Source organism: Klebsiella sp. w6 (assembly GCF_033100215.1).
Lineage (GTDB): Bacteria > Pseudomonadota > Gammaproteobacteria > Enterobacterales > Enterobacteriaceae > Klebsiella > Klebsiella variicola.
This window is the reverse complement of the sequence record NZ_CP136907.1, coordinates 2062126-2118681: the sequence shown is the minus strand read 5'-3', so window position 1 is coordinate 2118681 and position 56556 is coordinate 2062126. Positions and strand designations below refer to the sequence as shown.

57 protein-coding genes, 2 tRNA genes, 3 other RNA genes and 1 pseudogene (2 of these 63 cut by a window edge) are annotated in these 56556 nt (G+C 55.2%); 30 read left to right on the top strand and 33 right to left on the bottom strand.

Translation table 11 applies throughout. The annotated features are described in order from the left end of the window. Positions 1–380: the 3' end of a hypothetical protein gene (locus R0140_RS10250; protein ID WP_317703981.1), read on the top strand. 1726 nt of this gene lie to the left of the window's left edge; 380 of the gene's 2106 nt are visible here — the last part of the coding sequence; its start codon lies off the left edge, out of view; its stop codon occupies positions 378–380. Beyond that, entirely contained in the window at positions 380–1141 is a 762-nt protein-coding gene (locus tag R0140_RS10245; RefSeq protein WP_317703980.1) for a hypothetical protein, read from the top strand. Before R0140_RS10250 ends, R0140_RS10245 begins: the two co-directional genes overlap by 1 nt. A gap of 411 nt (positions 1142–1552) precedes the next feature. Here the strand turns inward: R0140_RS10245 and R0140_RS10240 are convergent, their stop codons facing one another. The 9 genes from R0140_RS10240 to R0140_RS10200 all read right to left on the bottom strand — a co-directional run bounded on the left by R0140_RS10240 (position 1553) and on the right by R0140_RS10200 (position 6532). Then, complete coding sequence (locus R0140_RS10240; protein WP_317703979.1) at positions 1553–1927, bottom strand: hypothetical protein; 375 nt, start codon at positions 1925–1927, stop codon at positions 1553–1555. A 10-nt stretch (positions 1928–1937) separates the two neighbouring features. Next, the gene (locus tag R0140_RS10235; protein ID WP_023316697.1) at positions 1938–2690 is read right to left on the bottom strand and encodes a hypothetical protein; all 753 of its coding nucleotides are present in this window, start codon (positions 2688–2690) and stop codon (positions 1938–1940) included. Next, positions 2687–3115, bottom strand: coding sequence for a dynein light chain family protein (locus R0140_RS10230; RefSeq protein WP_317703978.1), 429 nt, complete (start codon positions 3113–3115; stop codon positions 2687–2689). The genes R0140_RS10235 and R0140_RS10230 overlap by 4 nt, the downstream gene beginning before the upstream one ends. After that, entirely contained in the window at positions 3112–3414 is a 303-nt protein-coding gene (locus tag R0140_RS10225; protein ID WP_100091654.1) for a hypothetical protein, read from the bottom strand. The genes R0140_RS10230 and R0140_RS10225 overlap by 4 nt, the downstream gene beginning before the upstream one ends. Further along, positions 3411–4148 carry a replication protein P gene (locus tag R0140_RS10220; RefSeq protein ID WP_223429191.1) on the bottom strand — a complete coding sequence of 246 codons (738 nt, stop codon included), beginning with the start codon at positions 4146–4148 and terminating at the stop codon, positions 3411–3413. Before R0140_RS10220 ends, R0140_RS10225 begins: the two co-directional genes overlap by 4 nt. Next, positions 4145–5173, bottom strand: coding sequence for a replication protein (locus R0140_RS10215; RefSeq protein ID WP_411555536.1), 1029 nt, complete (start codon positions 5171–5173; stop codon positions 4145–4147). The genes R0140_RS10220 and R0140_RS10215 overlap by 4 nt, the downstream gene beginning before the upstream one ends. Further along, entirely contained in the window at positions 5170–5967 is a 798-nt protein-coding gene (locus tag R0140_RS10210) for a ParB/RepB/Spo0J family partition protein (protein WP_064114958.1), read from the bottom strand. The genes R0140_RS10215 and R0140_RS10210 overlap by 4 nt, the downstream gene beginning before the upstream one ends. 85 nt (positions 5968–6052) lie before the next feature. Continuing rightward, positions 6053–6274, bottom strand: a complete 222-nt coding sequence (locus R0140_RS10205; RefSeq protein WP_194418627.1) for a CII family transcriptional regulator — start codon at positions 6272–6274, stop codon at positions 6053–6055. 39 nt (positions 6275–6313) lie between these two features. Beyond that, positions 6314–6532 carry a helix-turn-helix transcriptional regulator gene (locus R0140_RS10200; RefSeq protein WP_004191589.1) on the bottom strand — a complete coding sequence of 73 codons (219 nt, stop codon included), beginning with the start codon at positions 6530–6532 and terminating at the stop codon, positions 6314–6316. A gap of 108 nt (positions 6533–6640) precedes the next feature. On the opposite strand from R0140_RS10200, the gene R0140_RS10195 reads away from it, so the two are divergent. The 13 genes and pseudogenes from R0140_RS10195 to R0140_RS10135 all read left to right on the top strand — a co-directional run bounded on the left by R0140_RS10195 (position 6641) and on the right by R0140_RS10135 (position 12325). After that, a complete protein-coding gene (locus R0140_RS10195; protein ID WP_194418629.1) occupies positions 6641–7300 on the top strand; it encodes a LexA family protein in 660 nt (219 codons plus the stop codon). A 402-nt stretch (positions 7301–7702) separates the two neighbouring features. Beyond that, positions 7703–7813 (top strand): hypothetical protein, encoded by a 111-nt coding sequence (locus R0140_RS10190; protein ID WP_032429701.1) that lies wholly within the window; start codon positions 7703–7705, stop codon positions 7811–7813. Further along, positions 7806–8012, top strand: coding sequence for a phage encoded cell division inhibitor protein (locus R0140_RS10185; RefSeq protein ID WP_008807814.1), 207 nt, complete (start codon positions 7806–7808; stop codon positions 8010–8012). The genes R0140_RS10190 and R0140_RS10185 overlap by 8 nt, the downstream gene beginning before the upstream one ends. 80 nt (positions 8013–8092) lie before the next feature. Further along, the gene (gamL, locus tag R0140_RS10180; RefSeq protein ID WP_016529276.1) at positions 8093–8377 is read left to right on the top strand and encodes a host nuclease inhibitor GamL; all 285 of its coding nucleotides are present in this window, start codon (positions 8093–8095) and stop codon (positions 8375–8377) included. A gap of 15 nt (positions 8378–8392) precedes the next feature. Continuing rightward, a complete protein-coding gene (gene bet, locus R0140_RS10175; protein ID WP_317703977.1) occupies positions 8393–9238 on the top strand; it encodes a phage recombination protein Bet in 846 nt (281 codons plus the stop codon). Further along, positions 9235–9915: a lambda exonuclease family protein gene (locus R0140_RS10170; protein WP_004151306.1), complete on the top strand. Its 681-nt coding sequence runs from the start codon at positions 9235–9237 to the stop codon at positions 9913–9915. The genes bet and R0140_RS10170 overlap by 4 nt, the downstream gene beginning before the upstream one ends. Continuing rightward, entirely contained in the window at positions 9912–10340 is a 429-nt protein-coding gene (locus R0140_RS10165) for a hypothetical protein (protein WP_017898874.1), read from the top strand. The genes R0140_RS10170 and R0140_RS10165 overlap by 4 nt, the downstream gene beginning before the upstream one ends. Next, complete coding sequence (locus R0140_RS10160; RefSeq protein ID WP_109262311.1) at positions 10337–10993, top strand: MT-A70 family methyltransferase; 657 nt, start codon at positions 10337–10339, stop codon at positions 10991–10993. The genes R0140_RS10165 and R0140_RS10160 overlap by 4 nt, the downstream gene beginning before the upstream one ends. Then, positions 10990–11211, top strand: coding sequence for a hypothetical protein (locus R0140_RS10155; protein WP_317703976.1), 222 nt, complete (start codon positions 10990–10992; stop codon positions 11209–11211). Before R0140_RS10160 ends, R0140_RS10155 begins: the two co-directional genes overlap by 4 nt. Beyond that, positions 11208–11432: a hypothetical protein gene (locus R0140_RS10150; protein ID WP_064291614.1), complete on the top strand. Its 225-nt coding sequence runs from the start codon at positions 11208–11210 to the stop codon at positions 11430–11432. The genes R0140_RS10155 and R0140_RS10150 overlap by 4 nt, the downstream gene beginning before the upstream one ends. Continuing rightward, positions 11429–11746: pseudogene (locus R0140_RS10145) on the top strand (hypothetical protein); the annotation flags it as partial. The gene R0140_RS10150 and the pseudogene R0140_RS10145, both read left to right, overlap by 4 nt. A gap of 164 nt (positions 11747–11910) precedes the next feature. Further along, entirely contained in the window at positions 11911–12129 is a 219-nt protein-coding gene (locus R0140_RS10140) for a TraR/DksA family transcriptional regulator (protein WP_317703975.1), read from the top strand. A 1-nt stretch (position 12130) separates the two neighbouring features. Next, positions 12131–12325, top strand: coding sequence for an excisionase (locus R0140_RS10135; RefSeq protein ID WP_087761503.1), 195 nt, complete (start codon positions 12131–12133; stop codon positions 12323–12325). Here the strand turns inward: R0140_RS10135 and R0140_RS10130 are convergent. Then, positions 12322–13515: a tyrosine-type recombinase/integrase gene (locus R0140_RS10130; protein ID WP_317703974.1), complete on the bottom strand. Its 1194-nt coding sequence runs from the start codon at positions 13513–13515 to the stop codon at positions 12322–12324. The genes R0140_RS10135 and R0140_RS10130 overlap by 4 nt on opposite strands. 480 nt (positions 13516–13995) lie before the next feature. Beyond that, positions 13996–16425 (bottom strand): glucose/quinate/shikimate family membrane-bound PQQ-dependent dehydrogenase, encoded by a 2430-nt coding sequence (locus R0140_RS10125; protein ID WP_042947323.1) that lies wholly within the window; start codon positions 16423–16425, stop codon positions 13996–13998. A 781-nt stretch (positions 16426–17206) separates the two neighbouring features. Here R0140_RS10125 and R0140_RS10120 point away from each other — a divergent pair. Beyond that, positions 17207–17785: a YceI family protein gene (locus R0140_RS10120; protein ID WP_016161315.1), complete on the top strand. Its 579-nt coding sequence runs from the start codon at positions 17207–17209 to the stop codon at positions 17783–17785. A 468-nt stretch (positions 17786–18253) separates the two neighbouring features. Here R0140_RS10120 and R0140_RS10115 read toward each other — a convergent pair whose 3' ends face one another. Next, positions 18254–18427, bottom strand: a complete 174-nt coding sequence (locus R0140_RS10115) for a YciY family protein (protein WP_023290120.1) — start codon at positions 18425–18427, stop codon at positions 18254–18256. Positions 18428–18570: 143 nt separating this feature from the next. Here R0140_RS10115 and cls point away from each other — a divergent pair, with 143 nt between their 5' ends. Both cls and R0140_RS10105 read left to right on the top strand, forming a co-directional pair. Next, entirely contained in the window at positions 18571–20031 is a 1461-nt protein-coding gene (gene cls, locus R0140_RS10110) for a cardiolipin synthase (RefSeq protein ID WP_008804416.1), read from the top strand. A gap of 34 nt (positions 20032–20065) precedes the next feature. Beyond that, entirely contained in the window at positions 20066–20395 is a 330-nt protein-coding gene (locus R0140_RS10105) for an HI1450 family dsDNA-mimic protein (protein ID WP_002910079.1), read from the top strand. A gap of 63 nt (positions 20396–20458) precedes the next feature. Here the strand turns inward: R0140_RS10105 and R0140_RS10100 are convergent, their stop codons facing one another. The 8 genes from R0140_RS10100 to R0140_RS10065 all read right to left on the bottom strand — a co-directional run bounded on the left by R0140_RS10100 (position 20459) and on the right by R0140_RS10065 (position 28723). Continuing rightward, positions 20459–21286 (bottom strand): ion transporter, encoded by an 828-nt coding sequence (locus tag R0140_RS10100; protein ID WP_012541359.1) that lies wholly within the window; start codon positions 21284–21286, stop codon positions 20459–20461. 54 nt (positions 21287–21340) lie between these two features. Then, positions 21341–22345 (bottom strand): murein tripeptide/oligopeptide ABC transporter ATP-binding protein OppF, encoded by a 1005-nt coding sequence (gene oppF / locus R0140_RS10095; protein ID WP_008804414.1) that lies wholly within the window; start codon positions 22343–22345, stop codon positions 21341–21343. Beyond that, positions 22342–23355, bottom strand: a complete 1014-nt coding sequence (locus R0140_RS10090) for an ABC transporter ATP-binding protein (protein ID WP_004151853.1) — start codon at positions 23353–23355, stop codon at positions 22342–22344. Before R0140_RS10090 ends, oppF begins: the two co-directional genes overlap by 4 nt. Positions 23356–23366: 11 nt before the next feature. Beyond that, entirely contained in the window at positions 23367–24275 is a 909-nt protein-coding gene (gene oppC / locus R0140_RS10085) for an oligopeptide ABC transporter permease OppC (protein ID WP_004145396.1), read from the bottom strand. A 14-nt stretch (positions 24276–24289) separates the two neighbouring features. Continuing rightward, positions 24290–25210 carry an oligopeptide ABC transporter permease OppB gene (gene oppB, locus R0140_RS10080; RefSeq protein WP_002910089.1) on the bottom strand — a complete coding sequence of 307 codons (921 nt, stop codon included), beginning with the start codon at positions 25208–25210 and terminating at the stop codon, positions 24290–24292. Between the two features lie 85 nt (positions 25211–25295). Continuing rightward, complete coding sequence (gene oppA, locus R0140_RS10075) at positions 25296–26930, bottom strand: oligopeptide ABC transporter substrate-binding protein OppA (protein ID WP_008804413.1); 1635 nt, start codon at positions 26928–26930, stop codon at positions 25296–25298. 746 nt (positions 26931–27676) lie between these two features. After that, positions 27677–28324: a YchE family NAAT transporter gene (locus R0140_RS10070; protein ID WP_008804412.1), complete on the bottom strand. Its 648-nt coding sequence runs from the start codon at positions 28322–28324 to the stop codon at positions 27677–27679. Between the two features lie 183 nt (positions 28325–28507). Continuing rightward, on the bottom strand, positions 28508–28723 hold the full coding sequence (locus tag R0140_RS10065) for a hypothetical protein (protein ID WP_012541357.1): 216 nt from the start codon (positions 28721–28723) through the stop codon (positions 28508–28510). Positions 28724–28800: 77 nt separating this feature from the next. On the opposite strand from R0140_RS10065, the gene adhE reads away from it, so the two are divergent. Further along, positions 28801–31476, top strand: a complete 2676-nt coding sequence (gene adhE / locus R0140_RS10060; protein WP_008804411.1) for a bifunctional acetaldehyde-CoA/alcohol dehydrogenase — start codon at positions 28801–28803, stop codon at positions 31474–31476. A gap of 137 nt (positions 31477–31613) precedes the next feature. Here adhE and tdk read toward each other — a convergent pair whose 3' ends face one another. Continuing rightward, entirely contained in the window at positions 31614–32231 is a 618-nt protein-coding gene (tdk, locus tag R0140_RS10055; RefSeq protein WP_008804410.1) for a thymidine kinase, read from the bottom strand. 560 nt (positions 32232–32791) lie between these two features. On the opposite strand from tdk, the gene hns reads away from it, so the two are divergent. Further along, positions 32792–33199: a histone-like nucleoid-structuring protein H-NS gene (gene hns / locus R0140_RS10050; protein WP_002910103.1), complete on the top strand. Its 408-nt coding sequence runs from the start codon at positions 32792–32794 to the stop codon at positions 33197–33199. A 122-nt stretch (positions 33200–33321) separates the two neighbouring features. Here the strand turns inward: hns and galU are convergent, their stop codons facing one another. The 3 genes from galU to rssA all read right to left on the bottom strand — a co-directional run bounded on the left by galU (position 33322) and on the right by rssA (position 36427). Beyond that, positions 33322–34224, bottom strand: coding sequence for a UTP--glucose-1-phosphate uridylyltransferase GalU (gene galU, locus R0140_RS10045; protein ID WP_008804409.1), 903 nt, complete (start codon positions 34222–34224; stop codon positions 33322–33324). Between the two features lie 197 nt (positions 34225–34421). After that, entirely contained in the window at positions 34422–35435 is a 1014-nt protein-coding gene (gene rssB, locus R0140_RS10040) for a two-component system response regulator RssB (RefSeq protein WP_008804408.1), read from the bottom strand. A gap of 89 nt (positions 35436–35524) precedes the next feature. Further along, complete coding sequence (gene rssA / locus R0140_RS10035) at positions 35525–36427, bottom strand: patatin-like phospholipase RssA (RefSeq protein WP_008804407.1); 903 nt, start codon at positions 36425–36427, stop codon at positions 35525–35527. A 112-nt stretch (positions 36428–36539) separates the two neighbouring features. Between rssA and R0140_RS10030 the strand changes: the two genes are divergently transcribed. From R0140_RS10030 to R0140_RS10000, 7 genes are all read left to right on the top strand, one after another. Continuing rightward, positions 36540–36998, top strand: coding sequence for a YchJ family protein (locus R0140_RS10030; RefSeq protein WP_008804406.1), 459 nt, complete (start codon positions 36540–36542; stop codon positions 36996–36998). Between the two features lie 42 nt (positions 36999–37040). Continuing rightward, positions 37041–37883, top strand: a complete 843-nt coding sequence (gene purU / locus R0140_RS10025) for a formyltetrahydrofolate deformylase (protein WP_004203178.1) — start codon at positions 37041–37043, stop codon at positions 37881–37883. Between the two features lie 159 nt (positions 37884–38042). Then, a tRNA-Tyr gene (locus R0140_RS10020) sits at positions 38043–38127 on the top strand. Positions 38128–38170: 43 nt separating this feature from the next. After that, positions 38171–38303, top strand: a non-coding RNA gene (locus R0140_RS10015) — RtT sRNA. Between the two features lie 39 nt (positions 38304–38342). After that, positions 38343–38427, top strand: a tRNA-Tyr gene (locus R0140_RS10010). A gap of 44 nt (positions 38428–38471) precedes the next feature. Continuing rightward, positions 38472–38604, top strand: a non-coding RNA gene (locus R0140_RS10005) — RtT sRNA. A gap of 43 nt (positions 38605–38647) precedes the next feature. After that, positions 38648–38780, top strand: a non-coding RNA gene (locus R0140_RS10000) — RtT sRNA. Between the two features lie 166 nt (positions 38781–38946). Here the strand turns inward: R0140_RS10000 and R0140_RS09995 are convergent. After that, a complete protein-coding gene (locus R0140_RS09995) occupies positions 38947–39390 on the bottom strand; it encodes an Lrp/AsnC family transcriptional regulator (RefSeq protein WP_004152249.1) in 444 nt (147 codons plus the stop codon). A gap of 107 nt (positions 39391–39497) precedes the next feature. Between R0140_RS09995 and R0140_RS09990 the strand changes: the two genes are divergently transcribed. Beyond that, entirely contained in the window at positions 39498–40394 is an 897-nt protein-coding gene (locus R0140_RS09990; protein WP_012541354.1) for a DMT family transporter, read from the top strand. Here R0140_RS09990 and narI read toward each other — a convergent pair. From narI to R0140_RS09965, 5 genes are all read right to left on the bottom strand, one after another. Beyond that, positions 40391–41068 (bottom strand): respiratory nitrate reductase subunit gamma, encoded by a 678-nt coding sequence (gene narI, locus R0140_RS09985; RefSeq protein WP_002910189.1) that lies wholly within the window; start codon positions 41066–41068, stop codon positions 40391–40393. The genes R0140_RS09990 and narI overlap by 4 nt on opposite strands. After that, a complete protein-coding gene (narJ, locus tag R0140_RS09980; RefSeq protein WP_012541353.1) occupies positions 41068–41778 on the bottom strand; it encodes a nitrate reductase molybdenum cofactor assembly chaperone in 711 nt (236 codons plus the stop codon). The genes narI and narJ overlap by 1 nt, the downstream gene beginning before the upstream one ends. After that, the gene (gene narH, locus R0140_RS09975) at positions 41775–43310 is read right to left on the bottom strand and encodes a nitrate reductase subunit beta (RefSeq protein ID WP_002910193.1); all 1536 of its coding nucleotides are present in this window, start codon (positions 43308–43310) and stop codon (positions 41775–41777) included. The genes narJ and narH overlap by 4 nt, the downstream gene beginning before the upstream one ends. Beyond that, positions 43307–47050, bottom strand: a complete 3744-nt coding sequence (locus R0140_RS09970; protein ID WP_012967818.1) for a nitrate reductase subunit alpha — start codon at positions 47048–47050, stop codon at positions 43307–43309. The genes narH and R0140_RS09970 overlap by 4 nt, the downstream gene beginning before the upstream one ends. A gap of 406 nt (positions 47051–47456) precedes the next feature. Next, complete coding sequence (locus tag R0140_RS09965; protein ID WP_032733224.1) at positions 47457–48845, bottom strand: NarK family nitrate/nitrite MFS transporter; 1389 nt, start codon at positions 48843–48845, stop codon at positions 47457–47459. 311 nt (positions 48846–49156) lie between these two features. On the opposite strand from R0140_RS09965, the gene narX reads away from it, so the two are divergent. Both narX and narL read left to right on the top strand, forming a co-directional pair. Beyond that, positions 49157–50935, top strand: a complete 1779-nt coding sequence (gene narX, locus R0140_RS09960; RefSeq protein ID WP_032741175.1) for a nitrate/nitrite two-component system sensor histidine kinase NarX — start codon at positions 49157–49159, stop codon at positions 50933–50935. A 10-nt stretch (positions 50936–50945) separates the two neighbouring features. Continuing rightward, positions 50946–51596: a two-component system response regulator NarL gene (gene narL / locus R0140_RS09955; RefSeq protein ID WP_002910198.1), complete on the top strand. Its 651-nt coding sequence runs from the start codon at positions 50946–50948 to the stop codon at positions 51594–51596. Here narL and R0140_RS09950 read toward each other — a convergent pair. The 3 genes from R0140_RS09950 to nirB all read right to left on the bottom strand — a co-directional run. Beyond that, entirely contained in the window at positions 51593–52975 is a 1383-nt protein-coding gene (locus R0140_RS09950; RefSeq protein ID WP_008804400.1) for a YchO/YchP family invasin, read from the bottom strand. The two genes, narL and R0140_RS09950, sit on opposite strands and share 4 nt — an antisense overlap. Positions 52976–53126: 151 nt before the next feature. Then, positions 53127–55733, bottom strand: a complete 2607-nt coding sequence (locus R0140_RS09945; protein ID WP_032741177.1) for a nitrate reductase — start codon at positions 55731–55733, stop codon at positions 53127–53129. Beyond that, positions 55733–56556 carry the 3' end of a nitrite reductase large subunit NirB gene (gene nirB, locus R0140_RS09940; protein ID WP_110184951.1) on the bottom strand. 3244 nt of this gene lie beyond the right edge of the window, so only the last 824 of its 4068 coding nucleotides appear in the window; its start codon lies beyond the right edge, outside the window — the gene reads right to left on this strand; the stop codon is at positions 55733–55735. Before nirB ends, R0140_RS09945 begins: the two co-directional genes overlap by 1 nt.

Below are 56556 nucleotides of genomic sequence, written 5' to 3'. Positions count from 1 at the left end.
CCGCGACTCTGCGCGGGCGTGTTATCACGCTGCTGACTGAACCGCCTGTGTCGCCCGTCGTTATCGACACGTCGAAGCTGGCACCCACAACCGACAACGGCTTTCGCGTTAAAGGCATCGCCAGCAACGCCACGCAGACCATCGAATCCATGATGACCGAAGGCAAACAGGTCTTCATCACGCTGGCTGAGGAGCCGACCGAATCCGTGTCGCTGCGCTACGCGCTCGACTACCTGGGCACCGGGCTGAACATCGTCAATGGCGCATCTGGCAACCTGCGAGACAGTGAGCCATCAACCATTAACATTCTTGGCGTCGAGCGACCGTTATTTAACGTTTGCCCGCACTTCGAGCTGAACGTAATCAAGGTAGGTGAATAATGTTAGGCTTCTTTCAGACACCTGTTATTTATTCAGGAAATGATTTACCTGTTATTCCTGAAAGCGACATCGAACGATTTGAGGTTGTTTATGAGGCCGATGCATATGAACATTGGGCGCTTAATGGAAATGACCTGTCCCTTACAGGGCTTGTCCACGGGCGTATTCTAACCAAAGCAGGTGGGATAACAAACGAGGAAGGTAATTTTTCTTTACAGGTGAATACCAGTGCAAAACGCGGACTAAGAAGCGATAAAGCGGATAGCCTGATACAAACACAGTGTGCAGTTATTCGCGTTGATTCGACTCCGGCAGCGACTGCGTCTGCATCAATACTATTTGGCTCATTGAACCAGAGCTCAGGCTCTGCGGTTTATATTGATGAAAACCCATTTATCCGCCGCCAGTTCCGCCCGTCAATCAGCGTTACGGGAGAGAAGCCGGCAGGCGGTCTTGAAAATAAATGGCTGTTTGTGGCCTTGTCTGAGAATGGCACTTCTACAACGATGAACTCTATCGTACTGGTTGGAGGTGAAACGCCCTCTGTCGTTGAAAAGGTGTATGCACACGCAAAAACCGTAGGCACTAATTATGTCAGCGTGGGACCTATTGACTACAGCTCAAGCGCTCTCGGTTATCCTGTAAAGCTGGATGTGGCTGAATATATTGTATACGACAAGGCGCTTTCGGGGATTGAAATGCTTTCCGTTTACATCAGATCAAAAAAACGTCTTTCCAGTCGTGGAATAACCATTGAGTAATTAATCGATAAAATGAGCGGCTATCACCATCGATAGCCGCCAACTTTTTTTATTAGTTCCAGACTTTCGCCCTCTCCAGCACAAGGATTTAGGCCGTGCTAAACGATACCGCTTGTCCGCTGGAGGGTGACGACGCCGGATGTGATCGTTTGGGTTCGCCGGATGCTGTAGATAGGCGGCGTAACCTCTCAGCGATTGATTTTGCATTGTGCGGATGTCTAAATCCCACACATGCAATATTTTTAGCGTTTTGATGCAAAAAAAATCGCCGCGCTACAGATTGAGGTCAGAAACGAGGTTGTCGCCACAAATGCAGATATCGGTACCGCGAGGTTCTGAGTCGTATACGGCGCCAGGAGTAAACCAGGCTGGCGTAGTGGAGCTGACGCATATCATTTTTTTTACGCCCATCTACTCAGCCTCCACCTTGATGCCAGCGGCGGCAGCTGTACGCGCATAAACGAGCACTCCGTCCTCGGGGCGCTTGCGCTGCAAAAAGATACCAGGGCGCGGCCACAACGCAATAAAGCGACATTCGCTGTTTTCAAGACGGTGAAATGCTTTCTCGCTCATCACACCTACCGGGCGAAGATGCTCCTGTTCGCGCTCCAGTTCGGCGATACTCAGCTGCGCCTTCTCCAGCGCCTCTATGAGCTGATCCGTGTAATGCTCAACTTCAAAAGCCATTTGCCGCAATTCATCGTTAGGTGCGTAGGCAATGAGCCTGGATAAACGGTGAATATTTGCGTTTTTTTGTACGCTAGTCAGTTCGGTGATATCAGTCATGGTTGACTCCCTAAATCTCAAAGGCCAATTGCGGCATAAAGCGGTCGCGTTCGGCGTTATAGTTGAGCGCACTGGCGCTGTTCATTGACTCGATACGCTCAACGAGTACAGCGGCTCTCGTTTCTTTGCTGGCCGGCGCATAGGCTGATTTCTGCCATGATTTATCGATACCGATATTGCGGGCCACGTTTGTGCTATCAGCTGATGACAGCGGTATATGGCGGAAAATATCGGCATTAAGCATCCGCAGGCCGTGCAGTTTGCAAATCGGGTAACCGTTCTCATCCACAACATGCCGGATTAAGTCACGCAGGCGAGCCACACAGCGGCGCGGCCGCTTTGCGTCGTATTCGCCCATGCTGCCGATTGCCACGCGGGGGAACTCATTGCAGAGCTGAATAAACCGCTCGTCTGGTTCGTTCATGTGCCACACTGGCGCCCCAATGAACTTTCCGTGCGGCCACTCTGCTATCAGCGCATCGTTTTCCTCGCTACTGCCGCCGATAACGTCCGGGATAATGGCGAATGAGAACCGCGGGTGATTAGCCCAACGCTCGACGAACCGGTAATACTCGTTCCAGTCCACAACGCGTTTTTTCGTCCAGAAACTGAATGCGCCGTTATCCAGAGCAAATGACTGAGTAACTTCGCTAGCCAGTGCTAACTGACCAGCGTTTGCAAAGCTAATGAACGCATGGCGACCCTTCCACGCCTTCAACGCACAGGTATCTGGCGTGATTGGCCCTCCGTGGAAGTGAATCATTTGTCCCCCTCGCGCAGCTGCTTGGCGAACTTAAGCGCTTCTTCGGTAGTGCCGTTCCATCGACCGCCTCTGCTGGAAACCCACTCCTCCACCCCATCAGCCTTAATCCCGGCTACGATGCGATCGGTGGCGGGGGTTTCAGGTTTAAGTGCGCCCAGAACGGCGTGGATAACCTCTGTTTCGTTTTCAACCCATGACCACTCGGAGGTTTCATTCCAGTCATGATCCATTACTGCGGTTTCCATGAATGCATCGACTGCTTCGGATGGGATTTCCTCCTGGCTAAAAACAGCCTTCAGCGCCACATTCTCCGCAGCCAGCTGCTTAAACGCTTTAGCCAGCTTCAGGAACTTCTGCTCTTTGATCGACAGCTCGCCTGCGCTCTCCAGGGAGGCGATGAGCTCGTTTACTGTTTCGATGTTCATTTTCTTACCCCCGCCAGGCACTGGTTAAAAAGGTTGGTCATTGGGTTTACGCCGCCAGGACGCTGGCGATACTGAACAGACGGATCGCTTTCGGTTACGGCTGTTGTGTCGATCAGGGTGTAGCGGTAGCTCCTGCACTCACCTTCACGGTTAACCTGGCCGTCTTTGTTCATCTGCCACAGGGAGGAATTGACCACTGAAGAGTCAAGACCGGTACCGCTGCGGATATCCTGAAAGCTGCAGCCAGGATGCTGGCCGATGAAGTTAATAACGGCTTGTTTGCCCGAGTTCTTTTTCATGACCGCCCTCTCCCCAGTCCAAATTTCGCCCGAATTTCTGCGATTTTGTTTAACCCCTGCTCCTGACTTAATGGCCGTCCACCAAGTTTTGGAATCTGCTTAACCGGCTCTGGAATCGCTTCTCCTGCGTTTAAACGACGCACCATACGCATCAGCTCATCCTGAGCCTTACGGCGCAGCTCAGCGTCGCTGAGGCCGTTTGCGCGCATGTCTGCGTACAGTCCAGTAACCATCCAGTAGCAGGCCTTGTGCTTCAGCGTTACCGGCGTGACGTTGTGCTCTGGCCACGGATAGGACTCAGCATCCGGGTATTGCCCGCGGGTCCGGCAGTACTGGTAAACCATATCGACCAGTTCCACTGCATCAGGTAGCCCGGCAGATACGGCTGATTCCGATTTGCACCAGGCGACAAACTGACCCGGCGATGGCATGAACGGGCGATCCTGTTTGCGGGCAACGCGCATTCCGGCGTTGATTTGCTCCATGGAGACAATCCCGTTTTCCTTGAACGCCAGAAGCCACTGCCGGCGCATCTCGTTCATCTCCTCGGGTGTTTTGCTGGCCAGCGCCGGGAACACAGCGAGCAACTGGCGGAACAGTTCGTTGAAGATCTCCGCAGTCTTTGCCGCCTGGCGCTTTACTGCCTGCTCTTCCTGCATTTCAGGAAGCCCGGCAGCCACGCGCTGGAAGTTTTCCCGATCGAAGTTGTGCATGCTTTCAGCGATTGATTTCATTCGAGCACCCCGTAAATCCAGTCAGTGTTGTTCAGGTCGACTTTTGGCTTCCCGGCAACCTGAACCCCTGGCGCGCTGCGCTGCATGGTCAGCTTGTCCCACTGCTTGCGCAGCGCATCAGGGCTCAGGATGTTGCGATGCCAGAACGAGTCTTTGCTCGCCCAGTCGTACATGCCGCAAATATCCTGGTGGCTGCGGTTGTCGATCTGACGCATCAGTCGAACCGTGTTTGACCAGGCGGTCATGTCAGGAGCTTTGCAGGTTGGGTTGATCATCCTGACCCTGGAGAAAATCCACTCGGCAACGCGAACGTCTTCTGCGGTTCCCCACTTGCTGCCGCTGGGTGTGTAAACCGCAGCATCAGGATGAGCAGACAAAAATTTCTTCAGGCGGACGTCAGAGGATTCGCCAGAATTCTCGGACGAAGATCTTTTAATGTTTTTATTCTTGTTATTACCTTCTTGTTCATGTTGTGCGGTTGTTTGTGCGGCTTCATGTGCGCCATCATGTGCGGGCACCACCTTCAAACCCGCGCCATTGCTGGGCTCGCCATGTGCGCAAGTATGTGCGGCTTCATGTGCGGCTTCATGTGCGGGTAAATTGTCTGTTTTTTGAGCATATTCTGCAAAATTTGTGATGGTGATCACTCTCCCTTTTTGCTTCTCACCTTCGATAGAAATCATCCCTTCGCGCACAAAAACGGCCAGCATTCTCTCTACTGAATCGCGACTAGTAGGATTCCCTTTCCGGTCGCAAAGCTGCAGCCCTAAATCGGCCGCTGTGACCACCAGTTGACCGGGCAGCAGTGACCACTCATGACCTTTGAAAGTCGCTCTGAATGGCTGACGAGCAGCATTAAGCAGCAGGTTTTCCCACAGGGTTCTGAGGTACACATCTTTTGCCCAGGACTGCTTGAGAACGCTCCGGTACAACGGGATGTAGCCAGATTTCTGGTTTTCCATCCAGTTGCTCCTGAATTGCCCCGGCGCGGCGCCGGGAAACTTGAGTATTTCTGCGGTGTTCATGCTTCACTCTCCCAGCCGGCCTCTTTCAGGAATTCGCGATAGTTGTCCAGGATGGCGCGCGCATCAGCTGGCAGTTCAATGTCAGCCTGATCAGCGACTATCTGGAGAAACTGGCGCGCCTTTGCTGCGCTAAACTGCGGCAGCGCCGCGCTACGGGTTAATTTCGATTTACCTGACGCTCTGGCCTTATCCATCTGGCGAACAGCTACAGAGGCCGCCTGTGGGCCGTGCTCGCGGGATAAAGCAACCGCTGTTGTCGGGGATACTTCGCCGGCACGAACCATGCTGATCAGCTCTTCTCCGCAGGTCAGCAAATGCAGGTGATAGTCGACGTCGGACAGAGAACGCTTAACCTTCTTCGCGATCTCATCAGGCTCCCACCCCTGGTTTCTCAAACGCTGGTATGCAGTTGCGCGTTCCAGAGCAGTGAGAGGTTTCCCCTGGTTTCTGGTGACCATGAAGGCGATCCGGTCAGCTTCGTTCCCGACGAAGTCTTTGCACTCAAGACGGATGATGTCAGCACCTGCTTTCGTCGCCTCAATGGCGCCGTAATAGCGGTGGTGACCGTCGATAACCTTCACGCCCTTCTCGGTAACCTGGACGTCCAGCGGAGGCACCGACTCGCCGGCGATAAACGCATCGCGGAACTCAGCGACGTGATCCTGGTCGATTTCGCGGATATTCAGGCCGGGCTCGACGTACAGCTCTTTCAGGGGAACGATAAACGTCCTGTTCACCTTGATGCCGGTTCCGTTTTTATCTTTTTGGTTGTAATGCTGGTAAAGTGAACTCATAATTACTCCTGTGAATTGATCCAGTTAATTCGCGTAGAAAGCCGTTAGTGTTCGCCCACTGCGGCTTTCGCCTTTCTGTTCCCACTCATGCTTCAAAATCACCTTTCTCTCCCGGCCTGTTAGAAATCAGGATGGCCAGAAGTAGCGACATGTTCGGCAGGAGACTTTCCCGCCAGCGACTCACCGTCGATTTATTCACTCCGGCCACTTTGGCGATATTCGTGGTTCCCAGTTCAGATATCTGGCTGTGTAACCAGCTTTCTATCCTGCGAGCCTCCACTTTGTTGCGTGTCGTTGAACTCTCCATTTGTGATACTTCCTCTGTGCTATCTAAAAGAGCCGCCAATCAGGCGGCACTGGCTTTTGATGGGGGGAAAACGTCGTCAATGCTGACGCAAGCTCCGTATTTGTTAAGCGCAGCAACTATCTTTCTGCATTGCTCAATACTGAGATCCCGTTTCCCGTTTTCGTAATGGCAGATAGCGCCGGCCGTCAGATTAAGCTCCGTCGCTATCTGGCGCTGTGTAAGCCCTGCTCGACGTCTGATCTTGCTTAGATTGTTCATGTCGGGTCTCCTCTAAACAGTTTTAATATACATATTGTATTCTTCCCTCGCAAGGTAAATATACAAATTGTGACTCGAAGAAAGATATACAACTTGTATCATTTGGGTATGAGCATGAAATGGTATGACCTAGCAAAGTCCCTCATGAAAACGAAGGGCATAAACCAGGAAGAACTGGCAGAGCATCTCGGGATCACCAAAGGTGCCGTTAGTCATTGGCTAAACGCAAGGAGAGAGCCCAGCCTGGAGGACATAGCTAAAATCCTTCGCTTCCTCGGCAAGAATAATTTTTCTGTGGGGGCTGGCGGCATGATAATCGATGAAAACATCAAGGGTGATGTTGAGTACGTTGGGCCATATAAGCGCGGCAACGAATATCCAGTGCTTAGTAGTGTTCAGGCTGGATCGTGGCGAGAGGCTATAGAACCTTATTCCATCAAAGATGTTGATTTGTGGCTTGAGTCCAATGCACATATCCAAGGGGAAGCGTTCTGGCTGCAGGTTGAAGGAGATTCCATGACTTCACCAGTCGGACTTAGCATTCCCGAGGGTACCTACGTTTTGTTTGATACCGGCCGTGAGCCAGTAAATGGCAGCCTTGTGATCGCTAAGCTATCAGAATCAAACGAAGCAACATTCAAAAAGCTGATTATTGACGGGGGCCAGAAATACCTGAAGGGCCTCAATCCCCAATGGCCACTAGTCCCAGTTAATGGTAACTGCCGCATTATCGGTGTAGCCGTAGAAACCAAGCTTCGCCTTATCTAACCTCTAGCCGGCGCCATGACCGGCTGATCTCCTTCCCGTGACATACTCTTTACGCATTTCAATTCCACGCGCGCCTATCAGCCCTAACAATTTTCGTTGACTCAAACTGCCAATGGAAAAATAAACCTTCATAAAATACAAAATGTTATCTTTCGCAGAAAAAATAAGTATACGTATTGTATTGCAAGTAATGAATACGTTTTGTATATTCAATTCATCCAAACAACACCGGCAACGCCGGACGTAAGTCAAACGCTCAGCTAGCCGGCTTTAAGGCAAAGGTGAAGAGATGATCCGCGAAGAAGATAAAACTGAGTGGTTTAAGTTTCTGGCACACGCATTCGCCATCGTCGTATGCGTACTGATAGCAAGCGCATTCTGCCTGATGCCTGGTGGTTCAGCATGAGCAGAAACGGCATTCGTTCACTGATTTACTGCCTGCTGATCTGCGGCGTTATCTGGACAGCGTTGATTATCAAAATTCTGCACGTTACGGGGGTGTTCAATGGTTAGTCATCATTACGGGACACAGACCGTTAACCGCGGCGCCGTTCTCCCAGGGATGCTCGTTAAGCATCGGGAAAGCACCTGGACAGCATCAGCAAATAAACGCGGCCGCCTCTACCTGCATCGCGGGATTGAGCGGACTTACACAACCGACTTGCTGGTTGAAGTTTATCTGAACGGGTTGGGACAAGGTCTCAGCCGGTAATCGAAACGAAGAATTTAACTCAGCTATCAGGCAGCCAATACGGTGCCGGGATTCTTACAACCAAATTTCAGGAGCGAGCTATGAACGCATACCGCGCATACGACGCTATCGAAGAACGGAAATGGGCTGAGCAGTCGCTCACCGAAGAGAAGCAAAAGTGGATTGACGATCGGGCGCAGGAAATTATCGACGCCCTGCCAAAAGAGCCGTCAGGCCTGTTCCGCTTCTCTGTGCCGATGGACAAAAGCCCATACGAAGGCCTCCGCAGCGATGCAGCTGGCGAGGCATATAACGATCTCATTTCGGCAGTAGCTTACGCCCAGGCGGAATACGACTGGGATCACCGCACCGGCTGCCCGTTTTAACTTTGGGGAATAACAATGGCTAACGAACTTGTGATTACAGCCAGCTCTCTTGCTGAGATAGGCATTGACGGCGCCACATGGAGCGCCCTCAAAAACAGTATTTACCCTGGCGCCAAAGACGAATCAGTAATGATGGCGCTGGACTACTGCCGGGCCAGAAACCTCGATCCGCTTCTGAAGCCCGTTCATCTGGTGCCAATGAGCGTTAAGGACTCGAAGTCGGGTAAAAGCGAGTGGCGCGATGTGGTTATGCCTGGCATCGGGCTTTATCGGATTCAGGCCGATCGCTCCGGTGATTACGCTGGCGCAAAAGAACCAGAGTTCGGCCCGGACGTCACTCTGACGCTTACCGGTATTGAAGTGACCGTGCCTCAATGGTGCAAGTACACGGTCAGCAAGCGCATGCCCAGCGGGGAGATCGTCGAATTCAGCGCGAAAGAATACTGGGTTGAGAACTATGCCACCGCCGGCCGCGACACTACCGCGCCAAACGCAATGTGGAAAAAGCGCCCTTACGGCCAGCTGGCGAAGTGTGCCGAGGCTCAGGCTCTGCGTAAGGCGTGGCCTGAAATTGGCCAGCAGCCCACCGCCGAAGAGATGGAAGGTAAAACACTGGAAGTTGATGCGCGTGACGTAACGCCGCGCAGCACTACAGAGGCGCTCCCCCTGGTGGCCAGTGAGGAAACGTTGCAGGCAATTACCGACCTCCTGACGTCCCTGAATAAGGACTGGGAGCAGGACTTCCTGCCTCTGTGCAGCAACATCTTCAAGCGTGACATTTTCCAGGCATCACAGCTCACCGAAGAAGAAGCGCAGAAAGGCTTTAGCTTCCTCCAGAAAAAAGCGCAGGTGGCAGCATGACACCAGAAATTATCCTCGAGCGAACTGGCATTGACGTTACCCGCGTTGAACAGGGAGACGAATCCTGGCACCGCTTACGCCTGGGCGTGATAACTGCCTCGGAAGTTCACAACGTCATTTCTAAGCCCAAGTCAGGTAAGAAATGGACTGATATGAAGATGTCCTACTTCCTTACGCTCCTTGCCGAAGTGTGCACCGGCGTGGCGCCGGAAGTTAACGCCAAGGCGCTGGCCTGGGGGAAACAGTATGAGGCCGACGCTCGCACCCTGTTTGAGTTCACCACCGACGTGAAGGTAACAGAGTCGCCGATCCTTTTCCGTGACGAAGGTATGCGCACCGCCTGCTCACCAGACGGCCTGTGCAGTGATGGTCGCGGCCTTGAGCTGAAGTGCCCTTTCACCTCTCGCGACTTCATGAAATTCCGGCTTGGCGGCTTCGAGGCTATCAAATCCGCCTATATGGCCCAGGTGCAATTCAGCATGTGGGTAACCGGAAAGGATGCCTGGTATTTCGCGAATTATGACCCTCGCATGAAGCGAGAAGGCATTCATCACGTGGTTGTTGAGCGCGACGACAAATACATGTCCGACTTCAACGAAATGGTGCCGGAGTTCATCAGCAAGATGGATGAATCGCTGGCGGAGATCGGCTTTACCTTCGGGGAGCAGTGGAAATGAAACGCACTCCATTTTACCGCAGGCCCGGCAAAGCAGGGAAATTCTCCGGCCTTCGCGAGCGCGTGATCTGGATGATTCAGACGCGCGGTCGCCCTGTTACCGGCAGCGAAATAGCGGAGAAGTTCGGCGTGACGCTTGTCGAATTTAACCGCGTTGCGAACGGCATAACCAAGGGAGAAGGCCGCATTGCGCAGCTGATCGCATCGGAAACCTGGCTCAACGAGGACGGCATCTGCGATCGCACCTTTGACCTGATCACAAGACCAAAGGTCATTACCCCGCAGGGTAAAACTCGCCTGTTCACTAAGCGTTCGATAGCTCAGGCCGCCTCTGGCAACCGCCAGAAATGTATTGATAAAGCGGCCCGGCGCCGCCGGCTTATCGCATCTGGCCTCTATATCGATGAAATGGAGTCAGTCCTATGAACCGCTACTCACTTATCTATGCCGACCCGGCCTGGTCTTACGGGAACACGATCAGCAACGGCGCCGCCGTCGATCACTACCCCACCATGAGCTTGCTCGATATGAAGCGGCTCCCGGTGTGGGAGCTCGCCGCGGATAACGCTGTGCTGGCGATGTGGTACACCGGCACCCACAACCAGGAGGCGATGGAGCTGGCCGAGGCCTGGGGATTTACGGTGCGCACCATGAAGGGCTTCACCTGGGTGAAGCTGAACCAATTGGCCGAACTGCGCATTACCAAGGCCCTGGCAGAAGGAGAGGTTGCCGACTTTTACGACTTCCTCGATCTGCTGAATGCAGAGACGCGCATGAACGGTGGCAACCATACCCGCGCCAATACCGAAGACGTGCTGATCGCCACCCGCGGCGCCGGTCTGGAACGCAAGCACGCTGGCATTAAGCAGGTGGTCTACAGCCCGCTCGGCGCGCATAGCGAGAAACCGTGGGAAGTTAGACACCGACTGGAACTGCTCTACGGCGACGTGCCGCGGATTGAGCTTTTCAGCCGCAGCGCAGCGCCAGGCTGGAGCCACTGGGGCAACCAGTGCGCCACCGCTTCCGTTGAGCTGATCCCCGGCTGCGCCATCGACGTAGTGAAGACGGAGGCAGCATGACGCCAGAAGAAAAAGAAAACGCTCTCCGCGCCCAGGCTCGTCGCTGCGCAGAAGAGATAACCAAAGCGATGAGCGTAAAGCCTAAACCGAAGTGGAACGCTGTATGCTCCCCTATCCTTCGCAAGCACTACGAGAAGGTAAAGCCGATGGGTGTCAGCCTGGTGAAATTTGTCAGTGTTATTGGGCGGCTGAGCGGCCGCTATGGAGTGGAGTCATGAAGCTGAAAATGTATACCCCATCCGGGTCTGTGATCGTCGAAACCAACGACGTCGCGCAGTTTTACCCAGACGCTGAAAGCGGCGGAGAGCTGACCACAATCGAACTGGTTTCGCCAGCCGGCGACCATGGGAAGGTGGCAGTAAAACATAGCTTCCACCAGGTGGCTGGCGCTCTTGCCACTGCCTGGAAAATGGATGAAGACAAGGCAGGTGCAGCATGAAATTCTCCAAGTTCTCTGAGCTGGTGGCGCGCCTATGGTCTAACCCACTGACCCAGCGGCGCGACCCCGAGATTACAATCCTTGTCCATTCGCCCGGCAGCATCGGGCCGTCGCCATCCGTCGAGGTAGAGGCCATTCACGCTGGCTTCGACTGGGACGCGGGGCAGGTGATTATCTACCCGGCTCAACCTCTGACCGCGCTCACGCCTGAGCAGGTAGCGGAAATCAGCGAGAGCGTTCGAAAAGGCCAGAGCTGGCACGTATACGAGGCCTACAAGAAGCACAAAGCCCAGTTGGAAAACGCAGCGCTTGAGTATGCGAAAGTCGCCGGGCAGCGCGACGAACTTCTGGCGGCGCTGGAGCGCCTGCTGCCTTGGGCTGAGTGCATGGAATACGCGCCGCCTGGTATGGAGTTCTCAGGCGATCACCCAATTGCCGTTGCCCGCACGGCCATCGCCCGCATCAAAGGCGGTGCAGCATGAGCGCAGAAATCATCGATCAGGCCAACGAGCTGGCAGAGCGCCGGCTGGAAATGACCATCCAGAGCATGCGCATCAACCATGCGGCAATTTCAGCTACTCACTGCCGCGACTGTGGGGAAGAGATACCCGAGCGGCGCCGGGAACTGGTGGCGGGTTGTCAGCGCTGCGCTGATTGCCAGGAAGTTGAAGAAATACTGAAAAAGCATCGGAGGTGATATGGACGATATTTTGCTGACATCCGACCTGACCAGTCGATACAAAATTTCGCGCAAAACCCTGTGGTCATGGCAAAGCGAAGAAACCATGCCACGGGGTTTTGCTCGCCCCTTCCCTGCGCCTGACTTCCCCGGGAATCCTAACCGCTGGAAAGCAGAGTCGATAAAGGAGTGGGAAGAGACAAAGCAGCACTAACAAAATGGCTCGCCGATGACCTTCTCTAAGTGGCTCTGCCAGACGCGGAGCCAGTGTTTCTGATCATCAATGTAATCATGAAGGTTGTAATGAGCCATTACCCCCACCATCTGGTGACCAAGTATTTTTTCAATCACGTGGGGAGGTGCGCCAAGCTCAGAAAGAGTAGTTGCGATAGTGCGCCGCAAATCGTGCATAGACCACTCCTGCATGTTGGCGCCAGACCATATTGACCTCGCATAATTTGAAGCCACGGGCCCCTGAACAGGCTTGTCCAAAATCTCCCCATCAACACGTCTTTGTGAAGTGACAAGATGCTTCGTGCCTATCATTTCAAGATGGCTTTTCACAAGGTTAACAGCAGCATCAGGCAACCCACGTCGCGTATTGACCCTCGTTTTATAAATCTTGGCGGGCACGGTCCACTCACATTCGTCGAGCTGGAACCAGGATCTTTCGCTCTGTCTGATTTCCCCTGTCCTGCAACCGGTCAGCATAATAAATTTCACCAGGAATACCGACTCTATGGACATGTGATTTTTTAACCACTGGTACACAGCCCGAAGTTCCTCATCGCTGAGTCGTCGTGTGCTGATCTTTGGTTTTTGCCCTACATCTGTGGGGATAAGTCCATCCAGTGGGTTCGTAGAGATAACACCACGGTTAAAACAAAAACGGAAAGCTCTTTTGCACAAAGAAAGCATATAGTGAGCCATCACCCTGCTTTCTATGCTGTCGAAAAGCTCTGTCCAGTGGCGCCGGGTTGAGTTATCGACCTTAACCCCCTTCATCTGCACTGATATGTGCTTCGCAAACACTGACTGGTAATAGGTCGTATTAGTCAGGTTATTAGCAATACAGTGCCTCTCTATCCAGTAATTAAAAGCTTCCTCTACTGACAGAGCATCCTGTCGGCTTATCCGCTCCAGCTTGGCTTGCTCGCGAGGGTCCTTTCCCTCAGTAAGCCATGCTCTGAATTGCTGTCGGCGATCTCTTGCCTGGGCGATACTCATTGCAGGATAATCACCGACATTGATTTTTACTGGTTTACCTTGCCAGCGGTAGCGATAGAAGAAGGTGATTTTTCCAGCCTGGCTGATCCTGACGTTAAGGCCATGGGAGTCGGACAGCACTTCAATATCGTCACGTTTCTTTCCAAGCGCTTTTTTAAGCTTTGTATCGGTGAGCATCTGATGAGTACACATATGATCTTTGAGTACGCAAAAGTGTACACAAAATCATTTGCTCAAAGATACCCACAATGTAACACTTATACATGAAACTTACCTTCACATACCTCCAACCCCATGAGTAGCAGCGCTTGGACGTAACGGATCGTTTTTGAGTGGAATTGTTCGAAACCAGATAAATGACAATATAAGAAAGTGTTTTGATAAATATTCCCTGCTATTTTTCTGGTTAGCCATAAAAAAGACACCAGGCCATCAGATTAAAGGGCGCATTTTGGTACACAACATTAAAATGTCGCCCTTTTCCATCACGCGAAAAGTTTGGCTGTTCTCTCACTGACATGTCCTGTACAGGGTCAGATCCCCTCTCCTGCCTCAACATCGTCGCCTAACGCAACGCCTCACCATCCATGCATTAATATGAAAAGCCCCCGCTGTCCGGCGGGGGCCTCTGATCGTTATCGCTGATCCAATTATCTGTTACTTATCGAGCGCATAGGCAATCACGTAGTCACCGCGATCCGGCGACTGGCGGGCTCCACCGGCGGAAATCAGAATGTATTGTTTGCCGGTCTTCGGCGAAACATAGCTGATGGGTCCCCCCTGGCTTCCTACCGGAAGACGGGCTTTCCAGACTTCTTCACCCGTAGATGAATCGAAGGCGCGCAGGTAGTAGTCCTGGGTTCCGGCAATGAACACCAGGCCGCCCTGAGTTGCCAGGGTTCCACCCAGCGTCGGCATACCGATCGGCATCTGAGCACGCATTTTTATGCCAAACGGACCGGTATCCTGGACGGTACCGACCGGCACCTGCCAGACAATTTTCTGTGTTTTCAGGTCAATCGCGGACAGCGTACCAAACGGCGGTTTCTGACATGGGATCCCCAGCGGCGACATGAAACGGTTTTTGTTGACCGAGTACGGTGTTCCTTTCATCGGGACCGCCCCCATCCCGGCGTTCACCGCTTCACCACCGGTGTTGGCCACCGCGCTTTGTGGGTCCTGCTTAATCAGCTGCACCCACAGACCCAGACGCATATCATTGACGAAGATATAGTGGTTGTTCGGATCGGTAGACAGGCTGCCCCAGTTCATTCCTCCCAAAGAGCCCGGGAAGCTGAGGGAAACATCGGTCCCCGGCATGGTGTACAGCCCGTCATAACGCATCGATTTGAAGCTGATACGACAGACCAGCTGATCAAACGGCGTTGCCCCCCACATATCAGATTCTTTCAGGGTTTCCGCCCCAATCTGCGGCATCCCAACAGAGCGCGGCTGCGTCGCCGGATACTGTTCATTTGGGATATCAGCCGGTTTCACCGGGACCTCTTTCACTTCGGTAAGCGGTTGACCCGTCAGGCGATCAAGTACATAGATTTGACCCGCTTTGGTCCCCACCACCACGGCGGGTTTGTTGCCCTCTTTGGTCGGGAAATCGACCAGGCTTGGCTGCATCGGGACATCGAAGTCCCACAGATCGTTACGCACGGTCTTGTATACCCACTTCTCTTTCCCGGTGGTCGCATCCAGCGCCAGGATTGAAGTGGCGTATTTGTGATCGCCCTGAATACGGTCCGCGCCCCACAGGTCAACAGAGGAGCTCCCCATCGGAATAAAGAGGGTATTCATCGACGCATCCCATGACATGGGCGCCCAGGAGTTAGCGGAACTGCGTTTGTAATGTTCCCCTGGTTGCAGAACATGATTGGGATCCGGATTACGCGGATCAAATGCCCAGCGCTGCTGGCCGGTAATCACGTCATAACCGCGCACCACGCCGCCAGGCATGTCAGTACTGACGTTATCCGCCACGCGGCCTCCAACCACCACCGTGGTGCCAGCCAGCGTCGGGGCTGAAGTCAACACATAGCTTGGATCTGCCGCAGCGCCCATCCCTTCCCGCAGATTCACGCTGCCGTTCGTCCCGAAGTCCGGGCAGAATTGGCCGTTATCTGCGTCTAAGGCGATCAATCTGTCATCAATCGTATTCATCAGGATGCGACGCTGGCATGCTGCACCTGGCGCGACCTGTGCCGGCAGAACCGGTGTGGAGCCTGCCACAGTGGGCTGCGTCAGTGGCTTCGTCGCATCAAAATACGCCAGGCCTCGGCAGCGCATCCAGATGGCGGATTTCGCATTAATTTCCGCTCTCCAGATCTCTTTTCCACTATCGGCATCGACGGCGATCACATTGTTATGCGGAGTACAGAGGAAAACACGATCGCCTACCTGCAGCGGTGTTTGCTGATCTTCTGCGCCATTGCCATCCGGGCTTAACGGGGTGTCGCCAGTATGGAAGGTCCAGACGGGTTTCAGGTTTTTTACATTGTCACGCGTGATCTGGTCCAACGCCACAAAGCGGCTACCGCCGGCAGTATTACCGTAGTGGTCCCAGTTTTGCTGTTTAGCGTCTTCTTTTACCGGCACCAGCGGTAATTTCTCGCCGCTGAACGCCACTGTGGGATGGGGCTGAAACATCTGAACAAAGGTGACGCCCATGGCGATAACCAGAACAACGCAGACCCCCCATGCCCCTTTGGTGCTGTAAGGCTTTCCTTCATGCTTACGTAGCGCAGGCCAGGTGGCCGCCGCCAGCAGCATCAACCCGGCGGGTACCATCAAACGGGAAACGAGCGGCCAGAAGTCGAAGCCGGCATCAAACAGTGCCCAAATCAGGGTACCCACGAATACCAGAGCAAACAGCCACACCGCGGACGACCTGCGGCGGAAAAACTGAATCGCGGCGAGCAGGGTAATAACCCCGGCAATAAGGAAATACCAGCTTCCCCCCAGGGAAACCAGTTTATAACCGCCGATGACAAAGAACAGGCCTGTCGCAAGCAGTATCACGCCGACCAGCAGGCACCACAGGCCTAACCAGCCGGATGAGCGGGGATTCGTATCTGACATAATAACTCTCCTGATAACACCATGAAATAAAACTATTTCTTATTTAACTATCGATGTTTTCCCCGCAGTAAGCCAAACGGCATAAATGAAGCATAATGCCGGGATAGAAAATGGCGATAAAACATCGATGTCGGGAATTATATTTAATTGTTAATAAATTGTGTAAGTCCGTTATGTAAGATCTTGTATTTTATTTATTTATTGATTGTTTTTTGCTCGACACTATTGTGATAAAGCTAAAAAAACGCCAGGAAGAATTAAAAAGAAATGACTACAAAAAATAAATAACACAGAATAATATATCGACATTTATTCGTTTCACATCGACATTAGATTGGATAAATGCCTAATTTATGGTTATTGCTCTTTTTTACATTGACTGGATAAGCATGTTGATGCGGGTAATTTCTCCCTGCCGATATTAAGCCATGGAATAAACGGGGATTAATGTCCGGTTTTCGCAAGGTACTGAACCGGTCTTAAACAACCTTCCTGCATTCAGGCTCGCGGTGATTTCTCTCCCCAGGGAAAATAGCCCCGCAATGATATAACCACACACAATATCCTGACATGGCCCAATAAAAATCTCACCGTCAGGTTAAAATTGCCGATGATCATTTTTTAACTTCTATTAATTGCCTTGCGTAAAGTTCACGCTGCGTTACTGTAGGGTTATTCGTGCTTGATTAAAAATTTTGAAAGGGAATAACAAATGTTTTCAATAAGACTTCCCTCTTTTTAAGCTACCCTTTGTGTACTTGCCCATTTTGAGGACTTTTTTGTGAACGTTCTGAAAAAAACAGTATTTCTTTCTCTGCTTGCCTTATATATCCCTGTATCACAAGCTGCGGCGACGGAATATAACCTGGATCCGCAGCACACGTCGGTGGTGATTGCCTGGAATCATTTCGGTTTCTCTAACCCTACCGCCTATATCTCTGATGTTTCAGGGAAATTATCTTTTGACAAAGAAAACCCTGAAAAATCTTCTGTTAGCGTTACTCTGCCGGTAAAAACCATTGACACGCATGTCAAAGCGTTAACCGATGAATTTTTAGGCAAAGAATACTTTGATGTCAAAACGTTTCCCGAGGCTACTTTCCGGAGTACCAAAGTGGAAAGCAAGGGCGACAATAAATATGATGTCGAAGGTAACCTGACCATTAAAGGCATCACCAAACCGGTAGTTCTGCATGCAACCCTCAATAAGCAGGACATGCATCCAATGGTGAAAAAAGAGGCGATTGGATTTGATGCAACAGGGGTAATCAAACGTTCAGACTTCAAGCTTGATAAGTATGTGCCCGCGGTAAGTGATAACGTGACCATCACTTTATCCACTGAAGCCTATGCAAAATAAAGTAATGCACGCGTAATAGCGTGCATTTTATTCAGGCGCGTTATCCAGACAACCGTTCTGAAAGGCAAACAAACAGGCGCAGATTATTTAAGACCAGGAGCGGCACGCTTAGCCTCATGCGCCATGATCTGACTGCGCCTGTTTCATCATTCTTCTAAACTTACTTCAGGCTGCATCTGCTGGCCAGTGTGGGCATGCATTCGACAGCGCCGCACCTGTCTGGGTAACAATAAATACTGCATGGCAATTAATTCCTGTGGCGGCAGGAATAGGTTCTGCCTGAAACAAACCGCCCGGAATAACGTGACATGCCTATTTTAATGAGACGTGAAAGCAAGCCAGGCGCAAACTGTCGTTGCACCGCAGTCGAGCAAAATAATGATGTCAAGATGGCAATGATAACGATAATTCAGCGCAGGGCTGAGAAAACGACAACGGCACCGCGTACGGTGCCGTTAGCCTGCTCGCTTAACAGTCGGGAAAAATAAACAGCAGAGCATGACGCTGCCGTTTCACCAGTCCCTTCCTGATAGCAAGGATCCGCATATTGCGGCGCGATTGGGCTTCCAGCCAGCGCGCTTTACGGCGATTCACCTGTCTCAGCATGCGCCAGCGCCCTACTTCCGTTCTACTACGCTTCATTGCAACGACTCTACGAGTGAAAACAGCCTCCATTATAAACCTCTGCCAGCAACTGACTACCGCTTTCGCTGCGTTTTTATTTGCCAGAAAAATACTGATGCGTAAACTCATCACATAACGTCATTCAAAAGGATTTTACATCTATGACAACCTTTTACACGGTGGTGAACTGGCTGGTCATTCTGGGGTACTGGCTGTTGATCGCCGGTGTAACATTACGAATTCTAATGAAACGCCGCGCTGTCCCGTCCGCCATGGCATGGTTGCTGATCATTTATATCCTGCCGCTGGTGGGGATTATCGCCTATCTCTCCTTTGGCGAACTGCATCTCGGCAAACGCCGGGCGGAACGCGCCAGGGCGATGTGGCCCTCGACGGCCAAGTGGTTAAACGACCTCAAAGCCTGCAAACATATCTTCGCGGAAGATAACAGCCCGGTGGCAGAATCCCTGTTCAAGCTGTGTGAACGGCGTCAGGGCATTGGTGGCGTAAAAGGCAACCAGCTGCAGCTGCTGACGGAATCTGACGACGTGATGCAGGCTCTGATCCGCGATATTCAACTGGCCCGCCACAATATCGAGATGGTCTTTTATATCTGGCAGCCAGGCGGTATGGCCGACAGCGTCGCCGAATCGCTGATGGCCGCCGCGCGTCGTGGGGTTCACTGTCGGCTAATGCTCGATTCTGCGGGCAGCGTGGCCTTTTTCCGCAGCCCATGGGCGGCGATGATGCGTAACGCCGGTATTGAAGTCGTCGAGGCCCTCAAAGTTAACCTGATGCGTGTGTTCCTGCGCCGGATGGATTTGCGTCAACATCGCAAGATGGTGATGATCGATAACTATATTGCCTATACCGGCAGCATGAATATGGTCGATCCGCGCTACTTTAAGCAGGACTCGGGGGTCGGCCAGTGGATTGACCTGATGGCGCGGATGGAAGGCCCGGTGGCGACCTCGATGGGCATCGTCTACTCCTGCGACTGGGAAATCGAAACCGGAAAGCGCATTCTGCCGCCACCACCGGACGTCAATATCATGCCGTTCGAAGAGGCCAGCGGGCATACCATCCACACGATCGCCTCCGGCCCGGGCTTTCCGGAAGATCTGATCCATCAGGCGCTCCTCACCGCCGCCTACGCGGCGAAAGAGCATCTGATCATGACGACACCTTACTTCGTGCCCAGCGACGACCTGCTGCACGCAATCTGTACCGCCGCCCAGCGCGGTGTCGACGTGAGTATTATTTTACCGCGCAAGAACGATTCACTGCTGGTGGGCTGGGCCAGCCGGGCCTTTTTCACCGAGCTGCTGGCGGCCGGGGTCAAAATTTATCAGTTTGAAGGCGGATTGTTGCATACCAAGAGCGTGCTGGTGGATGGCGAACTGAGCCTGGTGGGGACGGTGAATCTGGATATGCGCAGCCTGTGGCTCAATTTTGAGATTACGCTGGTCATTGATGACGCCGGTTTTGGCAGCGATCTGGCGGCGGTCCAGGATGACTATATCTCGCGTTCGCGCCTGCTTGACGCCCGTCGTTGGCTAAAACGACCGCTCTGGCAGCGGATCGTCGAGCGACTGTTTTACTTCTTCAGCCCGTTGCTGTAAAACGTGCCCATCAGATACCGAATGAGTAGCAATCATGGATATGGATTTAAACAACCGCCTGACCGAAGACGAAACGCTTGAGCAGGCTTACGATATCTTCCTCGAGCTGGCGGCCGACAACCTCGACCCGGCGGACATCATTCTGTTTAACCTGCAGTTTGAAGAGCGCGGGGGCGCCGAACTGTTCGACCCGTCCGCAGACTGGGAAGAGCATGTGGATTACGATCTGAATCCGGATTTCTTCGCCGAAGTGGTAATTGGCCTGGCGGATACCGATGGCGGGGAAATTAATGACATTTTCGCCCGTGTTCTGCTGTGCCGCGAAAAAGATCATAAGCTGTGTCATATTTTGTGGCGTGAATAACGCTCACTATCCAGTGAAAAGCCTGCCGCGGTTCACCCGGCAGGCTTTTTTTATGCTGGCAGCTTATTTCGGCAACGCATGGCCGCAGGCGTGACAAAAACGGGCGTTATCGTCATGGTCGCCCTGCTGGCACTGCGGACACAGGCGACGCTGACGCCGACGGTTCAGGGCGCTGGTCATATGGGTAGTGATAAGCCCGGTCGGTATCGCAATAATGGAGTAGCCGATCAGGATGAGGATCGACGCCAGAATGCGGCCCAGTGGGGTATGCGGGGTGATATCGCCATAGCCGACGGTGGTGATGGTCACGATGGCCCAATAGACCGAGGCGTTGAGCGTTGTAAAGCCGTACTCCGGCCCCTCGATCAAATACATTAGCGAACCGAAAATCACCATCACAATGGCGATAAACGAATAGAACAGAATCAGCTGGTGACGCGCACTGACGATTGCTCGCCAGAACACGTTGAGCGAAGGCATAAAGCGCAACAGTTTGAGAATACGCAGCGCGCGGATCGCTCGCATTGCTCGCCAGGCAAAGACATAATTCAGACTAATCTCCGGCCACAGCCACATCACATACAGCGGCAAAATCGTCGCCAGGTCAATCAGTCCCCAAAAGCTAAAAATATAGTGGAGCGGATTGGGCCAGGTGGCGATACGCAGCAGGTACTCCACGGTAAAAACCGCGGTCACCAGCAGCTCCAGCCAGACGAAAATATGCCATTCATCTAATGTCAGATGATATTGCGTGCCCAGCCCCGACTCGATAAAAATCACCAGCACGCTGAGCAAGGCGAAAAGTCCGCACAGCCCTTCGAAGCGGCGGCCGGAACGTCGGTTCTGATCGAAAAGTAAATGATAAAGCCGCAGACGAGCGGCAGAAAGCATACCCACTTCGTTAACCTCGCAAAAAAAAGGGCTGACCTGCGTCAGCCCCTGAGATTATAACGGGTCTACCTTAAGGCAGGAAACCGCATGGCGGAAACTGCCCTCCAGTACCGGGCGGGTTTTCGCACACTCTGGCCCGGCGAGCGGGCAGCGGGTGCGGAACACGCAGCCCGACGGAGGGTTAATTGGCGAGGGTAATTCGCCCTCCAGCAACTGAATAGTTTTCGCTTTCTCGAGATCAGGATCGGGGATCGGTACCGCCGACATCAGCGCTTTGGTATAGGGATGCAGCGGATTATGATACACCTCGTCGTAGGTGCCCAGCTCCACCGCATGGCCCAGATACATCACCAGGACGCGGTCGGAGATATGTTTAACCACCGCCAGATCGTGGGCGATAAATATCAGCGACAGCCCCATCTCACGCTGCAGCTGCTGCAGCAGATTGACCACCTGAGCCTGAATCGACACGTCAAGCGCAGATACTGGCTCATCGCAGATAATCAGCTTCGGCTCAAGGATCAACGCCCGCGCGATGCCGATACGCTGGCACTGACCGCCGGAGAACTCATGCGGATAGCGGTTGATCAGGTTAGGCAGCAACCCGACCTTCATCATCATCGCTTTGACGCGATCGCGAACTTCCTGACGCGACATCTTCGGATGATAGGTGCGCAGCGGTTCAGCGATAATCTCCCCGATGGTCATGCGCGGATTCAGCGAGGCCAGCGGATCCTGGAAGATCATCTGGATATCGCTGCGCACATCGCGCCACTCTTCCTGCTTCATACCCAGCAGATCTTTCCCAAGCCAGGCCACTTTGCCATCGGTCGCTTTCACCAGGCCAATAATGGCGCGGGCGAAGGTCGATTTGCCGCAGCCTGACTCCCCTACCACACCGAGGGTTTCCCCCTCATAGAGGCGCAACGTCACGCCATCCACTGCTTTCAGCGTTTTCGACGGCTGCCAGAACCACTGCTTGCCATCTTTGATATCGAAGTGCACCTTCAGGTCGGCAATTTCAAGCAGGACTTTTCGTTGTTCAGTTACGGCGTTCATAGCAGATCCCCCACCGGTTTAAAGCAGGCGCGCAGGCGGCCTGGCGCGAACGACTCCAGCGGCGGTGCGCTGCTACACTGCTCCATGGCGTGCGGGCAGCGCGGCTGGAATGGACAGCCTTTCGGCAATCGCAGCAGGTTTGGCGGGTTGCCAGGGATAGTTAACAACGCATCGCCCTCGGCATCCAGACGAGGAACTGCATTCAACAGGCCAATAGAGTATGGATGTGACGGTTGATAGAAGACATCGCGCGCCTGACCGTACTCCATGGTGCGCCCGGCGTACATCACCAGCACTTTATCGCAGATCCCGGCCACCACCCCGAGGTCGTGGGTGATCATGATGATTGCCGTATTGAATTCGCGTTTAAGCTCATTCAACAGCGTCATGATCTGCGCCTGCACGGTGACGTCCAGCGCGGTGGTAGGTTCATCCGCAATCAGCAGCCGCGGCCGACACAGCAGCGCCATGGCAATCATCACGCGCTGGCGCATCCCGCCGGAAAACTCGTGCGGAAACATCTTCATGCGCTTGCGCGCTTCCGGCATTTTTACCGCATCGAGCATCTTCACCGACTCTTCAAACGCTTCGGCTTTGCTCAGTCCTTTATGCAACATCAGGACTTCCATTAACTGCTCGCCCACCCGCATATACGGGTTAAGAGAGGTCATCGGATCCTGGAAAATCATCGAGATTTGCTCGGCGCGCAGTTTGTTCAGTTCACGCTCGGGCAAATTGAGGATCTGCCGACCGTTAAAGGTGGCGGATCCTCCGATGCGGCCGTTGGCCGCCAGCAGCCCCATCAGAGCGAAGGCGGTTTGCGATTTACCGGAGCCAGATTCGCCCACAATGCCGAGCGTCTCGCCCGCCTGCAGGGTGAAGTTCAGGTCATTGACGGCAGTGACATCGCCATCCGGCGTTTTAAAGGTGACGCGGAGATCTTTCACGTCCAGCAGCAGGCCGCTGTGACTCTGCGCTTGCGGCGCCTTTGCCGTTTCAATCATGGTCATGGCAGCGCTCCTTAGCGGTCTTTCGGGTCGAGGGCATCACGCAGACCATCGCCGATAAAGTTGAAACAGAACAGGGTCACCACCAGGAAACCCGCCGGGAACAGCAGCAGCCAGGGCGAGACTTCCATTGAGTTGGCGCCATCGCTGAGCAATGCTCCCCAACTGCTGAGCGGCTCCTGGGTTCCCAGCCCGAGGAAGCTGAGGAAGGATTCGAAGAGGATCATGCTGGGGACCAGCAGCGAGGCGTACACTACCACCACCCCCAGTACGTTGGGGACGATATGGCGCAGCACGATGCTGGCCGTGGAGACCCCACCGACCTGCGCGGCTTCGATAAACTCTTTACGCTTCAGGCTCAAGGTCTGTCCGCGCACGATACGCGCCATATCCAGCCAGGAAACCATGCCGATGGCAACAAAGATCAGCAGGATATTCTGACCAAAAAAGGTCACCAGCAGGATGACGAAGAACATAAACGGGAAGGAGTTGAGGATCTCCAGCAGACGCATCATCACCGAGTCCACTTTGCCGCCGAGATAACCGGAAAGCGAACCGTACAGCGTGCCGAGGATCACCGCCACCAGCGCCGCTGCCACCCCGACCATCAGCGAAATACGCCCGCCGATCGCCACGCGCACCAGCAGGTCGCGCCCGGAGGAGTCGGTTCCGAAGTAGTGGCCTGATGCCATATCCGGGGCATTGGACATCATGCCCCAGTCGGTATCGAAGTAGGAGAACGACGACACCATTGGCGCAAAGGTGACAAACAGCGCAATAAGCACCAGCATGATCAGGCTGGTCACCGCGGCGCGGTTGTGCATAAAGCGGCGACGCGCATCCTGCCAGAGGCTACGCCCCTCCACTTCCAGCTTCTCACTGAAGTTTTCCAGCGCCTCGCTATTTTTCTTACTTAACATCATGGCGAACTCCGGCTTCAGTAGCGAATCTTCGGATCGATAACGGCGTACAGCACGTCAACGATGGCGTTGAACAGGATAGTCAGGGCGCCAACGAGGATCGTCAGGCTCAGCACCAGCGAGTAGTCGCGGTTAAGCGCCCCGTTAACGAACAGCTGGCCGATCCCCGGCAGGCCGTAAATGGTTTCAATGACCATTGAGCCGGTGATGATGCCCACGAAAGCTGGCCCCATATAGGAGAGCACCGGCAGCAGCGCCGGCTTCAGCGCATGGCGCAAAATAATGCGGCGCATCGGCAGCCCTTTTGCCCGCGCGGTGCGGATAAAGTTAGAGTGCAACACTTCTATCATCGAGCCGCGGGTGATACGGGCGATACTGGCGATATAGGCCAGGGAAAGCGCCACCATCGGCAGGATCATAAATTTCAGCGCTCCGCCGTTCCAGCCGCCGCCCGGCAGCCAGTGCAGGGTAATGGCAAAAATCATCACCAGCAGCGGCGCCACCACAAAGCTCGGAATAACCACGCCGGTCATGGCTACCCCCATCACCGCGTAGTCCCATCGGGTGTTTTGCTTCAGAGCGGCTATCACCCCGGCGGCTACGCCGATCACCACCGCGAGTAAAAAGGCGGCGAAGCCCAGTTTCGCAGAAACCGGGAAGCTGGCGGCCACCAGATCGTTGACCGAATAATCTTTGTATTTAAAGGAAGGACCAAAATCGCCATGCGCCAGTTGCTTCAGATAATTGAAGTACTGCGTCATGATAGGGTCGTTTAAATGGTATTTTGCTTCAATATTCGCCATGACTTCCGGCGGCAGGGTGCGCTCCCCGGTAAAAGGACTTCCCGGTGCCAGACGCATCATGAAGAATGAGATGGTAATAAGAATAAATAGCGTCGGAATCGCTTCCAGACAGCGACGTAAGATAAATTTTAACATTGCCCGTACCTTCTGGCGTGTGCCTTTGCACTGCTCTCAAATAAGACACGATGGAGCGAGCACAGGCCCGCCCCACGTATTGCCATTAATGTTTGATAACGTAGAGATCTTTGGTATAGACGTTATCCATCGGGTCTTTACCGGTATAGCCCCCAACCCACGGTTTCACCAGGCGGGCGTTGACGTAGTAATAGACCGGTACGATCGCGCTGTCTTTGTCCAGCTGCTGTTCCGCTTTCGCATAGGCTGCCGTACGCTGCGCTTCATCAGACGCTTTTACGGATTCAGCCATAATCTTGTCGAACGCCGGGCTCTTATAGTGCGCAGTGTTCATTGAGCTGTCAGAGAGCATGGTATTCAGGAAGGAAGTTGGCTCGTTATAGTCGGCGCACCAGCCTGCGCGTGCCACGTCATAGGTGCCCTGGTGACGGGTATCGAGGAACGTTTTCCACTCCTGGTTAACCAGCTTCACGTCAATGCCCAGGTTTTTACGCCACAGCGAGGCGGCGGCAATCGCCAGCTTCTTGTGCAAATCGGAGGTGTTATACAGCAGGTTAAAGGTCAACGGTTTATCCGCGGTATAGCCGGCTTCGGCCAGCAGTTTCTTCGCTTCTTCGTTGCGTTTTTCCTGCGACCACGTAAACCATTCCGGCTCGCTCAGCTTCGCGCCATCGGTGTACGGCGGCGTGTAGCCGTAGGCCGGCAGATCGCCCTGTCCTTTCACTTTATTAGCAATAATGTCGCGATCCAGACCCAGCTTCAGCGCGGTACGGACGCGTACGTCGGTAAACGGCGCTTTCTGGTTGTTGATTTCGTAATAATAGGTACACAGATACGGGTCGACGTGCAGCTCGTTGGGGATCTCTTTTTTCAGCTTCTGGAAGAGTTCGATCGGCAGCTGGTTATAGGTCATGTCCAGTTCACCGCTGCGATAGCGGTTAACATAGGTCACTTCGGAAGAGGTCGGCAGCCAGGTAACGGTGTTAATGACGGTTTTAGCATTATCCCAGTAGTGCGGGTTGCGCTCCATCACGATACGTTCGTTGACCACCCAGTCTTTCAGAGTATACGCCCCGTTGGTGACGATATTGCCAGGCTGTGTCCATTTCTCGCCAAATTTTTCAATAGCCGGTTTGTAGACAGGAGACATCGCCGGGTTAACCAGCAGCTTATAAAAATAAGGGACTGGCTCGCTGAGGGTAACTTCCAGCGTGTGGTCGTCAATGGCTTTTACGCCCAGTTCGCTCGGCGCTTTCTTGCCATCAATGATGTCGTCGACGTTAACGATATGACCATATTGCGGATAGCTGGCATAAGGAGAAGCGGTTTTCGGATCCACCAGACGCTGCCAGCTGTAGACGAAGTCCTGAGCAGTAACCGGCTCGCCGTTAGACCATTTCGCATCTTTACGCAGATGGAAGGTCCAGACTTTAAAATCTTTATTATCCCAGCTCTCTGCTACGCCAGGGATCGGGTGGCCATCTTTCGGCGAAGTATTCAGCAAGCCTTCGAAGAGGTCGCGGCTAATATTGGCCTCGGGTACCCCTTCAATTTTATTCGGGTCCAGCGATTGCGGCTCAGCGCCGCTATTTCGCACCAGCGTTTGCTTATCCGACAACTGCACACCGGCCGGGACATCCGCTGCCATAGCCATATTGCCGGCAAGCAGTGCGGATAGCACTCCCGCGGCGATCAAACGTTTTTTAGTGATGATGGTCATTGTGTTGTAACTCCAGTCATTATAATTACTGGTTTTTTAACCAGCCTGTTTTTTTCCCGTTTGCGGGGATCTGTCCAACGCAGGAGCGTTTGCGATTGGCAGATTGCTATCACCGACTTATTTATTACGACCGCTCGAACGGCAGCCTTAACGTCGATTCTTTGCCCCCTCGCTGGAGGGCAGTTCCGGCGCAGTGAGATTATTAATAATAATTCTCATTTACGCATATAATTCAGCAGACGATAACGGCGGAAATTACCAAAAGGTAAACACCTCCGCCAATGCAATTTGCAAATATGTTACCGGATTCTCTTTTATCGCCGATATTGCCCGCGATGCTCAAGATCTTCGCGGACTACCGACAAAAAAATATCATTGTTAATCATAGTGATATGATTTTTTAATCGCGTTGAGAATCGAGTATCGGCTAAAAGATGCTTTTTTGTACAAAAATTTAACAACAGGTTACTTTTTAGCACATTCATCTACTGCCTTGTTAAAATTACTAATATCATTTCGATGATCCGACAGCAAGTGCCAGAGAATGATGTGAAGAAAATAACATCGCAGGCAGGAAGAGCGTGAGGGGAAAACAATGAACAAAAACAGATATCTTAATGAAAAATATGAATTTAAAGATATTATCGCAAAACGTTATCTCAACAGCCGATCTCGCGCTGGTTAATAGGTTTTGCTAATAATCGCGCAAGCGCGAAGTGAATCCTCCACGCTTGCATGGTGTTCCACTAATTAAGCAGTCCGGGGAACAGCGCTTTAATACCGGTTACGATAAACTCGATCCCCAGGGCCATCAGCAGCAACCCCATGATACGGGTGATGACGTTGATTCCCGTCTGTCCCAGCAGACGAACCAGCCACGGCGCCATTCGGAAAATGCCCCAGCAGCAAAGAGCGAATACCGCTATCGCCAGTGAGAACCCGACCAGGTGCACCCAGGAATGATATCGGGTGCCCCAGACAATAGTTGAACTGATTGCCCCCGGTCCGGCCATTAAGGGGAGCGCGAGAGGCACGACGCCGATGCTCTCCCGGACCGCCGTCTCCGATTTCTCCTGCTTGTTCTGCTTATCTTCGCCGAGCTTGCCGCTGATCATCGACATCGCAATGGTCACCACCAGGATGCCGCCGGCAATGCGGAAGGAATCAATCGAGATGCCAAAAATCTGCAGAATGCCATCGCCGAGAAACAACGACGTCAGGAGGATGATCGCCACCGACAGGTTTGCGGTCAGGTTGGTCTTGTTGCGCACCGCTGCCGGTTGGTAGCTGGTCATACTGATAAACACCGGAATGATGCCGACCGGGTTGACCAGGGCAAATAAGCCAATGAAAAACTTGAAATAGGTAGCAAAATCGAACAGTGGTTGAGTCACAATGGGCTCCGCAGCATCATCAAAATTGGCGGTTGACTATTAACAGCATAAAATAACTGCGCGAAACATACGCTTTTTGCATGCAATATTCATTATAAATATGCATAACCCGGTGATATGTATCGAATGTTAGTTATTTGTAGCTTTAATGCTAATCGTTTTTTTAATTTCAAAACCCTTCCATTACACTTGATCGAATCGGTTAAAAAGCAGCCAGCTGAAAGGTATCAGCCACGCCAATACTTGATCTAAATCACGTATTTTGTACTCAGAAGTGAGTAATCTTGATGACACCAACAGAGTGGAAGGCAGCATGACCTGAAAGTTAAAGTAATAGAGCTTTTTTAGTAAATCGGTAAAACAGTGTCCTGATTTTTCTACATAAACATTTACATGCAAGCTGTTAACAGCCTGTCTATAATGTCGAATCGAGCGACTGATTTACTAAAAAAGTTTAACATTATCAGGAGAGCATTATGGCTGTTACTAATATCGCTGAACTGAACGCGCTTGTTGAGCGTGTCAAGAAAGCCCAGCGTGAATATGCCAGTTTCACTCAAGAACAAGTCGATAAAATCTTCCGCGCTGCCGCTCTGGCCGCTGCAGATGCTCGAATCCCTCTCGCTAAAATGGCCGTTGCCGAATCCGGCATGGGCATCGTTGAAGACAAAGTGATCAAAAACCACTTCGCTTCCGAATACATTTACAACGCATATAAAGATGAAAAAACCTGTGGCGTCCTGTCAGAAGACGACACCTTTGGTACCATCACTATCGCTGAACCGATCGGCATCATCTGCGGTATCGTACCGACCACTAACCCGACTTCAACAGCCATCTTCAAATCGCTCATCAGCCTGAAGACACGTAACGCCATCATTTTCTCTCCGCACCCGCGTGCAAAAGAAGCCACCAACAAAGCGGCTGATATCGTACTGCAGGCTGCCATCGCGGCTGGCGCGCCGAAAGACCTGATCGGCTGGATCGATCAGCCGTCCGTAGAACTGTCTAACGCGCTGATGCATCACCCGGACATCAACCTGATCCTTGCGACCGGTGGTCCAGGTATGGTGAAAGCGGCGTACAGCTCCGGTAAACCAGCTATCGGCGTTGGTGCCGGTAACACCCCGGTGGTCATTGATGAAACGGCTGATATCAAACGTGCTGTTGCTTCCGTTCTGATGTCTAAAACCTTCGATAACGGCGTTATCTGTGCTTCTGAGCAGTCTGTTGTCGTCGTTGATTCAGTGTATGACGCGGTTCGCGAACGTTTCGCCAGCCACGGCGGCTATCTGCTGCAGGGTAAAGAGCTGAAAGCGGTTCAGGACATCATCCTGAAAAATGGCGCGCTGAACGCTGCTATCGTTGGTCAGCCAGCGGCAAAAATCGCGGAACTCGCAGGCTTCACCGTTCCGGCTACGACTAAGATCCTGATTGGCGAAGTGACCAACGTTGACGAAAGTGAACCGTTTGCTCACGAAAAACTGTCTCCGACGCTGGCGATGTATCGTGCGAAAGATTTCGAAGACGCGGTCACCAAAGCAGAAAAACTGGTTGCCATGGGCGGTATCGGTCACACCTCTTGCCTGTACACCGACCAGGACAACCAGCCGGCTCGCGTGGCTTACTTCGGCCAGATGATGAAAACCGCACGTATCCTGATCAACACCCCGGCTTCTCAGGGTGGTATCGGTGACCTGTACAACTTCAAACTCGCGCCTTCCCTGACTCTGGGTTGTGGTTCCTGGGGTGGTAACTCCATCTCTGAAAACGTTGGTCCGAAACACCTGATCAACAAGAAAACCGTTGCTAAGCGAGCTGAAAACATGTTGTGGCACAAACTTCCGAAATCTATCTACTTCCGTCGTGGCTCCCTGCCAATCGCACTGGATGAAGTGATTACTGATGGTCACAAACGCGCGCTGATCGTGACTGACCGCTTCCTGTTCAACAACGGCTATGCCGATCAGATCACTTCCGTACTGAAAGCAGCGGGCGTTGAAACCGAAGTCTTCTTTGAAGTTGAAGCTGACCCGACCCTGACCATCGTACGTAAAGGTGCCGATCTGGCGAACTCCTTCAAACCAGACGTCATCATCGCGCTGGGCGGCGGTTCCCCGATGGATGCGGCGAAAATCATGTGGGTCATGTACGAACATCCGGAAACCCACTTCGAAGAACTGGCGCTGCGCTTTATGGATATCCGTAAACGTATCTACAAGTTCCCGAAAATGGGCGTCAAAGCCAAGATGGTCGCCATCACCACCACCTCCGGTACCGGTTCTGAAGTGACGCCGTTCGCCGTAGTGACCGATGACGCAACTGGTCAGAAATATCCGCTGGCAGACTACGCGCTGACCCCAGATATGGCCATCGTCGATGCCAACCTGGTGATGGATATGCCGAAATCGCTGTGTGCGTTCGGTGGTCTGGATGCGGTGACTCACGCCCTGGAAGCTTACGTTTCCGTGCTGGCTTCTGAGTTCTCTGACGGCCAGGCTCTGCAGGCGTTGAAACTGCTGAAAGAGTACCTGCCGGCTTCCTACCACGAAGGTTCCAAGAACCCGGTTGCCCGTGAGCGCGTACACAGTGCTGCGACTATCGCCGGTATCGCGTTTGCGAACGCCTTCCTCGGGGTGTGTCACTCCATGGCGCACAAACTGGGCTCTCAGTTCCATATTCCGCACGGTCTGGCCAACGCCCTGCTGATCTGCAACGTTATTCGCTACAACGCGAATGACAACCCGACCAAGCAGACTGCGTTCAGCCAGTACGACCGTCCGCAGGCTCGTCGTCGCTACGCTGAAATCGCCGATCATCTGGGTCTCTCTGCACCGGGCGACCGCACCGCAGCGAAGATCGAGAAACTGCTGGCATGGCTGGAAAGCATCAAAGCTGAGCTGGGAATTCCGAAATCTATCCGCGAAGCTGGCGTTCAGGAAGCTGACTTCCTGGCTAACGTTGATAAGCTGTCTGAAGATGCATTCGATGACCAGTGCACCGGCGCTAACCCGCGCTACCCGCTGATCTCCGAACTGAAACAGATTCTGCTGGATACCTACTACGGCCGCGAGTTCGTCGAAGGCGAAACTGCTGCGAAAACCGACGCGGCTCCGGTGAAAGCTGAGAAAAAAGCGAAGAAATCCGCTTAATCAACAACGGTAAACACACTGCAAGCCCCGTCACCTGACGGGGCTTTTTTATGCCTGCTTGTCAGCCAATCCCGAGCTCCAGCCTTCCAGAGTATAAAAAAGGCGCCCACAGGCGCCTGTATGAGCTTCTGAGCGACTCAGCAGGAATAACGCTGGTTTTGTACCTGGGTTAAAGAACCCACGCTCAGCGCCTCTTTATAATGCTTACGACAGACGGACACATACCGCTCATTGCCGCCGATGACAACCTGCTCGCCTTCATTATAAGGTCGCCCCTCTTGATCGAGACGTAGCACCATGCTCGCCTTACGGCCGCAGAAGCAAATGGTTTTCAGCTCCACCAGTTTATCGGACCATGCCAGCAAATACTGGCTACCGGTAAAGAGCTCGCCGCGAAAATCCGTCCGCAGTCCGTAGCACAGCACCGGAATATCCAGTGTATCGACAACTTCGGACAGCTCATGAACCTGTTCGCGCGTCAGAAACTGGCTTTCATCCACCAGCACGCAGTGAATCGGCTTAAGCTTGTGCTCTGCCGCAATATCGTTAAATAGCGACGTCTGCGGATTATACAACCGGGCCGGCGAGGAGAGGCCGATACGCGAGCTGACTTTTCCAGCACCGAAGCGGTCATCTATCTCAGCGGTATAAACGATGGTACGCATCCCCCGCTCCTGGTAATTGTACGAAGATTGCAACAGAGCGGTCGACTTACCTGCATTCATTGCAGAGTAGTAGAAATAAAGTTGTGCCATCGGCTGCGTGACCCCAATCAAAGTGTTTTATCGCGGCGGCGATTGTACCATATTTTAGGCGTACAGCCGCCCTTTCCGCAGGGGTATTGTCGCAGCGCTGAAGGGCATGGAAACGGAAAGGGTGACGTGGATGAATTGAATTTACAGGGCCATTATTTGTACGCCCCGTTACGCTATCGGTGAGGTAACCATTGTCTTTTCGTGCTTATAGGACCAGTATCCATGCACTATAAGCGGGCTTGCGGGTTGTTTTATATTAAGGCGCGTAACCAAAAATGCGCTAATACTGACGAGGGTTATTTACCCATGCAAAGGATAATTTTTCTCACTGGACCTCAGAAAAAGCATATGGTCTCAGTGTTTTAGCTGGCCCCCTGCTCATGGCTATAAGGAGCAAAGATGTGAAGCGGCACGAGAATTTTAACTTAAATTAATTAATTCCCGCGACAAATAACCAGTAATTTTGAATTCCTTACATTCTCCCCTATTGCACAACGCATTTTATCGCTCTATTATTAGTTCAACAAACCACCCCACAATATAAGTTTGAGATTACTACAATGAGCGAAGCACTTAAAATTTTGAACAACATCCGTACTCTTCGTGCGCAGGCAAGAGAATGCACCCTTGAAACGCTCGAAGAAATGCTGGAAAAATTAGAAGTCGTTGTTAACGAGCGCCGTGAAGAAGAAAACGCCGCCGCAGCAGAAATTGAAGAGCGTACGCGTAAGCTGCAGCAATACCGTGAAATGCTGATTGCTGACGGTATTGACCCGAATGAACTGCTGAGCACTATGGCTGCCGTTAAAGCCGGTACCAAAACTAAGCGTGCTGCACGTCCGGCTAAATATAGCTATGTAGACGAAAACGGCGAAACCAAAACCTGGACTGGCCAGGGCCGTACTCCTGCGGTGATCAAAAAAGCAATGGACGAACAAGGTAAATCACTGGACGATTTCCTGATCTAATCTTCGTTGTCGCAATATTAAAAATCCCGCTCCGGCGGGATTTTTTTTGCCCTCAGGCTCGATAAACAAAACCGGGAGTCGCTGACGCGCTCCCGGTTTCTGGCTTTTAATCGCGCTGCGGATTACTTCGTCACCGCGGTTTCCAGCCAGGCTTTAAAATCGTCACCAAGCGTCTTGTGACGAATACCATATTCGACAAACGCCTGCATGTAGCCAAGCTTATTGCCGCAGTCATGGCTCTTGCCCTTCATATGATAAGCTTCAACCGTTTCTTTCTCGATCAGCATATCAATCGCGTCAGTCAGCTGAATTTCATCACCGGCGCCCGGAGGGGTCTTCGCCAGCAGCGGCCAAATATCTGCGCTGAGGACATAGCGCCCCACTACCGCCAGGTTGGACGGCGCAACGTCAGCTTTTGGCTTCTCGACCACGCCCACCATCGGCACGCTTTCGCCCGGCTTCAGGGATTCGCCTTTGCAATCGACCACGCCATACGCGGTCACATCCTCGACAGGCTCAACCATAATCTGGCTGGCGCCAGTCTCATCAAAACGAGAGATCATCTCCGCAAGGTTATCACGGCTCAGATCGGACTCAAATTCGTCCAGAATAACGTCTGGCAGAATAACCGCTACCGGCTCATCACCCACTACCGGATGGGCGCACAGCACGGCGTGACCAAGGCCTTTCGCCAGGCCCTGACGAACTTGCATAATTGTCACGTGCGGCGGGCAAATAGACTGCACTTCTTCCAGAAGCTGGCGTTTTACACGTTTTTCCAGCATCGCTTCCAGCTCGAAACTGGTATCGAAATGGTTTTCGATAGAGTTTTTCGATGAGTGCGTTACCAGAACAATTTCAGTAATTCCTGCAGCGATACATTCATTAACAACGTACTGAATTAACGGCTTATCTACCAGCGGCAGCATTTCTTTTGGAATTGCTTTGGTGGCAGGCAGCATCCTGGTGCCTAATCCCGCTACCGGGATAACCGCTTTTCTGACTTTAGAATTAAGGGCAGCCATTGAAATCTCCTGGACTGTTTGTTTTTTAAACTTCTCGTTACAAATAACGTGTCGAGTATATCAGTCAACCGCGTATTCACTGGTCTGAAAAGGTTCCGATAGCCTCGAATTAGGACTTTTACGCATAAAACTGCTCGATGGTACCACCAGTATAGGGCTGCAGGTAATGCCGTCTGCTTAGATATAAACGCAATTGCTCATTCCGCAGACAACATTAAGCGTAAACGCCCCCCGGCCCCCCAAATTTGGCACTGCCATGAGGCGCAGCGCTGGCTAATTTGGTTAAGATAGGCATCGCCCAGCGTCCCTAAAGGAACGCCATTACTTATCTGAATTTGATGCTCACCGGTATTCAACGTGCCATTGAGCCCTGCGGACACCAGAATTAAATTTTTCAGTCCACTGTGGTAATAACCCACCAGCAAAGGGAACTGACCGGGAAGATTCGCCTGGCGGAGTAACTGATTGACCTGTTTTAACAGACTCCCCATTTCAGGTAGCCGTTGCCCCTGATGCGCCAGTTGCTCTTGCAACAGGCTATTGAATAGCGCGCGCAGTAATAAAGCCGCCAGCACGCCATTATCCCCTGCTCGTGTGACATCCAGACAATAGAAAGCCAAATCATTTTCCGAGAGCGGCGCAATATCGAGCACCAGCCCCGGCTTATCCGCCGATACCAGCTGTCGATAATGAATGCGGCAATGTGACATTTCCTGTTGCACCGGAGGCTGTAGCTCCTGCAGCAGTCTCGATGCGGCGGTCGGATTACTGACCAGCGCGTCCCAGTCCTCAAATAAACGCTCTTCCTCTTCCACACGTGAACTAAACATCGCGGGATACAGGCAGGCATAAACGGTCTCACGCAGGCGATCGAAATCTTTCACCGGTTTTAACAGCACATCCTGGACGCCCAGCCGTAACGCTTTGGCTATATCCGCCATGTTTTCGGTGGCGGAAATCATCAGTATCGGTAGCTGCTCGCCGCGGTTACGCAGCGTCTCAACCAGTTCCAGACCGTTCATTCTCGGCATTGAAATGTCGCAAATCATCAGGTCCGGACGCACCTCAGTCATTTTATGCAGGGCATCCATGCCATCTTCCGCCAGCCAGGTCGTTGCTCCCAGCGAGGCCAGCCATCCATGCAAGAGTGAGCGGAAAACGGGTTCGTCTTCAACTATCAGAATCTGTTTTCCCGCCAATGGCTGCGTCATGATATCTCCCCTGGCTGACGATAATTCAATAGTGGCACGCTATTCTCACTATCGCCTGTCAGATTTTACTTAAGTCAGGTACTTGTACGTCAAACCGCTGTACGCACTAAGGGTAATAGTTCATCCATTTTCTTTTCCACGGCCAATTGGCCCGCGGCAATCGCCTCTCCTGCGCGATGGAAGTCGAGCGTCGACACTTGCGGACAGTATGGCTGCAGCAGGATATCCGGCGGGTCACCCGCCATGCGGTTGCGTTTAAGACGGTTCTCCAGAACCTGGATAGACGTGGTCATGATCTCCATCGCCGTCGGCGTCACGGCCGTACGACGGGAGCTCATTTGCGTCAATCGCGCGCGCAGACGAGTATGCCATGGGCCCTCCTTCTCTTCAGCTTCCGGCCGCGGCGTTTCGAGGGAAAATAAATCTTGCTGCATGAGATGGGCATCATGTTGCAGGTCAACGGCAATCACGATATCGGCCCCCATTGCCCGCGTCAGCGACACGGGAACCGGGTTGACCACTGCGCCATCGACCAGCCAGTAACCATTATGCCTCACCGGCGCCATCAGTCCAGGCATGCTGCAGGAGGCTCGAACGGCTAAATGCAGATCGCCCTCAGTAAACCACAGTTCCCGGCCGGTACTTAAATTGGTCGCGACGGCAGCAAACCGACGCTCGCAGCGTTCGATATCGGTCACCGGCATAATACGACGGTAATGATTGAATACCTTTTCACCGCGCAGCAGGCCCCCACGTCGCCAGGAGAGGTCCATCAGCTTCAGGACATCCCAGTTGCTGAATGAGCAGATCCATGACTCGAGCGCCGGGAGCCGGTTGCAGGCATACGCCGCCCCTACCAGCGAACCGATAGAACACCCCGCGACGATATCAATCTCGATACCAGCCCGACGGAGGGCGTTGATGACGCCAATGTGCGACCATCCTCGGGCAGCTCCCGCCCCTAACGCCAGACCAATTTTAAGCTTTCTCATTATTACTGATAACTATCCTTCCACTCTGAGCGTGGCAACATTGTCACGGCTCAGTTAACATAAACACCTTTGGCGTTGAAGCGCCGTAATTCTTTCTTCCATGGAGGCAGTTTTGTCGCAATTATGCCCCTGTGGCAGCGCACTGGAGTATAGCTCATGTTGCCAGCGATATCTGTCCGGCGCAGAGCTTGCGCCAGGCCCGTCACAGCTTATGCGCTCCCGCTATAGCGCGTTCGTCATGAAAGATGCCGACTATCTGATCAAAACCTGGCATCCGTCCTGTCAGGCGCAGACGTTTCGCGCCGAGCTGGAGAAGGGGTTCAGCCAGACCGAGTGGCTGGGTTTAACCCTATTCGCCAGTGATGAAGGGCGAGTCCCAAATGAAGGCTTTGTCAGCTTTGTCGCCCGCTTTAATGACAATAACCGTCCGGGCGCCATTATTGAACGTTCCAGATTCTTAAAAGAAAATGGACAGTGGTACTATATCGACGGGACACGACCGCTGATTGGTCGTAATGACCCCTGCCCTTGCGGCTCAGGTAAAAAATTTAAAAAATGCTGCGGCCAGTAACGCTGCCGTAGCGCTTGCAAACACTACAGGATTTTCCTCGCGATGCATTCATTACAACGTAAAGTACTACGCACTATTTGCCCTGATCAGAAAGGCCTCATCGCGCGTATCACCAATATCTGCTACAAACACGAACTTAACATTGTGCAGAACAATGAATTTGTTGACCACCGTACCGGTCGTTTCTTTATGCGCACCGAACTGGAGGGCATTTTTAACGACGCTATTCTGCTGGCCGATCTGGATAGCGCCCTACCGGAAGGTTCCATCCGCGAACTGAATCCGGCAGGCCGTCGCCGGGTGGTCATTCTGGTGACCAAAGAGGCGCACTGCCTCGGCGATCTGCTGATGAAAGCCAACTACGGCGGACTGGATGTCGATATCGCCGCGGTTATCGGCAACCATGACACGCTGCGCCCGCTGGTGGAGCGTTTTGGTATTCCGTTTGAGCTGGTCAGTCACGAAGGGTTAAGCCGCGAAGAACACGACAAGCAGATGGGGGATGCCATTGCGGCACATGAGCCGGATTACGTGGTACTGGCCAAGTATATGCGCGTCCTCACCCCGGAGTTTGTCGCCCGCTTCCCGAACAAAATCATCAATATTCACCATTCATTTTTGCCGGCGTTTATCGGCGCCCGTCCTTATCATCAGGCCTATGAGCGCGGCGTAAAGATCATTGGCGCCACCGCCCACTATGTGAATGACAATCTGGATGAAGGCCCAATCATCATGCAGGACGTGATTCATGTCGATCATACCTATACTGCAGAAGATATGATGCGCGCTGGCCGCGATGTCGAAAAAAACGTCTTGAGCCGGGCGCTGTATCAGGTACTGGCGCAGCGCGTCTTCGTTTACGGTAACCGGACGATTATTCTTTAATCGACTGAGAAATGAATTGGTTAGCTTTACGGCGTTACGCGTAAAAATCAGGCAACCAGTTTATTTTTGTCAAACGAATGCTTTACAGGGGCGCATCATTTGGTATGATGCGCCCCGCTTCCCGAGAAGGAAGCAGGCCAGTACCAAGCATTACCCCGTGGTGGGGTTCCCGAGCGGCCAAAGGGAGCAGACTGTAAATCTGCCGTCATCGACTTCGAAGGTTCGAATCCTTCCCCCACCACCATTATTCACTACAGTGATATGGTTTCCCCGACAAGCGTAAACGATGTTTGCACTTAGCGGGAAGGGTAAGAACCTTCGACTAAGGTTCGACTCGAGCGCCAGCGAGAGAACGTTGCCACAGGCAACGGCCCGAAGGGCGAGGAGCGATAGCGACGAGTTATCCTTCCCCCACCACCATTCATTTTGCTGAATAGCCTACAATGTGATTTTACCCCTGGTGGGGTTCCCGAGCGGCCAAAGGGAGCAGACTGTAAATCTGCCGTCATCGACTTCGAAGGTTCGAATCCTTCCCCCACCACCATCCTCTTAAAAAACACCGCAATCCAATTACTCTACGATATTCTAGATTCTGCCCTACGGGGAAGGATGAGAAGCTTCGACTAAGGTTCGACTCGAGCGCCAGCGAGAGAACGTTGCCAAGGGCAACGGCCCGAAGGGCGAGGAGCGATAGCGACGAGTTATCCTTCCCCCACCACCATCTCCCCATGTCATGCCCAGCTTAATCAACCTACGATATTTTATATTCTACCCTACGGGGAAGGATGAGAAGCTTCGACTAAGGTTCGACTCGAGCGCCAGCGAGAGAACGTTGCCGCAGGCAACGGCCCGAAGGGCGAGGAGCGATAGCGACGAGTTATCCTTCCCCCTCTATTCTCGCGCTCTCTGCAACCACCTGTACTGCTACCCCCTCGCTCGCGCTTCGCTTAGCGAGTCTACAAGCACTGTTTTGCTACCCCCTCGCTCGCGCTTCGCTTAGCGAGGCTACAGGTGGCGCCGTCTGGTAAGCCCGGACAGGTGCGCAGCACCGCCTCCGGGAAACTCACAGCGGTGGCAAACGCCTTTTTACCGGCGAGCTTTTCACCACCGAGGTGTTACACTGCGCATACTCGGCCAGACCGTCCAGCAGGGTATCCAGCTGGGCAATATCGCGCACCACGAGGCGCATCACGAAACAATCTTCCCCGGTCACTTTGTCACTTTCAATGCATTCCGGCATCGCCTGGATATATTTATCCACTTTCTGCAGCAGCCCAGGCAGCGGCCGGACCCGCACCAGCGCCTGGAGGCTGTAGCCCAGCGCGGCGAGATTCACCCGCGCCCCATAGCCCTGAATGACGCCCCGCTCCTCCAGGCGCTTCACCCGCTCGGCCGTGCTCGGTGAGGTCAGCCCTACTCGCGCGCTCAATACCTTTAGCGAGACTCTGGCATCCTGAGTCAGGCAAGTGAGGATGGCCCGGTCAATTTCATCAAGTACGTCATTCATGTTTTTCACCTAATTATAAAAGGCATTCGCGTCTTTCTACCTTAATTCAGCCATATCACCCTGTCAGGGTTTTTCGCACAATAACTGAAAAATGATGGAGGTGAAAAATGCAACTTACCCGCGGCGTCTGGCAAATGAGCCTGGCAATGATAATCTCCGGCTCGATCGGCGCGTTCGTGCTGCTCTCTGGTTTGCCGGTGATGGATGTGGTGTTCTGGCGCTGCCTGATTGGCGCGCTAACCTTACTGGTGTTTATCGTGTTAAGCGGCCAGCCCTTCAGCCGGCTAACGCGTTTCACTCTCGCTCTGGCAGTGATTGGCGGCGCGGCGCTGGTCGTCAACTGGCTGCTGCTGTTTGCCGCCTATTCGCGGATCTCAATCGGTATGGCCACCGTGGTCTATAACACCCAGCCGTTTATGCTGGTACTGATGGGGATGGTGCTGGGGGAACGGGTCAGCGCCGTGAAATGGGGATGGCTACTGCTGGCCTTTGGCGGCGTAGTGATCCTGTTGTCAAGCGAGCTGACGTCTGCGCATGGAGAGGGGCTTACCACCGGCGTTTTGCTGGCGCTGGGCGCGGCATTCTTCTATGCCCTGACCGCCATCATCGCGCGCAAATTGCATCCGCTCCCCGCGCAGCATATCGCCTTTATTCAGGTGCTCGTTGGCGTCGTGATGCTGCTGCCGCTGGTGCATGCCCCCGAATGGACGGCCAGCTTCCCCTGGCGCTATCTGCTGATCCTCGGCATCGTCCATACCGGGATCATGTATCAGCTTTTATATAGCGCGATACAGAAACTGCCGACGCCCATTACCGGTTCGCTCTCCTTTATTTATCCGCTGGTGGCAATGGTGGTCGACTATCTGGTCTTCCACCATGCATTGACCCCTGTGCAGTTAATTGGCGGGATGCTTATTCTGTTTGCCGCCGCAGGGAATAACCTCGGCTGGGGCGAAAAAAAACCCCGCCGCGGCGGGGTCAGTGAGCAGTCGCGGGCCAGTTAGCGACGGGCGCGGACAATCTGGTATTTGCGCGTCAGGTATTCGACCGGCGCGCTCCAGATATGAACCAGACGGGAGAACGGGAACAGCAGGAACAGGGTCATGCCCAGCACCAGATGAACGCGGAAAATAAATGCCACGCCATCCAGATGCTGTGACGCGCCGCCGTGGAACGTCACCACCGACTGCGCCCAGCCAACCAGCTTCATCATTTCACTGCCGTCCATATGCTGGGCTGAGAATGGGATCGTCAGCAGGCCGAGCGCACACTGCACCATCAGCAAGGAGAGGATCAGAATATCCGCTCCGGTGGTGGTGGCGCGAACGCGCGGGCTGAGCAGACGACGCTTGAGCAGCAGTAACCCGCCCACCAGGGTCATCACGCCGCAGGCGCCGCCGGCGATCATCGCCATCTTCTGCTTGACGTCGATCGGCAGAAAGGACTCATACATCCAGTGCGGGGTCAGCATGCCGAGGAAGTGGCCGGCGAAAATACCCAGGATGCCGATATGGAACAGGTTCGACGCCAGGTTCATCCCCTTACGGTCCAGCATCTGGCTGGAGGCGGCGCGCCAGGTGTACTGGCCATAGTCATAGCGCAGCCAGCTGCCGATCAGAAACACCGAGCCCGCAATGTACGGATAAATGTCAAAGAAGAACATATTCAGGAAGTGCATTATTGCTGTCCTCCGTTAGAGATATTCAGATATTGCGGGGCTACGGCTCCGGCAAAACGACGCTGGTGAGCGGAAATTTCCGACTCGCCGCAGCCCTGGTCGGCAAAGAATTTGACCTGTTCTTCTTCCCAGACCGCGTCCAGCGCCTGCGGCGTATCGTCGCGCGCCTCGTCGGCAATCTTCTCCGCCACCTTCTGACTGTCGACCTGGGTATTGGCCAGCTTCAGCAACAGCTCGAACAGCACCGCATAGCGACTTTCGCGCTGCTGCAGGCGCGCGCTGAGCAGGCCAAGGATCGGCGCGACGTCCCGCAGGCCGCCGAGCGCTTCCTCTTCCGGCAGTTGCGCCAGATACTCAAGGTACAGCGGCAGGTGATCCGGCAGCTCATGGCTATCAAGCAGCAGACCGTGGCGCTCATACTGCGCCATCAGATCCACCATCGCCTGCCCGCGATCGCGGGATTCGCCGTGGACATGTTCAAACAGCAGCAGCGAGGTGGCGCGGCCGCGGTCAAACAGTTCGCTATAGGCCGCCTGGGCGTCCAGCGGATCCTGAGCCACTAAATCGCGCAGGAAAACGCCCAGCGCGTGGGCATCCTCTTTGCTGAGTTTCTCTGATGACGCGAGCGCCTCGAACATCTCCTGCTGATGCTGCCATAAGGCAGCGTCAGGGTATTCGAGCAGACGCGACATAATCACGAGTTCAATCATGCGTGCGGCTCCGTTTTGCTGGTCACGTCGATAGCGTCGATGCGACGGCTGTTGAACAGGTTGAACTGGCTGTCCGAGCCGTGGCAGCCATCGCCAAAGCTGAAGCCGCAGCCGTTTTTCTCCGGAAACGCTTCTCGCGCCTGTTCACGGTGGCTGCTCGGCACCACGAAACGATCTTCGTAGTTAGCGATCGCCAGATAGCGGTACATCTCCTGGGCCTGCGCTTCGCTCAGCCCCACCTCTTCCAGCGCGCGGGTATCGACGACGCCGTCAACGGTTTCCGCACGTTTATAGTGGCGCATCGCCAGCATGCGTTTCAGGGCCAGCAGGACCGGCTGGGTATCGCCCGCGGTCAGCAGGTTCGCCAGGTATTGCACCGGAATACGCAGGCTTTCCACGTCCGGCAGAATACCGTTGCTACCCAATTCGCCAGCGTCCGCAGCCGACTGAATTGGCGACAGAGGCGGCACGTACCAGACCATTGGCAGGGTGCGATATTCCGGGTGCAGCGGCAGGGCCAGCTTCCAGTCCATCGCCATTTTGTAGACCGGCGACTGCTGCGCAGCCTCAATGACCCCCTGCGGTACGCCATCTTTTAACGCCTGTTCAATCACTTTTGGATCGTTTGGATCGAGGAACACATCCAGCTGGCGCTGATACAGATCTTTCTCGTTCTCGGTGCTGGCGGCGTTTTCAATCGCATCTGCGTCATACAGCAGTACGCCAAGGTAGCGGATACGGCCCACGCAGGTTTCGGAGCACACCGTCGGCATTCCGGATTCAATACGCGGGTAGCAGAAGATGCATTTCTCGGATTTCCCGCTCTTCCAGTTGAAATAGATCTTCTTGTACGGACAGCCGGTGATACACATCCGCCAGCCGCGGCACTTGTCCTGGTCGATCAGTACGATGCCGTCTTCTTCACGCTTATAGATAGCGCCGCTCGGGCAGGTCGCGACGCAGGCCGGGTTCAGGCAGTGCTCGCACAAGCGCGGCAGATACATCATGAAGGTGTTTTCGAACTGACCGTACATCGCCTTCTGCATGTTGTCGAAGTTCTGATCTTTGGCGCGTTTTTCGAACTCGCCGCCGAGGATCTCTTCCCAGTTCGGACCGCTGGTGATCTTGTCCATCCGCTGGCCGGTGATCAGCGAGCGCGGGCGGGCGATCGGCTGATGTTTGCTTTCCGGCGCGTTATGCAGATTCTGGTAGTCATAATCAAACGGCTCGTAGTAATCATCGATCCCCGGCAGATGCGGGTTGGCGAAGATTTTACCCAGCAGCATCGCGCGGTTGCCCATGCGCGGCTGCAGTTTACCGTTGATTTTGCGGATCCAGCCGCCCTTCCATTTTTCCTGGTTTTCCCAGTCGTTCGGAAAGCCAACGCCAGGTTTGCTCTCCACGTTGTTGAACCAGGCGTATTCCATCCCTTCCCGGCTGGTCCAGACGTTTTTACAGGTCACCGAACAGGTATGGCAGCCGATGCACTTATCGAGATTCAGCACCATGCCGACTTGTGAACGAATTTTCATTTTACGCTCTCCTGTACCTGGTCGTTGCCTTCGCCGTCTAACCAGTTAATGTTCTTCATCTTACGTACCACTACAAACTCATCGCGGTTGGAGCCGACGGTACCGTAGTAGTTAAAGCCATAGGCCAGGTGGCCGTAGCCGCCGATCATGTGGGTCGGTTTTGGCGTAATACGGGTGACGGAGTTGTGGATCCCCCCGCGCTGACCGGTGATTTCAGATCCCGGCAGGTTCACGATGCGTTCCTGCGCGTGATACATCATGGTCATCCCGGCCGGTACACGCTGGCTCACCACCGCACGCGCCGTCAGGGCGCCGTTGGCGTTAAACACTTCGATCCAGTCGTTATCTTCGATACCCAGATCTTTCGCATCCGCTTCGCTCATCCAGACGATCGGCCCGCCGCGCGACAGGGTCAGCATCAGCAGGTTATCGCTGTAGGTCGAGTGGATACCCCATTTCTGGTGCGGGGTCAGGAAGTTCAGCGCCTTCTCCGGGTTGCCGTTGGACTTCTCGCCCATCACCGCTTTCACCGAACGGGTGTCGATCGGCGGACGATAGACCAGCAGGCTTTCACCAAAGTCGCGCATCCACTGATGATCCTGATACAGCGATTGACGGCCGGACAGCGTCCGCCACGGGATCAGCTCGTGAACGTTGGTATACCCAGCGTTATAGGAGACATGTTCATCTTCCAGGCCAGACCAGGTCGGGCTGGAGATAATCTTCCGCGGCTGCGCCTGAATATCGCGGAAGCGGATCTTCTCGTCTTCTTTGTTCAGCGCCAGGTGCGCGTGCTCGCGACCGGTGATCTCGCTCAGCGCTTTCCACGCCTTCACCGCCACCTGACCGTTGGTCTCCGGCGCCAGGGTGAGGATCATTTCCGCGGCGTCGATGGCCGTTTCCAGCTTCGGCTGGCCTTTCGCCGGGCCTTCCGCCTTGGTGTAGTTGAGCTTACGCAGCAGGTCCATCTCGCTCTGGGTGTTCCAGGCGATGCCTTTTCCGCCGTTGCCGATGGTTTCCAGCAGCGGACCGATCGAGGTGAAACGTTCGTAAGTCGCCGGGTAATCACGCTCAACCGGAATAATATGCGGCGCGGTTTTCCCCGGAATGAGATCGCATTCGCCTTTTTTCCAGTCTTTGACATCCAGCGGCTGCGCCATTTCCGCGGCGGAGTCGTGCTGGATCGGCAGCGTGACGACGTCGGTTTCTTTGCCGAGGTGGCCCACGCAGACTTCAGAGAATTTCTTCGCGATACCTTTATAGATATCCCAGTCGCTCTTCGATTCCCAGGCCGGGTCAACGGCGGCCGACAGCGGGTGAATAAACGGATGCATATCCGAGGTATTCATGTCGTCTTTTTCGTACCAGGTGGCGGTCGGCAGCACGATGTCGGAGTAGAGACAGGTGCTCGACAGACGGAAATCGAGGGTCACCACCAGATCCAGTTTGCCGTCGAGGCCGTTATCCCGCCATTCGACTTCTTCCGGCTTCACGCCGCCCTGCTTGCCGAGGTCTTTGCCCTGAATGCCGTTCTCGGTACCCAGCAGGTACTTGAGCATATACTCATGGCCTTTACCGGAGGAGCCCAGCAGGTTGGAGCGCCAGATAAACAGGTTACGCGGGTGGTTTTTGCCGTTTTCCGGCTGCTCGGCCGCAAAACGAATCGAGCCCTCTTTCAACGACTTCACGGTGTAATCCACCGGGGTCATGCCGGCTTTTTTCGCTTCATCAGCGATACGCAGCGGGTTCACCCCTAACTGCGGCGCAGACGGCAGCCAGCCCATGCGCTCTGCGCGCACATTAAAGTCGATCAGGTGGCCGCTGTAACGGGATTTATCCGCCATCGGCGACAGCAGTTCCTGCGCAGTCACGGTTTCATAGCGCCACTGACTGGAGTGGTTATAGAAGTACGAGGTACTGTTCATGTGGCGTGCCGGACGCTGCCAGTCAAGGGCGAATGCCAGCGGCTGCCAGCCGGTCTGCGGACGCAGTTTTTCCTGGCCCACATAGTGCGCCCAACCGCCGCCGCTCTGACCGACGCAGCCGCAGAAGACCAGCATATTGATCAGGCCGCGGTAGTTCATGTCGAGGTGGAACCAGTGGTTGAGGCCCGCCCCGACGATAATCATCGAGCGACCATGGGTCTTATCGGCGTTATCGGCAAATTCACGTGCAGTGCGGATGATATGCGCGCGGGAGACGCCGGTGATCTTCTCCGCCCAGGCCGGGGTGTAGGCTTTCATGTCATCGTAGCCGGTGGCGCAGTTTTCATCGTTCAGACCGCGTTCCAGGCCATAGTTGGCCATGGTCAGATCGTAAACGGTGGTCACCAGAGCGGTGGAGCCGTCGGCCAACTGCAGGCGTTTGGCCGGCAGTTTGTGCAGCAGAATATTTTCGAGGTCGACTTTGTTGAAGTGCTCAGAACCTTCGCCGCCGAAGTACGGGAAGCCGACGTTCGCCACTTCATCATGGCTGCCCAGCAGGCTCAGACGCAGCTCAATCTCTTCGCCAGTTTTACCGTCGCGCTGTTCGAGGTTCCATTTGCCTTTGTCGCCCCAGCGGAATCCGAGGGAACCGTTCGGTACGGTCATGTCGCCCTTCTCGTCAAAGGCGACGGTTTTCCATTCCGGATTGTTCTCCTGACCAAGGGAATCCACGAGGTCGGAGGCGCGCAGCGTACGGCCAGCGGCATAATAACCGTCGCGCTCCTCGAGCATCACCAGCATCGGCATGTCGGTATAGCGGCGCACATAATCGGTGAAATACTGGCTCGGCTTATCGAGATGGAACTCGCGCAGCATCACATGGCCCATCGCCAGCGCCATCGCGGCATCGGTACCCTGCTTCGGCGCCAGCCACAGATCGCAGAGTTTGGCGATTTCGGCGTAGTCTGGGGTGATCGCCACGGTTTTGGTGCCTTTGTAGCGGACTTCGGTAAAGAAGTGGGCATCCGGGGTACGGGTCTGCGGCACGTTGGAGCCCCAGGCGATAATGTAGCTGGAGTTATACCAGTCCGCCGATTCGGGGACGTCGGTCTGTTCGCCCCAGGTCATCGGCGAAGCTGGCGGCAGGTCGCAGTACCAGTCGTAGAAGCTCAGGCAGGTGCCGCCGATCAGCGACAGATAACGGGCGCCGGAGGCGTAGGAAACCATCGACATCGCCGGGATCGGCGAGAAACCGGCCACGCGGTCCGGACCGTAAGTTTTGACGGTATAGACGTTGGAGGCGGCAATCAGCTCATTCACTTCCTGCCAGGAGGAGCGGACAAACCCGCCGCGACCGCGAGCCTGTTTGAAGCTTTTGGCTTTGTCGGCGTCTTCAATAATCGAGGCCCATGCCTCAACCGGATCGCTATGCTGAACTTTCGCTTCCCGCCACATCTTCATCAGACGTTTACGCATCAGCGGGTATTTCAGGCGGTTCGCGCTGTACAAATACCAGGAGTAGCTGGCGCCGCGCGGGCAACCACGTGGTTCGTGGTTCGGCAGATCCGGACGGGTGCGCGGGTAGTCAGTCTGCTGCGTTTCCCAGGTCACCAGACCGTTTTTCACATAAATCTTCCAGCTGCATGAGCCGGTGCAGTTGACACCGTGAGTGGAACGCACAATTTTGTCATGCTGCCAACGTTGACGGTATCCATCCTCCCAGTCCCGGTTGGTGTTTAGAAGCTGGCCGTGCCCATCGGCAAAGGTTTCACCCTTCTGTTTGAAGTAGCGAAACCGGTCCAGGAATTTACTCATCGGGTTTCTCCTGATATGGAGCCTGACGGCTCTCTGATAAATCGACATTGCTGGATTTGCAGCGAAGGTAACGCTATGAAAGAGGGCGAGAATTGATGGCGATCAATCCGGACTGGCTTGCTAAAGCGGAGGGAAACCGCGATTACCACCAAGGTGGTATGAGATATTATTTTTTAATTTTATGTTTTATAAGCTTTTTTTCCTAAAAAGCCGTCATCATGGAAGGATTTGTTAACAAAGGAGGTATTAAGGGGTAGAGCCGTTTCGCTGGCAAGCCGTCCCTTCCCGGCTCTGTGGCCAATATGAATCAAATCATCCATTAGTATGTTGTAACTAACGAGTGACATAAAAAAAAGGCGCCGCCCTGGGAGCGCGCCTTTTCAAACGTCATGATTACTACGGCGAATTACTGACGCTTACGGCCGTATACCGCCCAGGTGATGATCACGCAGGCGATATAGAAGATCAGGAAGATTTTCATCGCGCCGGCCGGCGAACCGGTCAGATCCAGCGAGATACCGAACGCTTTCGGGATAAAGAAGCCGCCGATGGCGCCAATGGCGGAGATAAAGCCCAGCGCCGCCGCAGTATCGGTCGCCGCCTCGCGCATCGCTTGCGCTTCGCTGCCGCCCTGGGCCTTCACGCGGTCCATGGTCAGCTTACGGAAAATCACGGAGATCATCTGGAAGGTGGAGGCGCTCCCCAGCCCGGCGGTCAGGAACAGCACCATGAACACCGCGAAGAAGGCGATGAAGTTGCCGCCCTGGCCGTTGGTCGGCAGGGTCAGGAACAGCAGCGCGCAGAAGACAGCCATCACCACAAAGTTAACCAGCGTCACACGGGTCCCGCCGAGGCGGTCGGAAATCGCCCCGCCCATCGAACGCGCCAGCGCGCCAATAAAGGGGCCGAAGAAGGCGTAGTGCAGGATCTGCACGTCCGGGAACTGGGTTTTCGACAGCATGGCGAAGCCGGCGGAGAATCCGATGAAGGAGCCAAAGGTGGCCAGATAGAGCAGCGCCATAATCCACAGGTGCAGGCGTTTGAGCACTGGCAGCTGTTCGCTCAGCGAGGCTTTAGAAGCCGACAGGTCGTTCATAAAGAACCACGCCGCCAGGGTGAAAATAATCAGGAAAGGTACCCAGATCCACGCGGCGTTTTCCAGATACAGCATTGAGCCGTCCGGCTGCTCGCTGCCGGTCCCGCCAAAAAAGGCAAACACTGAGACCGACACCACCAGCGGCGCGACCAGCTGCATCACGCTGACGCCCATATTACCAAGGCCGCCATTGACGCCGAGCGCCCCGCCCTGCTTCGCTTTCGGGAAGAAGAAGCTGATGTTAGCCATACTGGAGGCAAAGTTGGCCCCGGCGAAGCCGCACAGCAGCGAGATAATCACGAAGACGCTAAACGGCGTGGAAGTATCCTGGACCGCAAAGCCCAGCCAGACGCACGGAATAATCATGATCCCGGTGCTGAACGCCGTCCAGCGACGGCCGCCGAACAGCGGCACCATGAAAGCGTAAGGCACGCGCAATAAGGCGCCAGACAGCGCCGGCAGTGCGGTCAGCATAAACAGCTGATCGGTCGTAAACTGAAAGCCCACTTTGTTGAGATTAACGGCGACGGCGCTGAACAACATCCATACGCAGAACGCCAGTAACAGACAGGGAACGGAGATCCATAGATTACGGCTCGCCACACGGTGACCGCGCTGTTGCCAGAATTCAGGATCTTCAGGGCGCCAGTCGGTAATGACCGAGCGGTTAGCCTTCTCCGGGAGGGAAGATTGACTCATAGATACCTCTGATTATTCATATTTCCTGCCGCTACCTTAGGGGTTGCCCGGGGCGGTAAGTTGATATAAATCAAAGGAAAAGCGCGCACTAATTTGTGCAAAAATAAACCATGCTCCGAAGTGAGTAGAGAAAGGTGAGGAAAAAAGTGTGGTTTTTCACGCGGCTGCCGGGTTGCGTATAACCCCACCCCCAATAGCGCCTACCACCGACAATTAAGGAGTAACTCTTTAGGGGTATGGGTATACTCCAGGTGATAGCCGAGAATAAGCGCCACTCCCGGAGAGATCACCGGTCAGGAGCCACGCATTCCATGTTAAAACGTCTTTTTACTCCGCTGACGCTGGTCAATCAACTGGCGTTAATCGTGCTGCTCGCCACCATTATTGGCGTCGCCGGCATGGCGATCTCCGCGCGTCTGGTGAACGGCGTCCAGGGCAGCGCCCACGCGATTAACAAGGCCGGTTCATTGCGTATGCAAAGCTACCGGCTGCTGGCGGCGATCCCGCTGAATGAAAACGATCAAAAGCTGGTGGCGGACATGACCGCCACCGTCTTCAGCCCCGAGCTGCAGAATTCCGCCCGCCGCGACGGCCAGGAACAACAGTTAAAAGCGCTGCAGCAATACTGGCAGCAGGCGCTGGCCCCCGGCATGCAGCGTGCGGTTAACCAGGCGGAAGTGGCCCAGGATGTCGCCGACTTTGTCGATCGTATCGACCAGCTGGTCACCGCATTCGACCACACCACCGAGCAGCGTATCGAGCGGGTAGTCTGGATCCATCGCATTCTCGCCATTGGTATGGCGCTGCTGCTGATTTTTACCATCATCTGGTTACGCGCGCGCCTGCTGCGGCCGTGGAAACAGCTGCTGGGCATGGCGCGGGCGGTCAGCCAGCGCGATTTCACCCAGCGCGCGCACATCAGCGGGCGTAACGAAATGGCGACCCTCGGCATGGCGCTGAATAACATGTCGGAAGAGCTGGCGGAAAGCTACGCGGTGCTCGAGCGGCGGGTGCAGGAGAAGACCGCCGGGCTGGAACAGAAGAACGAGATCCTTGCTTTCTTATGGCAGGCCAATCGCCGGCTGCATGCCAGCGCCCCGCTCTGCGAGCGGATTTCACCGGTACTGAATGGCCTGCAGGGTCTGACGCTGCTGCGCGATATCGAGGTACGGGTTTACGACCTGGAAGACGAAGATAATCACCAGGAGTTTACCTGCCACTCGGATTATGAATGTGATGATAAAGGCTGCTACCTCTGTCCACGCAATCTGCCGCCGCTGCCGGATGGCGGAACAACGCTGAAGTGGCGGCTGTCGGATGCGCATAATCAGTACGGCATTCTGCTGGCGACGCTGCCGGTTGGCCGCCATCTCAGCCACGACCAGCAGCAGCTGGTGGACACTCTGGTGGAACAACTGACCAGTACCCTGGCGCTGGACCGCCATCAGGAGAAACAGCAGCAGCTGATCGTCATGGAAGAGCGGGCCACTATCGCCCGCGAGCTGCACGACTCCATCGCCCAGTCGCTGTCCTGTATGAAGATGCAGGTCAGCTGTCTGCAGATGCAGGGCGACGCCTTACCGGCGGAGAGCCGCCAGCTGCTGGGGCAGATACGCAACGAGCTGAATACCTCCTGGGCCCAGCTGCGGGAGCTGTTAACCACCTTCCGCCTGCAGCTGACCGAGCCGGGACTGCGCCCGGCGCTGGAGGCCAGCTGTCAGGAGTACAGCGCCCACTTCGGCTTTACGGTACAGCTTGATTATCAGCTTCCGCCGCGCTTTGTACCGTCGCATCAGGCCATTCACCTGCTGCAGATCGCCCGCGAAGCGTTAAGCAACGCCCTGAAGCATGCCAGCGCGACCGAAGTGACCGTGACGGTGTCACAACGCGATAATCAGGTCCGTCTGGTGGTGGCGGATAACGGCCGCGGCGTGCCGGATCACGCCGAGCGGAGTAACCATTACGGTTTAATTATTATGCGGGATCGCGCCCAGAGCTTGCGCGGTGACTGTCAGGTACGACGCCGGGAAACCGGCGGAACCGAAGTGATCGTCACGTTTATCCCGGAAAAAACGTTTTCCATCCAATAAGGAGACCCCCATGAGTCAACAGGAACGGGCAACCATCCTTCTCATTGACGACCATCCGATGCTGCGCACCGGCGTGAAACAGTTGATCAGCATGGCGCCGGACATCCAGGTGATTGGCGAGGCCAGCAATGGCGCGCAAGGTATCGAGCTGGCGGAATCGCTGGATCCGGACCTGATCCTGCTCGACCTCAATATGCCGGGCATGAATGGCCTGGAAACGCTGGACAAACTGCGTGAGAAATCCCTTTCTGGCCGGGTGGTGGTCTTTAGCGTCTCCAACCATGAAGAGGACGTTGTCACCGCCCTGAAGCGCGGCGCCGATGGCTATCTGCTGAAAGATATGGAGCCGGAAGATCTGCTGAAAGCCCTGCAGCAGGCCGCCGCCGGAGAGATGGTGTTAAGCGAGGCGTTAACCCCGGTGCTGGCCGCCAGCCTGCGCGCCAACCGCGCCACCTCCGATCGCGACATCAGCCAGTTGACCCCGCGCGAGCGCGACATCCTCAAGCTGATCGCCCAGGGACTACCGAACAAAATGATCGCCCGTCGCCTGGATATCACCGAAAGCACCGTCAAAGTACACGTGAAGCACATGCTGAAGAAAATGAAGCTCAAATCCCGGGTGGAAGCCGCGGTATGGGTCCACCAGGAGAGAATTTTCTAAGGCGAGTCCGTCCAGGAGACGCCTGGCGTGGTGAACTTGACCAGCGGCTCGGTCAGCGCCAGAGCGATCTCATTGGAGGAGACGCGCTGCCCCTGTTTATCCTCCACCACCACCGACAGGCGCCAGCGGTTCGCGGCGCCCGGTTCACTGTTCCACACCGGCATAATGACGCTCCAGCCATCCGCGCTGCTGGCATCCACCGGCGGCGTCAGGCTGAGGGCCTGGGTGTCACCCTGCCAGTGCAGCGCCTTGATGCCATGCAGACTATGGATCTGCAGCTTCAACTGCACCGTCTCCCCGGACTGCAGATCCCAGGGCGGCGTGGCCAGATAGACTGTCAGATTTTTGCGCTGACGATACTCCACCACCGGCAGATTATCCCGCTCCGGACTATCGAAGCGGCTCCCGCGCAGCGAATTGCTGATCGCTACCTCGTCTGCGGCCAGCTGCTGCTTAAGGGGGACGCCAAAGCGATAGTTTAGCTTCAGGCCCACATTGTTCTGGCTGACGCCATTTTCCCCCTGCTTATGCTTAGCGGTAACGGTGACCAGCGGGACCGGGGTGTAATTGAGCCCAACGGAGACGGCTACCGGGTTATGGTAGCCGGTACCGGTGTGAAAAAGATCGACGCTATCGCCGAAGTACTGTTCGACGCTGACGCTGGTATTAATGTGCTGGTAGAATGGTAGCCGCGCCTGGGCGGTGACGTCATACCCTGCGGCCATCCGCTGCTCCTGAGTCTGATTATCGCGCAGTTGCCAGTCGCCCAGCGGATGGTAATAGTTTGCCGACAGGCGAAGATATTCTCCCCACGCCTCCGCGCCGACGCTGCCGCGCGCCAGGCTTTCGCTCAACACTTTGTCGTAAAACGAGTTATAGCCCAGCAGCCAGCCACCGACCCGCCAGCGCTGACCAAGCCCGATGTTGCCCACCAGATCGTTCTCGCGCCGGGTCACCGAATACTGGTTCCACGTCAGGTAACGGTCGTTATCCTGCAACGGCACGAACCAGCTCCCTTTACTGCCGGTGAATTTGCCCTCTTTATCGACCAGCAGGTCGACATTGGCGTTGCCCCACGGCGAGAGCCAGCTCTCCAGCTGATGGCTCACTTCATTGCCGATTTTACTGATGGCGAACAGCTGCGCCTGCTCGCCCGCCGTCAGGCCGTTATCGCTCATGCTGGCCTCGCCAAACTTCTTCGCCACCTCAGCAAAGTGCCGGGCGTCGTCATCGACCTGGGGAGCAATCCCCATATCGGGCAGCGGATCTTGCGCTGGCGCGGGGCGAGTGGTGTCGCTGGCGGTCAGCGCCCAGACGGGAACGCCCGGCAGCAGCAGGAGAAAGGTCAACGTTGGCAACAAACGGAAGGACACAGGCATCAACAGATTTTGAGCAGGCTCACAAAAATGGGAAGAAATGTTAGTTTATCGTTTTTTCCCTGCTCCCGCAGCCCTGTGGGCAATTCCAGGAATATACTGAAACCGGTTGGGCAAGGTGTCGCCCAACCGGAGCCGTCGCTGCGCGCCACCGTTACGCCTGGGTTCGGGTTCGTTGCGCCGCCAGCAGCGCGTTGAGTTCCGGCACGCAGGAGCCGCAGTTGGTCCCGCATTTCAGCTTTCCACCCAGCGCCCCGACGCTGGCGCAGCCGCTGGCGATAGCCTCGTTAATTGACCGTTCCCCCACGCCAAAGCAGCTACAGACGATCCGCCCCCGCGGGGCGACGGCGGCGCCCGGTCGGCCGCTAAGCAACGCATGTCGCTGGACGGCATCGGACGGCGGCGCGGCAAAGGCGGCGCTTATCCATACGCTATCCACCGCCGGCTCGCGCGCATCGCTCCACCAGCCGAGCATCAGACTCCCCTGATGCCAGGCCAGCAGGTTCCATACCGCGCCGCCGTCAGCCACCTGTAGCTGCCAGCCGCGCCGGGCGCACCACGCGCTGATCCACTGTCGGGCAGACGCCTCCCCGGCCAGCGAATAGTGCAGCACGCCAGGCGCTGCCCGCCGCCGCCAGTGCCAGGCCGCTGGAAACGGCAGCGGTTCGCGACAAAGCAGCTCGCTGTGCCAGGCCGGTTGCCAGGCGGCGATGGCCACCGCCGCCTGTTTACTTTCCGGCTGGCCGGAATACGGGTCGGTGACGGCGGCCAGCAGGTTATTCACCCGCCCCTGACGGGCAAACTGATTGTTCCAGTGCATCGGAACAAACAGCGAGCCGGGGCGCTGCCCTTCACTGATCGTCACTTTCGCCACCATCACCCCATGCCGCGACCAGATCCGCGCCAGCCCGTCGGCGGGAAGCTGGTAGCGAACGGCATCCTGCGGCGCCACCTCCACCACCGGCTCCGCGATGTGCTGCATCAGCCGCGGCACCGTGCCGGTACGGGTCATGGTGTGCCACTGATCGCGGATCCGCCCGCTGTTGAGGATCAGCGGATAAAAGACATCGGTTGTCGCCCGGGTCGGTTGAGGCGTCACCGGCACCATCCGCAGCCTGCCATCGCCATGCCAGCCGCGCGCGATATCCCAGGCGGCCTCGCTGCGGCTGACCGGCCAGCGCACCGGCGCCATGGCGTCCCACGCCTCACGGCTGAGATCCGCCAGCGCGCCGATATCAAACGCCCGCTGACCGTCGTTTTCGAAACCGGACAGCGCCGCATGCTCGCGGAAGACGTCATGCGGATGCTGCCAGGCAAACGCCTCGCGATACCCCAGCGCCTGCCCCACTCTGGCGATGATCCACCAGTCCGCTTTCGCCTCCCCCGGCGGCGGCAGGAAGCTGCGCTGACGGGAGATCCGCCGCTCCGAGTTGGTGACCGTGCCATTCTTCTCGCCCCAGGCCAGCGCCGGAAAGCGGATGTGGGCGAAATGTCCGGTATCGGTCTGGGCGGCGACATCCGAGACGATCACCAGCGGACAGGCGGCCAGCGCCTGGCTCACCGCGTGGCTGTCAGGGAGCGACACCACCGGGTTGGTGCCCATGATCCACACCGCTTTCACCTCGCCGCGGCCAATGGCGGCAAACAGCTCCACGGCGGTCAGCCCCGGGGTCTGCGCCAGCCGTTCCGTCCCCCAGAAGCGGGCCAGCCGCTGCAGATCGTCTGGCACAAAATCCATGTGCGCGGCCAGCATCGTCGCCAGCCCGCCGACTTCGCGGCCGCCCATGGCGTTGGGTTGACCGGTCAGCGAAAAGGGGCCGCAGCCGGGGCGGCCATACTTCCCGCTGGCCAGATGGACGTTGATGATGGCGTTACATTTGTCGCTGCCGCTGGCGGATTGATTGATTCCCATGGTGTAGAGGGTGATCGCCCGCGGGGCGGCGATAAACTCGCGATAGAAGGCCGCCACCTCATCGACAGTCAGGCCGCAAAAATCCGCTACCGTCGCCACGTCCCAGCCTCTCGCCTCGGCCAGCGCCTGTGAGCCATCGCGAAAGCCGTCGATGCAGGCTCCGGCCTGCGCCACGGCGTTAAGCAGCCCCACGAACAGCCCACCGTCGCTCCCCGGGGCCAGCGCCAGATGGCGGTCGGCGATCTCGCAGGTGGCGGTGCGCCGGGGGTCGATCACCACGATCCGCAGTCGGGGATTATCCCGCTTCGCCTGCGCCAGCCGCTGGAACAGCACCGGGTGCGCCCAGGCGGCGTTCGAGCCGACCAGCACCACCAGATCGCTGTTTTCCACATCCTCATAGCTACAGGGCACCACATCGGCGCCAAAGGCCCGTTTGTAGCCGGTCACCGCCGACGACATGCACAGCCGCGAATTGGTGTCGATGTTCGCCGCGCCGATAAATCCCTTCATCAGCTTGTTGGCGGCATAGTAATCCTCGGTTAACAGCTGGCCAGAGGCGTAGAAGGCCACCGCCTGCGGGCCGTGCTGGTCGATAACCTGTTGCAGGCGCGCAGCGGTCTCCGCCAGCGCCTGAGGCCAGGCTACCTGCTGGCCGTCCACCTCCGGCGCCAGCAGCCGCCCCGCCAGGCCCGTGGTCTCCCCGAGAGCCGCCCCTTTGACGCACAGGCGGCCGAGGTTGGCCGGGTGCTGATCGTCGCCGCGCACGCTCACCTGCCCCGCATCGTCCACGCTCGCCAGCACCCCGCAGCCTACGCCGCAGTAGGGGCAGGTCGTTCGGATGGTCTGCATCAGGAGGCCTCCGCTCGGGCCAGCAGCTGCTGGCTGCCCACCCACACTTTGCCGTTTTCCACTTTCACCGGCCAGGCGCGTACCGCCTGTTCACTGCCGTCGCACGGCCAGCCGTCGCGCAGGCGGATCCGCTGTTTGTACAGCGGGGAGATCACCACCGGCTCGCCGCCGACGTCCCCTAACAGCCCGCGTGACAGCACGTTGGCCGCGCTGCCCGGCTCGCGGTTGTCCAGGGCGTAGACCCGATCGCCAAAGCGGAACAGGGCAATCTGCCGCTCCCCTAAGCGGGCGCCGATCCCCGCCTGCGCCGGGATGGCGTCAAGGTCGCATACCGCCTGCCACGGCCGGGATGGGAGTTCGCCCTCGGGCAACGTCTCAGTCAGCAACAGCTGCGGCTGACCACGCAGCTCGTGGCGCTGCACCGCCTCGTCCGGCTGGTCGCTGTTCACGAAGGAGCGGAACAGCGCCAGACGCTGCGGATCGTTGAGGGTGGTCTGCCACTCGCACTGGTAGCTGTCGACGATCCGGGCCATCTCCTGCTCCAGCTCCTCGCCAATGCCGAGACTATCCTCCAGCACCACCTGCCGCAGATAGGCGACGCCGCCCTCCAGGTTATCCATCCAGGTGCTGGTCCGCTGCAGGCGATCGGCGGTACGGATATAGAACATCAGCAGACGATCGATGCTGCGGATCAGCGTCGCTTCGTCGAGATCGCTGGCAAACAGGTCGGCGTGACGCGGTTTCATCCCGCCGTTGCCGCAGACGTACAGATTCCAGCCTTTATCGGTGGCAATCACTCCGATATCTTTTCCCTGGGCTTCGG

Excerpts from the sequence above, each read along its gene's own strand:
- R0140_RS10245 (WP_317703980.1), top strand. The coding sequence starts at position 380 with ATGTTAGGCTTCTTTCAGACACCTGTTATTTATTCAGGAAATGATTTA.
- R0140_RS10240 (WP_317703979.1), bottom strand. The coding sequence starts at position 1,927 with ATGACTGATATCACCGAACTGACTAGCGTACAAAAAAACGCAAATATT.
- R0140_RS10235 (WP_023316697.1), bottom strand. The coding sequence starts at position 2,690 with ATGATTCACTTCCACGGAGGGCCAATCACGCCAGATACCTGTGCGTTG.
- R0140_RS10230 (WP_317703978.1), bottom strand. The coding sequence starts at position 3,115 with ATGAACATCGAAACAGTAAACGAGCTCATCGCCTCCCTGGAGAGCGCA.
- R0140_RS10225 (WP_100091654.1), bottom strand. The coding sequence starts at position 3,414 with ATGAAAAAGAACTCGGGCAAACAAGCCGTTATTAACTTCATCGGCCAG.
- R0140_RS10220 (WP_223429191.1), bottom strand. The coding sequence starts at position 4,148 with ATGAAATCAATCGCTGAAAGCATGCACAACTTCGATCGGGAAAACTTC.
- R0140_RS10215 (WP_411555536.1), bottom strand. The coding sequence starts at position 5,173 with ATGAACACCGCAGAAATACTCAAGTTTCCCGGCGCCGCGCCGGGGCAA.
- R0140_RS10210 (WP_064114958.1), bottom strand. The coding sequence starts at position 5,967 with ATGAGTTCACTTTACCAGCATTACAACCAAAAAGATAAAAACGGAACC.
- R0140_RS10205 (WP_194418627.1), bottom strand. The coding sequence starts at position 6,274 with ATGGAGAGTTCAACGACACGCAACAAAGTGGAGGCTCGCAGGATAGAA.
- R0140_RS10200 (WP_004191589.1), bottom strand. The coding sequence starts at position 6,532 with ATGAACAATCTAAGCAAGATCAGACGTCGAGCAGGGCTTACACAGCGC.
- R0140_RS10195 (WP_194418629.1), top strand. The coding sequence starts at position 6,641 with ATGAGCATGAAATGGTATGACCTAGCAAAGTCCCTCATGAAAACGAAG.
- R0140_RS10190 (WP_032429701.1), top strand. The coding sequence starts at position 7,703 with ATGAGCAGAAACGGCATTCGTTCACTGATTTACTGCCTGCTGATCTGC.
- R0140_RS10185 (WP_008807814.1), top strand. The coding sequence starts at position 7,806 with ATGGTTAGTCATCATTACGGGACACAGACCGTTAACCGCGGCGCCGTT.
- gamL (WP_016529276.1), top strand. The coding sequence starts at position 8,093 with ATGAACGCATACCGCGCATACGACGCTATCGAAGAACGGAAATGGGCT.
- bet (WP_317703977.1), top strand. The coding sequence starts at position 8,393 with ATGGCTAACGAACTTGTGATTACAGCCAGCTCTCTTGCTGAGATAGGC.
- R0140_RS10170 (WP_004151306.1), top strand. The coding sequence starts at position 9,235 with ATGACACCAGAAATTATCCTCGAGCGAACTGGCATTGACGTTACCCGC.
- R0140_RS10165 (WP_017898874.1), top strand. The coding sequence starts at position 9,912 with ATGAAACGCACTCCATTTTACCGCAGGCCCGGCAAAGCAGGGAAATTC.
- R0140_RS10160 (WP_109262311.1), top strand. The coding sequence starts at position 10,337 with ATGAACCGCTACTCACTTATCTATGCCGACCCGGCCTGGTCTTACGGG.
- R0140_RS10155 (WP_317703976.1), top strand. The coding sequence starts at position 10,990 with ATGACGCCAGAAGAAAAAGAAAACGCTCTCCGCGCCCAGGCTCGTCGC.
- R0140_RS10150 (WP_064291614.1), top strand. The coding sequence starts at position 11,208 with ATGAAGCTGAAAATGTATACCCCATCCGGGTCTGTGATCGTCGAAACC.
- R0140_RS10140 (WP_317703975.1), top strand. The coding sequence starts at position 11,911 with ATGAGCGCAGAAATCATCGATCAGGCCAACGAGCTGGCAGAGCGCCGG.
- R0140_RS10135 (WP_087761503.1), top strand. The coding sequence starts at position 12,131 with ATGGACGATATTTTGCTGACATCCGACCTGACCAGTCGATACAAAATT.
- R0140_RS10130 (WP_317703974.1), bottom strand. The coding sequence starts at position 13,515 with ATGCTCACCGATACAAAGCTTAAAAAAGCGCTTGGAAAGAAACGTGAC.
- R0140_RS10125 (WP_042947323.1), bottom strand. The coding sequence starts at position 16,425 with ATGTCAGATACGAATCCCCGCTCATCCGGCTGGTTAGGCCTGTGGTGC.
- R0140_RS10115 (WP_023290120.1), bottom strand. The coding sequence starts at position 18,427 with ATGAAGCGTAGTAGAACGGAAGTAGGGCGCTGGCGCATGCTGAGACAG.
- cls (WP_008804416.1), top strand. The coding sequence starts at position 18,571 with ATGACAACCTTTTACACGGTGGTGAACTGGCTGGTCATTCTGGGGTAC.
- R0140_RS10105 (WP_002910079.1), top strand. The coding sequence starts at position 20,066 with ATGGATATGGATTTAAACAACCGCCTGACCGAAGACGAAACGCTTGAG.
- R0140_RS10100 (WP_012541359.1), bottom strand. The coding sequence starts at position 21,286 with ATGCTTTCTGCCGCTCGTCTGCGGCTTTATCATTTACTTTTCGATCAG.
- oppF (WP_008804414.1), bottom strand. The coding sequence starts at position 22,345 with ATGAACGCCGTAACTGAACAACGAAAAGTCCTGCTTGAAATTGCCGAC.
- R0140_RS10090 (WP_004151853.1), bottom strand. The coding sequence starts at position 23,355 with ATGACCATGATTGAAACGGCAAAGGCGCCGCAAGCGCAGAGTCACAGC.
- oppC (WP_004145396.1), bottom strand. The coding sequence starts at position 24,275 with ATGATGTTAAGTAAGAAAAATAGCGAGGCGCTGGAAAACTTCAGTGAG.
- oppB (WP_002910089.1), bottom strand. The coding sequence starts at position 25,210 with ATGTTAAAATTTATCTTACGTCGCTGTCTGGAAGCGATTCCGACGCTA.
- oppA (WP_008804413.1), bottom strand. The coding sequence starts at position 26,930 with ATGACCATCATCACTAAAAAACGTTTGATCGCCGCGGGAGTGCTATCC.
- adhE (WP_008804411.1), top strand. The coding sequence starts at position 28,801 with ATGGCTGTTACTAATATCGCTGAACTGAACGCGCTTGTTGAGCGTGTC.
- tdk (WP_008804410.1), bottom strand. The coding sequence starts at position 32,231 with ATGGCACAACTTTATTTCTACTACTCTGCAATGAATGCAGGTAAGTCG.
- hns (WP_002910103.1), top strand. The coding sequence starts at position 32,792 with ATGAGCGAAGCACTTAAAATTTTGAACAACATCCGTACTCTTCGTGCG.
- galU (WP_008804409.1), bottom strand. The coding sequence starts at position 34,224 with ATGGCTGCCCTTAATTCTAAAGTCAGAAAAGCGGTTATCCCGGTAGCG.
- rssB (WP_008804408.1), bottom strand. The coding sequence starts at position 35,435 with ATGACGCAGCCATTGGCGGGAAAACAGATTCTGATAGTTGAAGACGAA.
- rssA (WP_008804407.1), bottom strand. The coding sequence starts at position 36,427 with ATGAGAAAGCTTAAAATTGGTCTGGCGTTAGGGGCGGGAGCTGCCCGA.
- purU (WP_004203178.1), top strand. The coding sequence starts at position 37,041 with ATGCATTCATTACAACGTAAAGTACTACGCACTATTTGCCCTGATCAG.
- R0140_RS09995 (WP_004152249.1), bottom strand. The coding sequence starts at position 39,390 with ATGAATGACGTACTTGATGAAATTGACCGGGCCATCCTCACTTGCCTG.
- R0140_RS09990 (WP_012541354.1), top strand. The coding sequence starts at position 39,498 with ATGCAACTTACCCGCGGCGTCTGGCAAATGAGCCTGGCAATGATAATC.
- narI (WP_002910189.1), bottom strand. The coding sequence starts at position 41,068 with ATGCACTTCCTGAATATGTTCTTCTTTGACATTTATCCGTACATTGCG.
- narJ (WP_012541353.1), bottom strand. The coding sequence starts at position 41,778 with ATGATTGAACTCGTGATTATGTCGCGTCTGCTCGAATACCCTGACGCT.
- narH (WP_002910193.1), bottom strand. The coding sequence starts at position 43,310 with ATGAAAATTCGTTCACAAGTCGGCATGGTGCTGAATCTCGATAAGTGC.
- R0140_RS09970 (WP_012967818.1), bottom strand. The coding sequence starts at position 47,050 with ATGAGTAAATTCCTGGACCGGTTTCGCTACTTCAAACAGAAGGGTGAA.
- R0140_RS09965 (WP_032733224.1), bottom strand. The coding sequence starts at position 48,845 with ATGAGTCAATCTTCCCTCCCGGAGAAGGCTAACCGCTCGGTCATTACC.
- narX (WP_032741175.1), top strand. The coding sequence starts at position 49,157 with ATGTTAAAACGTCTTTTTACTCCGCTGACGCTGGTCAATCAACTGGCG.
- narL (WP_002910198.1), top strand. The coding sequence starts at position 50,946 with ATGAGTCAACAGGAACGGGCAACCATCCTTCTCATTGACGACCATCCG.
- R0140_RS09950 (WP_008804400.1), bottom strand. The coding sequence starts at position 52,975 with ATGCCTGTGTCCTTCCGTTTGTTGCCAACGTTGACCTTTCTCCTGCTG.
- R0140_RS09945 (WP_032741177.1), bottom strand. The coding sequence starts at position 55,733 with ATGCAGACCATCCGAACGACCTGCCCCTACTGCGGCGTAGGCTGCGGG.